This is a genomic window from Bradyrhizobium sp. WSM2793 (assembly GCF_000379585.1).
Classification (GTDB): Bacteria; Pseudomonadota; Alphaproteobacteria; order Rhizobiales; family Xanthobacteraceae; genus Bradyrhizobium.
Window position 1 is genome coordinate 1 of sequence record NZ_KB902813.1, and the last position, 56,032, is coordinate 56,032.

Annotated in this window: 51 protein-coding genes, 1 tRNA gene and 2 pseudogenes (1 of these 54 cut by a window edge); 23 read left to right on the forward strand and 31 right to left on the reverse strand. The window is 64.4% G+C overall.

Annotation, left to right across the window (positions count from 1 at the left end; translation table 11 throughout):
* Nucleotides 1-743, reverse strand: a 743-nt coding sequence (gene groEL / locus A3AS_RS0134600; RefSeq protein ID WP_018322057.1) for a chaperonin GroEL, incomplete at its 3' end; no start/stop codon positions are given.
* Nucleotides 744-790: 47 nt separating this feature from the next.
* Nucleotides 791-1,105, reverse strand: coding sequence for a co-chaperone GroES (locus A3AS_RS0134605; protein WP_018322058.1), 315 nt, complete (start codon nt 1,103-1,105; stop codon nt 791-793).
* 379 nt (nt 1,106-1,484) lie between these two features.
* Here A3AS_RS0134605 and A3AS_RS0134610 point away from each other — a divergent pair, with 379 nt between their 5' ends.
* Nucleotides 1,485-1,772 (forward strand): usg protein, encoded by a 288-nt coding sequence (locus A3AS_RS0134610; protein WP_018322059.1) that lies wholly within the window; start codon nt 1,485-1,487, stop codon nt 1,770-1,772.
* Between the two features lie 197 nt (nt 1,773-1,969).
* Here the strand turns inward: A3AS_RS0134610 and A3AS_RS0134615 are convergent, their stop codons facing one another.
* Nucleotides 1,970-4,099: a tetratricopeptide repeat protein gene (locus A3AS_RS0134615; RefSeq protein ID WP_018322060.1), complete on the reverse strand. Its 2,130-nt coding sequence runs from the start codon at nt 4,097-4,099 to the stop codon at nt 1,970-1,972.
* Nucleotides 4,100-4,318: 219 nt separating this feature from the next.
* Between A3AS_RS0134615 and A3AS_RS0134620 the strand changes: the two genes are divergently transcribed.
* Together A3AS_RS0134620 and A3AS_RS0134625 are read left to right on the forward strand one after the other, a co-directional pair.
* A complete protein-coding gene (locus tag A3AS_RS0134620; protein WP_018322061.1) occupies nt 4,319-4,846 on the forward strand; it encodes a cupin domain-containing protein in 528 nt (175 codons plus the stop codon).
* Between the two features lie 416 nt (nt 4,847-5,262).
* On the forward strand, nt 5,263-6,387 hold the full coding sequence (locus A3AS_RS0134625; protein WP_245283349.1) for a rhomboid family intramembrane serine protease: 1,125 nt from the start codon (nt 5,263-5,265) through the stop codon (nt 6,385-6,387).
* Nucleotides 6,388-6,493: 106 nt separating this feature from the next.
* On the opposite strand, the gene A3AS_RS0134630 is transcribed toward A3AS_RS0134625, so the two are convergent.
* Nucleotides 6,494-7,744 carry a NupC/NupG family nucleoside CNT transporter gene (locus A3AS_RS0134630; protein WP_018322063.1) on the reverse strand — a complete coding sequence of 417 codons (1,251 nt, stop codon included), beginning with the start codon at nt 7,742-7,744 and terminating at the stop codon, nt 6,494-6,496.
* A gap of 160 nt (nt 7,745-7,904) precedes the next feature.
* Here A3AS_RS0134630 and A3AS_RS0134635 point away from each other — a divergent pair, with 160 nt between their 5' ends.
* Nucleotides 7,905-9,143, forward strand: a complete 1,239-nt coding sequence (locus A3AS_RS0134635) for an MFS transporter (RefSeq protein WP_049815079.1) — start codon at nt 7,905-7,907, stop codon at nt 9,141-9,143.
* Between the two features lie 209 nt (nt 9,144-9,352).
* Here the strand turns inward: A3AS_RS0134635 and A3AS_RS0134640 are convergent, their stop codons facing one another.
* The 6 genes from A3AS_RS0134640 to A3AS_RS0134665 all read right to left on the reverse strand — a co-directional run bounded on the left by A3AS_RS0134640 (nt 9,353) and on the right by A3AS_RS0134665 (nt 14,825).
* The gene (locus tag A3AS_RS0134640; RefSeq protein ID WP_018322065.1) at nt 9,353-10,111 is read right to left on the reverse strand and encodes an SDR family oxidoreductase; all 759 of its coding nucleotides are present in this window, start codon (nt 10,109-10,111) and stop codon (nt 9,353-9,355) included.
* A 24-nt stretch (nt 10,112-10,135) separates the two neighbouring features.
* Nucleotides 10,136-10,894 carry a proteasome-type protease gene (locus tag A3AS_RS0134645; RefSeq protein ID WP_018322066.1) on the reverse strand — a complete coding sequence of 253 codons (759 nt, stop codon included), beginning with the start codon at nt 10,892-10,894 and terminating at the stop codon, nt 10,136-10,138.
* 114 nt (nt 10,895-11,008) lie between these two features.
* Nucleotides 11,009-11,416 (reverse strand): carboxymuconolactone decarboxylase family protein, encoded by a 408-nt coding sequence (locus A3AS_RS0134650; RefSeq protein ID WP_018322067.1) that lies wholly within the window; start codon nt 11,414-11,416, stop codon nt 11,009-11,011.
* Between the two features lie 72 nt (nt 11,417-11,488).
* Nucleotides 11,489-12,337, reverse strand: a complete 849-nt coding sequence (locus tag A3AS_RS0134655) for a transglutaminase family protein (protein WP_026202673.1) — start codon at nt 12,335-12,337, stop codon at nt 11,489-11,491.
* A gap of 120 nt (nt 12,338-12,457) precedes the next feature.
* Nucleotides 12,458-13,402, reverse strand: a complete 945-nt coding sequence (locus A3AS_RS0134660; RefSeq protein WP_018322069.1) for an alpha-E domain-containing protein — start codon at nt 13,400-13,402, stop codon at nt 12,458-12,460.
* A 4-nt stretch (nt 13,403-13,406) separates the two neighbouring features.
* Complete coding sequence (locus A3AS_RS0134665; protein WP_018322070.1) at nt 13,407-14,825, reverse strand: circularly permuted type 2 ATP-grasp protein; 1,419 nt, start codon at nt 14,823-14,825, stop codon at nt 13,407-13,409.
* Between the two features lie 276 nt (nt 14,826-15,101).
* On the opposite strand from A3AS_RS0134665, the gene A3AS_RS0134670 reads away from it, so the two are divergent.
* Genes A3AS_RS0134670 through A3AS_RS0134680 form a run of 3 tightly spaced genes read left to right on the forward strand, consistent with a single transcriptional unit; the run spans nt 15,102 to nt 17,090 of the window.
* Entirely contained in the window at nt 15,102-15,839 is a 738-nt protein-coding gene (locus tag A3AS_RS0134670) for a molybdopterin-binding protein (protein WP_018322071.1), read from the forward strand.
* A gap of 36 nt (nt 15,840-15,875) precedes the next feature.
* Complete coding sequence (gene gpt / locus A3AS_RS0134675; protein WP_018322072.1) at nt 15,876-16,403, forward strand: xanthine phosphoribosyltransferase; 528 nt, start codon at nt 15,876-15,878, stop codon at nt 16,401-16,403.
* 24 nt (nt 16,404-16,427) lie between these two features.
* A complete protein-coding gene (locus tag A3AS_RS0134680) occupies nt 16,428-17,090 on the forward strand; it encodes a hypothetical protein (protein WP_018322073.1) in 663 nt (220 codons plus the stop codon).
* A gap of 25 nt (nt 17,091-17,115) precedes the next feature.
* Here A3AS_RS0134680 and A3AS_RS0134685 read toward each other — a convergent pair whose 3' ends face one another.
* A complete protein-coding gene (locus A3AS_RS0134685) occupies nt 17,116-18,138 on the reverse strand; it encodes a methionine synthase (protein ID WP_018322074.1) in 1,023 nt (340 codons plus the stop codon).
* A gap of 130 nt (nt 18,139-18,268) precedes the next feature.
* On the opposite strand from A3AS_RS0134685, the gene A3AS_RS0134690 reads away from it, so the two are divergent.
* The 3 genes from A3AS_RS0134690 to A3AS_RS0134700 all read left to right on the forward strand — a co-directional run bounded on the left by A3AS_RS0134690 (nt 18,269) and on the right by A3AS_RS0134700 (nt 20,689).
* Nucleotides 18,269-18,970: a glutathione binding-like protein gene (locus A3AS_RS0134690; RefSeq protein WP_018322075.1), complete on the forward strand. Its 702-nt coding sequence runs from the start codon at nt 18,269-18,271 to the stop codon at nt 18,968-18,970.
* 133 nt (nt 18,971-19,103) lie between these two features.
* Nucleotides 19,104-19,712, forward strand: a complete 609-nt coding sequence (locus A3AS_RS0134695) for a 2-hydroxychromene-2-carboxylate isomerase (RefSeq protein WP_018322076.1) — start codon at nt 19,104-19,106, stop codon at nt 19,710-19,712.
* Nucleotides 19,712-20,689 carry an NADPH:quinone oxidoreductase family protein gene (locus A3AS_RS0134700; RefSeq protein WP_018322077.1) on the forward strand — a complete coding sequence of 326 codons (978 nt, stop codon included), beginning with the start codon at nt 19,712-19,714 and terminating at the stop codon, nt 20,687-20,689. Before A3AS_RS0134695 ends, A3AS_RS0134700 begins: the two co-directional genes overlap by 1 nt.
* A gap of 143 nt (nt 20,690-20,832) precedes the next feature.
* On the opposite strand, the gene A3AS_RS0134705 is transcribed toward A3AS_RS0134700, so the two are convergent.
* The 8 genes from A3AS_RS0134705 to A3AS_RS0134740 form a co-directional block, all read right to left on the reverse strand.
* On the reverse strand, nt 20,833-21,723 hold the full coding sequence (locus A3AS_RS0134705; RefSeq protein WP_018322078.1) for a crotonase/enoyl-CoA hydratase family protein: 891 nt from the start codon (nt 21,721-21,723) through the stop codon (nt 20,833-20,835).
* 301 nt (nt 21,724-22,024) lie between these two features.
* Nucleotides 22,025-23,446 carry an amidase gene (locus tag A3AS_RS0134710; protein WP_018322079.1) on the reverse strand — a complete coding sequence of 474 codons (1,422 nt, stop codon included), beginning with the start codon at nt 23,444-23,446 and terminating at the stop codon, nt 22,025-22,027.
* Nucleotides 23,447-23,448: 2 nt separating this feature from the next.
* Nucleotides 23,449-24,612: a M20 aminoacylase family protein gene (locus A3AS_RS0134715; RefSeq protein ID WP_018322080.1), complete on the reverse strand. Its 1,164-nt coding sequence runs from the start codon at nt 24,610-24,612 to the stop codon at nt 23,449-23,451.
* Nucleotides 24,613-24,625: 13 nt separating this feature from the next.
* On the reverse strand, nt 24,626-26,131 hold the full coding sequence (locus A3AS_RS0134720; protein ID WP_018322081.1) for a M81 family metallopeptidase: 1,506 nt from the start codon (nt 26,129-26,131) through the stop codon (nt 24,626-24,628).
* A 293-nt stretch (nt 26,132-26,424) separates the two neighbouring features.
* The gene (locus A3AS_RS0134725; RefSeq protein ID WP_026202675.1) at nt 26,425-28,074 is read right to left on the reverse strand and encodes an ABC transporter ATP-binding protein; all 1,650 of its coding nucleotides are present in this window, start codon (nt 28,072-28,074) and stop codon (nt 26,425-26,427) included.
* A gap of 14 nt (nt 28,075-28,088) precedes the next feature.
* On the reverse strand, nt 28,089-28,976 hold the full coding sequence (locus tag A3AS_RS0134730; protein WP_018322083.1) for an ABC transporter permease: 888 nt from the start codon (nt 28,974-28,976) through the stop codon (nt 28,089-28,091).
* Nucleotides 28,977-28,994: 18 nt separating this feature from the next.
* Nucleotides 28,995-29,936: an ABC transporter permease gene (locus A3AS_RS0134735; protein ID WP_018322084.1), complete on the reverse strand. Its 942-nt coding sequence runs from the start codon at nt 29,934-29,936 to the stop codon at nt 28,995-28,997.
* Nucleotides 29,937-30,143: 207 nt separating this feature from the next.
* Entirely contained in the window at nt 30,144-31,274 is a 1,131-nt protein-coding gene (locus A3AS_RS0134740) for a M20/M25/M40 family metallo-hydrolase (RefSeq protein WP_018322085.1), read from the reverse strand.
* 269 nt (nt 31,275-31,543) lie between these two features.
* On the opposite strand from A3AS_RS0134740, the gene A3AS_RS0134745 reads away from it, so the two are divergent.
* Both A3AS_RS0134745 and A3AS_RS0134750 read left to right on the forward strand, forming a co-directional pair.
* Nucleotides 31,544-33,154 carry an ABC transporter substrate-binding protein gene (locus tag A3AS_RS0134745; RefSeq protein ID WP_018322086.1) on the forward strand — a complete coding sequence of 537 codons (1,611 nt, stop codon included), beginning with the start codon at nt 31,544-31,546 and terminating at the stop codon, nt 33,152-33,154.
* Nucleotides 33,155-33,384: 230 nt separating this feature from the next.
* Nucleotides 33,385-34,980: a glycosyltransferase family 39 protein gene (locus tag A3AS_RS0134750; RefSeq protein WP_084674975.1), complete on the forward strand. Its 1,596-nt coding sequence runs from the start codon at nt 33,385-33,387 to the stop codon at nt 34,978-34,980.
* 205 nt (nt 34,981-35,185) lie between these two features.
* Here A3AS_RS0134750 and A3AS_RS0134755 read toward each other — a convergent pair.
* Nucleotides 35,186-36,434: pseudogene (locus tag A3AS_RS0134755) on the reverse strand (multidrug effflux MFS transporter).
* 361 nt (nt 36,435-36,795) lie between these two features.
* Here A3AS_RS0134755 and A3AS_RS0134760 point away from each other — a divergent pair.
* Nucleotides 36,796-38,073: a hypothetical protein gene (locus tag A3AS_RS0134760; RefSeq protein ID WP_049815080.1), complete on the forward strand. Its 1,278-nt coding sequence runs from the start codon at nt 36,796-36,798 to the stop codon at nt 38,071-38,073.
* A 316-nt stretch (nt 38,074-38,389) separates the two neighbouring features.
* On the opposite strand, the gene A3AS_RS0134765 is transcribed toward A3AS_RS0134760, so the two are convergent.
* Nucleotides 38,390-38,478 (reverse strand) — tRNA-Leu (locus A3AS_RS0134765).
* Nucleotides 38,479-38,651: 173 nt separating this feature from the next.
* Between A3AS_RS0134765 and A3AS_RS0134770 the strand changes: the two genes are divergently transcribed.
* Nucleotides 38,652-39,080, forward strand: coding sequence for a hypothetical protein (locus A3AS_RS0134770; RefSeq protein WP_018322089.1), 429 nt, complete (start codon nt 38,652-38,654; stop codon nt 39,078-39,080).
* Between the two features lie 25 nt (nt 39,081-39,105).
* On the opposite strand, the gene A3AS_RS0134775 is transcribed toward A3AS_RS0134770, so the two are convergent.
* Together A3AS_RS0134775 and A3AS_RS0134780 are read right to left on the reverse strand one after the other, a co-directional pair.
* A complete protein-coding gene (locus A3AS_RS0134775) occupies nt 39,106-40,308 on the reverse strand; it encodes an FAD-dependent monooxygenase (RefSeq protein ID WP_018322090.1) in 1,203 nt (400 codons plus the stop codon).
* Nucleotides 40,309-40,327: 19 nt separating this feature from the next.
* Entirely contained in the window at nt 40,328-40,573 is a 246-nt protein-coding gene (locus A3AS_RS0134780; RefSeq protein ID WP_018322091.1) for a zinc-finger domain-containing protein, read from the reverse strand.
* Between the two features lie 308 nt (nt 40,574-40,881).
* Here A3AS_RS0134780 and A3AS_RS0134785 point away from each other — a divergent pair, with 308 nt between their 5' ends.
* From A3AS_RS0134785 to A3AS_RS0134795, 3 genes are all read left to right on the forward strand, one after another.
* Nucleotides 40,882-42,018, forward strand: coding sequence for a hypothetical protein (locus A3AS_RS0134785; protein WP_018322092.1), 1,137 nt, complete (start codon nt 40,882-40,884; stop codon nt 42,016-42,018).
* A gap of 115 nt (nt 42,019-42,133) precedes the next feature.
* Entirely contained in the window at nt 42,134-42,889 is a 756-nt protein-coding gene (locus A3AS_RS0134790) for an alpha/beta fold hydrolase (RefSeq protein ID WP_018322093.1), read from the forward strand.
* A 548-nt stretch (nt 42,890-43,437) separates the two neighbouring features.
* Nucleotides 43,438-43,764, forward strand: coding sequence for a nuclear transport factor 2 family protein (locus tag A3AS_RS0134795; protein WP_018322094.1), 327 nt, complete (start codon nt 43,438-43,440; stop codon nt 43,762-43,764).
* A gap of 289 nt (nt 43,765-44,053) precedes the next feature.
* Here A3AS_RS0134795 and A3AS_RS49510 read toward each other — a convergent pair.
* The 4 genes and pseudogenes from A3AS_RS49510 to A3AS_RS0134820 form a co-directional block, all read right to left on the reverse strand.
* A pseudogene (locus A3AS_RS49510) lies at nt 44,054-44,291 on the reverse strand (hypothetical protein).
* 222 nt (nt 44,292-44,513) lie between these two features.
* Nucleotides 44,514-44,777 (reverse strand): alpha/beta fold hydrolase, encoded by a 264-nt coding sequence (locus A3AS_RS48655; protein WP_018322097.1) that lies wholly within the window; start codon nt 44,775-44,777, stop codon nt 44,514-44,516.
* A gap of 197 nt (nt 44,778-44,974) precedes the next feature.
* Nucleotides 44,975-45,322 (reverse strand): alpha/beta fold hydrolase, encoded by a 348-nt coding sequence (locus tag A3AS_RS48660; RefSeq protein WP_198293753.1) that lies wholly within the window; start codon nt 45,320-45,322, stop codon nt 44,975-44,977.
* Nucleotides 45,323-45,476: 154 nt separating this feature from the next.
* Nucleotides 45,477-46,853, reverse strand: a complete 1,377-nt coding sequence (locus A3AS_RS0134820) for a hypothetical protein (protein ID WP_018322098.1) — start codon at nt 46,851-46,853, stop codon at nt 45,477-45,479.
* 292 nt (nt 46,854-47,145) lie between these two features.
* Here A3AS_RS0134820 and cysE point away from each other — a divergent pair, with 292 nt between their 5' ends.
* The gene (cysE, locus tag A3AS_RS0134825) at nt 47,146-47,970 is read left to right on the forward strand and encodes a serine O-acetyltransferase (protein WP_018322099.1); all 825 of its coding nucleotides are present in this window, start codon (nt 47,146-47,148) and stop codon (nt 47,968-47,970) included.
* A gap of 145 nt (nt 47,971-48,115) precedes the next feature.
* A complete protein-coding gene (locus tag A3AS_RS0134830) occupies nt 48,116-48,334 on the forward strand; it encodes a DUF3126 family protein (RefSeq protein ID WP_007602550.1) in 219 nt (72 codons plus the stop codon).
* 136 nt (nt 48,335-48,470) lie between these two features.
* Here A3AS_RS0134830 and A3AS_RS0134835 read toward each other — a convergent pair whose 3' ends face one another.
* The 3 genes from A3AS_RS0134835 to A3AS_RS0134845 are packed head-to-tail and all read right to left on the reverse strand — an operon-like array spanning nt 48,471 to nt 52,206.
* Nucleotides 48,471-49,775 (reverse strand): FAD-dependent oxidoreductase, encoded by a 1,305-nt coding sequence (locus A3AS_RS0134835; protein WP_018322100.1) that lies wholly within the window; start codon nt 49,773-49,775, stop codon nt 48,471-48,473.
* Complete coding sequence (locus tag A3AS_RS0134840) at nt 49,772-50,077, reverse strand: ferredoxin family protein (protein WP_026202677.1); 306 nt, start codon at nt 50,075-50,077, stop codon at nt 49,772-49,774. Before A3AS_RS0134840 ends, A3AS_RS0134835 begins: the two co-directional genes overlap by 4 nt.
* 2 nt (nt 50,078-50,079) lie before the next feature.
* Nucleotides 50,080-52,206, reverse strand: a complete 2,127-nt coding sequence (locus A3AS_RS0134845) for a molybdopterin-dependent oxidoreductase (protein ID WP_018322102.1) — start codon at nt 52,204-52,206, stop codon at nt 50,080-50,082.
* 197 nt (nt 52,207-52,403) lie between these two features.
* On the opposite strand from A3AS_RS0134845, the gene A3AS_RS0134850 reads away from it, so the two are divergent.
* Nucleotides 52,404-53,303 carry an AraC family transcriptional regulator gene (locus tag A3AS_RS0134850; RefSeq protein WP_245283350.1) on the forward strand — a complete coding sequence of 300 codons (900 nt, stop codon included), beginning with the start codon at nt 52,404-52,406 and terminating at the stop codon, nt 53,301-53,303.
* Between the two features lie 202 nt (nt 53,304-53,505).
* On the opposite strand, the gene A3AS_RS0134855 is transcribed toward A3AS_RS0134850, so the two are convergent.
* Nucleotides 53,506-54,213, reverse strand: a complete 708-nt coding sequence (locus tag A3AS_RS0134855; protein ID WP_026202679.1) for a hypothetical protein — start codon at nt 54,211-54,213, stop codon at nt 53,506-53,508.
* Between the two features lie 221 nt (nt 54,214-54,434).
* On the opposite strand from A3AS_RS0134855, the gene A3AS_RS0134860 reads away from it, so the two are divergent.
* The 3 genes from A3AS_RS0134860 to A3AS_RS44665 form a co-directional block, all read left to right on the forward strand.
* Nucleotides 54,435-54,764: a hypothetical protein gene (locus A3AS_RS0134860; RefSeq protein WP_018322105.1), complete on the forward strand. Its 330-nt coding sequence runs from the start codon at nt 54,435-54,437 to the stop codon at nt 54,762-54,764.
* An 89-nt stretch (nt 54,765-54,853) separates the two neighbouring features.
* Entirely contained in the window at nt 54,854-55,384 is a 531-nt protein-coding gene (locus A3AS_RS0134865) for a gamma carbonic anhydrase family protein (RefSeq protein ID WP_018322106.1), read from the forward strand.
* Nucleotides 55,385-55,508: 124 nt separating this feature from the next.
* Nucleotides 55,509-56,032, forward strand: the 5' portion of a protein-coding gene (locus A3AS_RS44665) for a PAS-domain containing protein (protein ID WP_026202680.1). Its footprint extends 1,171 nt past the window's final position; 524 of the gene's 1,695 nt are visible here — the first part of the coding sequence; its start codon is at nt 55,509-55,511; its stop codon lies off the right edge, out of view.

Consider the following 56,032-nt stretch of genomic DNA (forward strand, 5'->3'; position numbering starts at 1 on the left):
ACCAGCGGCTTGCCGGTCTGCACCACGGCCTCGAGCAGCGGCAGCAGCTCGTTCAGCGAGGAGAGCTTCTTCTCGTTGATGAGGATGTAGGCGTCGTCCATCTCAACGCGCATCTTGTCGGCGTTGGTGACGAAGTAGGGCGAGATGTAGCCGCGGTCGAATTGCATGCCCTCGACGACGTCGAGCTCGGTCTCGAGCGACTTGGCTTCCTCGACGGTGATGACACCCTCGTTGCCGACCTTCTTCATGGCGTCGGAGAGGAACTTGCCGATCTCCTGGTCGCCGTTCGCCGAGATGGTGCCGACCTGGGCGATCTCGTCGTTCGAGGTGACCTTCTTGGAGTTCTTCTGGAGGTCCGCAACCACGGCTTCGACCGCGAGGTCGATACCGCGCTTCAGGTCCATCGGGTTCATGCCGGCGGCGACCGACTTGGCGCCTTCCTTCACGATCGCCTGGGCCAGCACGGTGGCGGTGGTGGTGCCGTCGCCGGCCGCGTCAGCGGACTTGGAGGCGACTTCGCGCACCATCTGCGCGCCCATGTTCTCGAACTTGTCCTCGAGCTCGATCTCCTTGGCGACGGTGACGCCGTCCTTGGTGATGCGGGGAGCGCCGAACGACTTGTCGAGGACGACGTTGCGGCCCTTCGGGCCGAGCGTGACCTTCACCGCGTTGGCGAGAACGTCGACGCCGCGCAGCATCTTGTCGCGCGCTTCAACCGAGAATTTGACTTCTTTGGCTGCCATCTGGAATTTTCCTTGGATAATGTTTGACTGGAGGGAAAGAGAGGCTCTTAGGCCGCCTTCTTCTTGGAAGCGGGGACGTCGAGAACGCCCATGATGTCGCTTTCCTTCATGATCAGCAGGTCTTGGCTGTCGATCTTGACTTCAGTGCCGGACCACTTGCCGAACAGCACGCGGTCGCCGACCTTCAGGTCGATCGGGATCAGCTTGCCGGCTTCGTCGCGGCCACCGGGGCCGACGGCGACGACTTCGCCCTGCGAGGGCTTTTCCTTGGCCGTGTCGGGAATGATGATGCCGCCAGCGGTCTTCTCTTCTGCGTCGATGCGCTTGACCACGACGCGGTCGTGAAGCGGACGGAATTTCATGCAGTCCTCCTAAGCATTTGCTCAGATTGATGTTTCAAGGGATGTTAGCAGTCGATGCCCGCGAGTGCTAGCACGAGCGAAGCTGAAATAGGACAGGAATTTTGTGGGAGCAAGGGCTTCTAGCAGAAAAATCAGCACCCGGAAGCGCGGACTGCCAGAATCTCTTTTCCATCGTTAACCGAGGCCGGGCCCGTATTAGCACGGTGCCGCCTCTGCTGCTAACGCATTGAATTTCAACAGCTTGTTAAACTTTTGGGCTTGAGATGGGTTGTCAGTTTGCGTCACATTTCTCTCATGTGAGCGCATCAGTACCGGGTGGCTCGTCAGGCGCACACCGACCAGGCCGCCCCTTGAATGCGCTCCTGCAAAGGAGGTTGGCATGGGCGTACGGAGTGGGGGCGTTTCCGAGGACTTCCGGAAACAGCTTCTAGGTTACGGGCTGACGACGGCGCAAATCCTCTACCGGATGCCGGATCATCCCTCGCTGCTCCAGACCTACGTCTGGCAGAACTACGACCTGTTTCCGAAATTCCCGGCGCTGAAGGATTTCCTGGCCTTCTGGCAGGAAAAGCTCGACGGTCCCCTCCATTCGGTCACCGTCGCGCACTCCAAGCTGATCAAGCCGGCCGAGCTGCGCGCCGTGGATGGCGTGTTCCGGCTGCATTGAGGCGCACACCGGTCCCGTAGGGTGGGCAAAGGCGCTTAAGCGCCGTGCCCACCATCCATGATCGCGCACGGAAGGTGGGCATGCTTCCGCCTTCGCTCTTCGAGCTACGGCGGACAAGTCGCTTTGCCTACCCTACGATATCTCCGTTGCAGCTGCGCCGGGCGAACGCGCTATTCCCGTGATCACCTGAGGGGCGATCAGGCGCCCTCGCTGCAATAGCGTCTCCACATCGCGCGATAGGCCTCGTCGACCGCTCGCCCGTATGAGACGGGGTTGCTGGCGGCTGCGGCCCGGATCTTGTCGGGCAGCTCGCGGCGCAACCTGTCGAGCTCGCTGATCTCAGAACCTCGGCTCGTTGCGATTTCGACATACGTCTCATGGCTGTCGGTGACCCAGTCCGGCAAGCCGAGTGCGGTGAGGATGGAGCCGGCAGCACGGCTGGGCAGGCTGTTGCCGAGCTTCGCCACCACCGGCACGCCCATCTGCAAGGCTTCCCATGTGCTGACGCCGCCATTCTGCGGGAACGGGTCGAGGCAGATATCGACGCGATTGAACGATGCCAGATGTTCGCTTCGCAAGGTGGCGCCGAGCAGATCGACGCGTTCGGCCGGCAATCCGCAAGCCTCGAACCGGGCCAGCAAATTTTCGCGGACCAACTGGTCGTCCAAGGCAACATCCTTGATCAGCAGTCGCGAGCCCGGCACCCGCTCGAGAATCCTGGACCAGACCTGCGCTGCCTCGTCCGAAATCTTGCTGATGCGGTTGAAGACGCCGAAGGTGACGAAACCGTTCGAGATCGCCGGCGTTGGTGCCCGCGGAATCTCGGTCGGCAGCGACGCCAGTGTCACGAAGCACGGCAGGTCGACAATGGTCTCGGCAAACAGATGCCGAACCTCGTGAGGAATCGCGACCGGATCCGACATCAGATAATCGATCGTCGGCAGCCCGGTGCCGGTGCCGTGGCCCCAGCCATGCACCTGGATCGGTGCCGGCTTGCGCGCGAACACGCCGAGGCGGTTACCTCTGGTATGGCCGGACAGATCGATCAGGATGTCGATGCCGTCGGCGCGGATCTCGGCAGTGAGGCGATCTTCGGTCCATTGCGAGGCGTCGCGCCATCGATCGGCGATCCCCTGAAATTCGCCGGTCGTCGCATCCACTTTCGACGAACAAGCGTAGCACACGACCTCGAACTGTGCCCGCTCATGGTGTTGGAGCACCGGCTTGAAAATCAACGCGGCCGAATGCGCGTTGAAATCCGACGAGACATAACCGAGCACCAGACGGCGATCCGGATCGCGGCTGTTGTCATGCGGTCTCGCCGCGCCTGAAGCGATTTTCGCGCCGACACGCTCCCACCACACCTGACGCGCCTGCTGATGCCGTTCAACGGTGGCGTCCCCCGCAAAATCGAGCGTGAATATCTTGTTGGAGATCGCGCTCTGCAGGTCAGGCTGGATGTCGAGGGCTCTGTCGAAACTGGCGAGGGCCTCATTGACCCGGCCAAGTCCGGCGAGGCAAAGACCCAGCACCAGGTGAGCTTGAATGGAATCTGGATCGATCGCGAGCGCCTGCTGGCAGTCGTGGGATGCGTGGGCAATTTGCTGGATCTGGAGCAGGACACTGGCCCGCGCGAGCCACCCATTCGCGTCGTCGGGTGCCAGCGCAATCGCCTGATTGCCGTCTGCCAGCGCTTCGTCAAATCGCTGAAGTTCCCGTAAAGCCGTGGCACGGTTTGCAAGCGCCGCGGCATAGTCAGGCTTGATCGACAGCGCGCGGTTCAAGCTTGCGACGGCCTCGTCGTAATTGCGCTGACGGCACAGCGCCCAACCCCGGCCGTTGTGGGCTTCGGCAAGGCTTGAGTTGAGTGCGATCGCTTTGTCGTAGCTATGGAGCGCCTCCTCGTGAAGGTCGAGGGCCACGCTCGCGTTACCGAGATTGGAGAGGGTTGCGGCGTGGTTGGGCCGCAAGGCGAGGGACTTTCGATAGCTCGCGCAGGCCTCGTCGTGACGCCGCAGCCCGTTGAGCGCGACGCCCAGCCTCATATGAGCATCGGCAGATTGCGGATCCACGGCGACCGCTCGGCTCAGCAGGATTTCGGCCTGCTGAAAGTTCTTGGCATCAGACTCCAAAGCGCCGAGCATGTGCAGCGCCATGAATTGGCTGGGCGCGAGCTGCAGGAGTTGCCGATAGGCAGCCTGGGCCTCGGCGAGAAGCCCCATCTTGTGGAGCTGGAGCGCATGCCCGAGCAACGGCAGCACTTCGGCTTTTTGCCGTTTCTGAAGCCGGGCATTTTGAAATGCACGCTGACCTACGCTGTTGCCCATGGCTTCAATCCCCCAGAATCTCTCTTCGAGATTAATTCAGCGAGAGAACGAATACGAGACGACGGCCGTTCGCCACGACAGCTTGGGACAAGCTACGACCGATCGGGTCATCGAGCCGTCAGCCTCGCGCCCGGCAATTGCCGCCTCATCCAAGACTGGATAATCTGTGCTCGGGTTGTACCCGTCCGGCGGGCGCGGCTCAGATCAGGGAGGCAGACAATGGCCAAGCAAAAGGCATCAAGACCCGCAACGAAGACCGCAGTGAAGAAGCGGAGCGGCGCCAAAGCGGCGGCGCGATCCTCGGCACGCAAGGCGGTGAAGGCGAAGGCCCGCACCGCCGCGCCGAAGAAGCCGGCGCGGCCCAGGCAGCGCATCGCGATCAGCCATCACCGCGAGGAAGACTTCAAGGCCGATGGCCTGCGCGCTTACGCGAAATACCGCGACCTCGGCATCGCCGACGCAAGCCACGGCCTCGCGCAAGCGCACGTGATCCGGCTGCAAGGTCCTTGCGATCCGGCCGAGGTGTCGAAGCTGCATTTTCACGACGTCGACTTCCAGATGGTCTACGTGCTCAAGGGCTGGGTGAAGACCTATATGGACGGGCAAGGCGAGACCTTGATGAAGGAAGGCAGCGCCTGGACCCAGCCGCCGAAGATCAAGCACATGATCCTGGATTATTCGGATGACGTCGAACTGCTGGAGGTAATCCTGCCGGCGGAATTCAAGACGGTGGAGTTGAAGGCGTAGGCCAATCTCTCTCCTTATCATTGCTATGACGGTTCGTAGCCCGGATGGAGCGGAGCGTAATCCGGGGCCGCGTGCGACGACGCGGACCTTCCCGGATTGCGCTGCGCTCCATCCGGGCTACAGGACCTTCGCTGCCTCCAGCCCCACCACCGCCCATCAAACACGTTCGTCAGCGTTCCCGTCACGATCGCTAAAAAGCACCCGATCTGCGAAACCGGGCACTTACCAGTCGGATGGTTTCAGCTGTTCCGCAGGGCGGGCGCTAACCAGTCGAAAATACCTCTCCCGTCAACTCAAAGCTGTGAAAACGCGGGAGTGCTTTCATGGCGACCAACACTTTTGGCCGACGTGGCGTCGCGGCGCCGCCCTCAAGAGCGTCATTTCAACCCGTCGCTGCGCCGATCGTTCGGGAGATCGTGCGCGACCCCGCTCAGGCCTTGCCTAGTGAGGGGACGCTTTTTGGCGACAACAAGCTTTTGGCCGATATCCCTTTCCTCACCATTGGCCTGATTTTTGGTCTGCTTCTGATCTTCGCTCTGCAACGCAGTCTGGCCATCGACGTTGCGCGGGACGGTGACCTCGATGTCCGCTCGCTGATCGCTCAGGGCGCCTCCGGTTACGATCTCGTTGTCGGACGAGGAGAGTGGTGGAGGATTGGCCTTGCGCCGCTGCTGCATGGCAGCGGGTGGCACCTCATCAGCAACTGCATTGGGTTGTTCATCGTCGGCGTCAGGCTGGAGTCTCTGATCGGCCGTGGCTGGTTTGCGCTGATCTTCGTCGCCAGTGCAGTGGCGGGTGAGGTCGGCTCTCTGCTGGGCAATGGCCCCGGCACGGTGGGCGTCGGCGCGTCCGGCGCCATTACCGGGCTCATCGCGGCACTGTTCGTCGCGAGCTTCGATCCCGAAGCGGACGCCGATCAAACCATATCGCGATTGAAGACGTCGCTCTTCTTCGGCGTGCCCGCATTGCTGCCGCTGGCCTTCGGCGCCTCGGGCAATGTCAACTATTATGCCCATGCAGGCGGCGCGGTGGCCGGCGCCGCGCTTGCGATCATGCCGTGGCTCGCCTTCTGGTCCTATGACAGCCTGCCGCGGAGCGCCGGCATGACGTTGCTTGCAGCATCCCTCGGAGCTCTGATCTGCGCCGGCTTCGCCGCGGTGCATTATTCGTCCTACATGGCCGATGCCGTGCACTATATCCGCGCATCGGAAGTGCCGACGAAGTCTGACGAGATGGTCAGCCGGTCTTTCGATCTCGTCACCCGCTACCCGAAAGACGCGCGGGCTCACGTGTTCCGCGCGGTCTTCTTCCTGGAACAAGCCAACCTGAGGTCGGCGGAGACAGAGGCGCGAACCGCCATGTCGCTCGCAGCTTCGGATGTGGCGGGTGGGCCGGTGCGCTCCGGCGCACAGGGCCTCATGGCGGTGTTGCTATGGGCGCAGGGACGGGAAAGCGAGGCGAAAGCCATGGCGGCCGAACCGTGCCGTGCCAAGCTGGCCGAGGTGCGCCGCATCTTGCAGAAGTCGAAATTGTGCAGTTGACCGGAATGACCGGTTCGTAGCCCGGATGAGCGCAGCGACATCCGGGATCGTCTCTCCGCGGCGAAGCTGATCCCGGATACTCGCTGCGCTCATCCGGGCTACGGCATCAAGCCAACACCCCCACGACCGCGCCCATCAAGCAAGTCGTCAGCGTCCCCGATACGATCGACTTCAATCCCAGCGCGTTGATCTCCTCGCGCCGCTCCGGCGCCATCACGCCGAGGCCGCCGATCATGATGCCGAGGCTGGCGAAATTGGCGAAGCCGCACATTGCGTACAGCATGATCAGGCGCGAGCGCGGGTCGAGCGCATCGCCCGGCAGCTTCGAGAAGTCGACATAGGCGATCAATTCGTTGAGCACGGTCTTGGTGCCCATCAGGCTACCGGCCGTCACCGCCTGATCCCATGGCAATCCCATCAGCCAGCACACCGGCGCCATAACCAGCCCCAGCAGGCGCTGTAACGAGATCGCGGCGCCGCCAACGTTCGGCAGCAGGCCGAGCATAGCGTTGACGAGATAGACCAACGCCACCAGCACCAGCAGCATGGCGACGATGTTGATCAGCAGCTCGATCCCCGCGGTGGTGCCTTTCACGATCGCGTCCATCGTGCTGGAGACCTCCATCTCCGGATCTTCGAGCGTGCCGCCGGTACGCGTGTCGGAGGTTTCAGGCACCATGATCAGGCTGACGAGGATCGCGGCCGGCGCGCCCAGCACGGAGGCGATGACGAAATGCGCGGCCGCGTCAGGAATGAGAGGAGCAAGGAGCGTCGCATAGAGCACCAGCACCGTGCCGGCGATGCCCGCCATGCCGCCGGTCATCACCAGGAACAATTCGCTGCGGGTCATCTGCTTCAGATAGGGCCGCACGAACAGCGGCGCCTCGACCATGCCGAGAAAGATGTTTGCGGCGGTCGAGAGGCCCACCGCGCCGCCGACGCCCAGCGTCCGCTCCAGCAGCCAGGCCATGCCGCGCACGATCGGCGGCAGCACGCGCCAGTAGAATAGCAGCGTCGTCAGCACGCTCATCACCAGCACGATCGGCAGTGCCTGGAACGCCAGGATGAAATCGGCGCCAGGCACCTTGACGTCGAAGGGCAGGGCGCCGCCGCCGACATATCCGAACACGAAGGCGGAGCCGGCGCGCGAGGCAGCCGAGATCGCACCGACCGCGTCATTAATGGCGCCGAAGGCGTGCGCGACGACCGGCAGCTTCAGGAGCACGATCGCGGTGACGAAGGTGGCGACGAGGCCGATCGCCACCTGCCGCAGCGACACCGCGCGCCGATTCTCCGCCAACGCGAAGGCGATCAACAGCAATGCGAAAATGCCGAGTGCCGATTGCAAGCGCAGCATAATGTCCCCAAACCCTCAATGATTATGGCCGTGCCGGCGCTGCAAAGGCAATGCCGGGGGCCGCCAGAAGCGCCCCACTGTTGACAAGCGGGGCCACCTCGGCCACGCGGGGGCCTTCGACAGTGAGGGGGCGAGCGGTCCGAGGGTGGCCCAAAAGGCGATGCCAGAGCAACCAATATCCGGACACCCGCCGGTCAGCGCCCGCGCGCTTCTCGCCCATCGCGCGTTCCTGTTCTTCCTGCTCTCGCGCAGCCTGTCGCGCTTTTCCAGCCAGATCGCGGCGGTCGCGATCGGCTGGCAGATCTACGATCTCACCGGCTCGGCCTTCGACCTCGGCATGGTCGGCCTCGTGCAGTTCCTGCCTACCGCGCTCCTGGTGTTCGTCGCCGGCCACGCCGCCGACCGCTATGAGCGAAAGCGCGTGGTCCAGCTCTGCCAACTCGTTGAAGCGGCGACCGCGCTCTATCTCGCAATCATCACCTATCTCGGCGCGGTCGGCGAAGTCCAGATCTTCATCGCGACCTTCGTGCTCGGCATTGCCGGCGCGTTCGAGAGCCCGACCACGGCGGCGCTGCTGCCGCTGATCGCGCCGCAGGGCTCGCTTCAGCGCGCCACCGCCGTCTCCAGCGGCGCGGCGCAGGTCGCGACCATCACCGGGCCGGCGCTCGGCGGCTTCGCCTATGCGGTTTCCCCGCATCTCGCCTACGCCGTGATGGTGCTGTTCTGGATCTTCGGCATGATCCTGACCGGCTTCATCCGGCCGCGTCCGCAGGCGATCGCGAAGGAGGGGATGGACGCGGACAACATCTTTGCCGGCGTTCGCTTCATTCGCAGCAATCCGGCGATCCTCGGCACCATTTCGCTCGACCTGTTCGCGGTGCTGTTCGGCGGCGTCACCGCACTGCTGCCGATCTATGCCCGCGACATCCTCCAGACCGGTCCGGTCGGGCTCGGCGTGCTCCGTGCCGCGCCGGCGGTCGGTGCGCTCCTGATGACCATGGTGCTGGCACGTCACGCCATCTCGAGGCACGTGGGCCTGCGCATGTTCCAGGCCGTGATCGTGTTCGGCCTCGCCACGATCGTGTTCGCGCTGTCCTCCTGGATGTGGCTGTCGGTGCTCGCGCTCGCCGTGCTCGGTGCCGCCGACACGATCAGCGTCGTGATCCGCTTCTCGCTGGTGCAGCTCTCCACCCCCGACGAGATGCGCGGCCGGGTCGGCGCGGTGAACTTCCTGTTCATCAACGCCTCGAACCAGCTCGGCCAGTTCGAAAGCGGTGTGGCCGCCGCGCTGCTCGGCGCCATGCCGGCCGCCGTGCTCGGCGGCGTTGCCACGGTTGCGGTGGCGCTGCTCTGGATGAAGCTGTTTCCCAGCCTGCGGCAGGTGGAGAGCTTGGAGTAGGCCTCCGCTCTCTCCACGTCATTGCGAGGAGCGAAGCGACGAAGCAATCCAGAATCTTGCCTTGGAGGCATTCTGGATTGCTTTGCTGCGCTCGCAATGACGATTGTTGAGATAGCTCGTGGACTTAACTCGCGTCACCCCCGCAGCCAAGCAGCAGCAGGCGCCTCTTGACGCCTACTGTGCATGAGGTTGTTTTCGCAATTTTAGCTTCAACCCCGTCCGACGAACGGCATCTTGGTTGCCATGACCGTCATGGTCAGCACGTTGGCGTCGAGCGGCAGGCCGGCCATGTAGGCCACGGCATCGCCGACCGCTTTCGCATCCATGCGCGGCTCGTGCTTGGTGGTGCCGTCCGGCTGCAGCACGCCGGGGCCGTTGACCATGCGATCGGTCATCGGGGTCGCGGCATTGCCGATGTCGACCTGGCCGACCGCGATGTCGTACATGCGGCCGTCGAGGTTGCTGGCCTTGGTCAGACCGGTGATGGCGTGCTTGGTCGAGGTGTAGGCCGCCGAGAACGGGCGCGGCGCATGCGCCGAGATCGAGCCGTTGTTGATGATGCGGCCGCCGCGCGGGGTCTGGTCCTTCATGATGCGGAAGGCGTGCTGGGTGCACAGGAACGGGCCGGTGAGGTTGGTGTTCACCACCGCCTGCCACTGCTCGAGGCTGAGGTCCTCGAAGTTCACCGCGGGAGCGCCCATGCCGGCATTGTTGAAGAGCACGTCGAGCCGGCCATAGGTGGCCTTCACCTTGTCGAACAGTGCGGCGATGGAATCCGGCTTGGTCATGTCGGCGGTGACGCACAGGCTTTTCCCGGCGGGACCGAGCTTCGCCGTCTCCTCGAGCATGTCGAGCCGGCGGCCGACCAGCACCACGGTGAAGCCGGTGTTCATCAATGCCAGCGACGCGGCGCGCCCGACACCGGTGCCGGCGCCCGTCACCACTGCGATCTTGTTTGCTTCACTCATTGTTTCCTGCCTTTTCTCATGCTGTCAGGTTTTGGGTTCTTTTTCGTTCTTGTAGGGCGGCCGTGGAATGTTCTGGTGCGCCGCGCGCAGCGCCGCCGACCAGCGCGAGCGCAGATCGTGGAAATAGGGCTCGCCGGCCTCGATGCGATGGTTGAGATCGGCATCGCAGGCATCGGCGCGCACCACCAGCACGTCGATCGGCAGGCCGACGCCGAGGTTCGAACGCATGGTCGAATCCATCGAGATCAGGCCGGTCTTCAGCGCCTCGTAGAGCTCGACGTCGTAATGCATGGCGCGGTCGAGCACCGGCTTGCCGTATTTGTGCTCGCCAATCTGCAAATACGGCGTATCGGTGGTGCATTCGATGAAATTGCCGGCGGTGTAGATCATGAACAGGCGCATCCGGGAGCCCTTGATCTGGCCGCCGAACAGGAAGGAGACGTCGAACGAGACGTCCTCGGATCTCAGCGCCGGGCCCTCGGTCGCGTGCACCGCGCGGATCGCCCGGCCGATGCGCTGGGCGGCCTGGAACATGGTCGGCGCGTTCATTAGCGTCTCGAGCTCGCCCGTGTTGGGGTCCTCCAGGCCTTCGGTCAGCGTGGAGAGCACGGACTGGCTGATGGCGAGGTTGCCGGCGCTGGCGATCGCCATGATGCGCTCGCCGGGCTTGGAGAAGATGTGCAGCTTGCGGAAGGTCGAGACGTTGTCGAGGCCGGCATTGGTGCGGGTGTCGGCGATCATCACCAGACCGTCCCGAACCAGGATTCCGCAGCAATAGGTCATTTCCAGTCCCCGAACGCGTTTGCGCGGAATTACTAGCGAATTTCGGGAGCCGGTCCAACCCCCGATTCCCGGGGGAACGTCGTCATTCCGGGGCGTGGCAGCCAGCTCTGCCGCTCAATCCGCGGCATCGACGAGAAACGCCTCGTCGACCGGCACGCCGAGTGCCGTGACAAGCCGGTTGGTCTCCGCGGCCATGCCGACGATGGCGAGCAGCTCGGCATATTCGGCCTCGGTCATGCCCTTGGCCCGCGCGGCGGCGGTGTGGGAGTGAATGCAGTAGCTGCAGCCATGCGCGATCGAAACCGCGACATAAAGCATTTCCTTGACCTTGGGATCGAGTGCGCCGGGAGCCATCACCTCCTTGATGCTCTCCCACGTCCGCCGCAGCGTCTTCGGATCATGCGCCAGCGCACGCCAGAAATTGTTGACGAAGTCCGACTTTCGCACCTTGCGGATATCGTCGAAGACGGCGCGCGCTTCAGTGGAGAGTTCATCGTCCGAAAGCAGTTTTACGGTGGCCATGGGTACCTCGCGGGGGGGGGCAGCTTCGATCCCCGCGAGTGTAGCACGACCGATGCGCTCGAACGGCTGCGCCTAGCTCTGCCGTTGGGATTGCGATTGCGACGGACCGCCGCGGCCGGCCTGCTCGACCTTCACGGCCACGGCCAGCGTCTCGGCGCCGCCGCCATAGCGGGTGCCGCGCACCGGGGCCGCGCCGAGATAGTCGAGCCCGATCGCGACGCGGACATGGGCGTCGGTGGCGCAGATGCTGTTGGCGGGATCGAAGCCGACCCAGCCGAGATCGGGCACAAAGGCTTCCGCCCAGGCGTGCCCGGCGTCCTGATGCACCGTGCCGTCCGCGCGCAGGAAATGGCCGGAGACGAAGCGCGCCGGCACGCCGCCGGCGCGGGCGCAGGCGATGAAGATGTGCGCGTAGTCCTGGCAGACCCCGCGCTTGAGCGTGAACGCCTCCGCCGCCGAGGTGCCGCTGTTGGTCGGGTCCTCGTCGAACGTCATGTGATCGGCGATCTCGGTCATCAGCGTATGCAGGAAGCCGAGCGTGTCGCTCTCGGCCTCGCTGCGCAATTGGCGCGCAACCGCCATCATCGCCGGATTGACCGAGGTGAGGTCGGTGGCACGCAAGAACATGCCGGCCGGAAAGCGCTCGTCGGTCCCGCGCAGCACGCCGCCGGTGTCGTGGGTCTCGATCAGGCCTTCGGCGGTGATCTTGATGTCGCCGACAGGCCCGCAGGACAGCACATGGGTGACGTTGCCGAAGGCGTCCTCGTGGGTGTCGAGCTTGGTGTCCGTGGAGACGTCGATCTGCCATTCCGCCACATATTGCCCGTCATGGCTGCCGGGCGTCATGCGCAGGATCTGGATTACGCTGGTGGCCGCCGGCTCGTAGCGATAGGTCGTGGTGTGCAGGATTCGCAGGCGCATGGTGGTTTTGATCCATTCCGGGCGATGCGTCAGCATCGAACTCTAGTGCGTAATTGCGCACTTGAGAATCTCGAGATTCCGGGTCTGGTCCTTCGGACCATTCCGGAATGACGGCGTTCATCAGATCAAATACTGCTTCGTGATGATTTCGCCCAGCCTGGAATTGTCGGTGATGAATTCCTGAATGAATTCATGCACGCCATGCTGGAAAATGTCGTTCATATTGCTGTGTTCCAGCCGGTTACGGATGCCGCGGGCGTGGCGCTGGGCCGGGCCCTGGCGGCCATAGGCGACGCCGATCTGGTCGAGGTTGCGCACGAGATTGCCGTAGCAGCTGGCGAGCGAGCGCGGCAGCGTGTCGTTGAGGATGAGCAGATCCGCGATCAGCCACGGCTTCAGCGTCTCGCGATAGACCCAGTGATAGGCCGTCAGCGCCGAGACCGAGCGCAGGATCGAGCTCCACTGGTAGAAGTCCAGGGGACCACCGACATGCTCTTCCTCGGGCAGCAGCACGTGATACTTCACGTCGAGAATGCGCGCGGTGTTGTCGGCGCGCTCCAGATGCACGCCCATCCGCGAAAACCAGTAGGCATCGTTGCGCAACATGGTCCGGTAGGCCGAACCGTCGAAGCGCAGCGAGGTCTCCTGGACGAAGCGCAGGAATTTGGCGAGGTCCTCGCGCGTCGAGGTGCCCTTGCTCCACACCGCCTGAAGCTCGATCCAGGCCGAGTTGATGGTGTCCCACATCTCGCTGGTCAGCGCGGTGCGCACCGAGCGCGAGTTCAGCCGCGCCGCCTCGATGCAGTTCCTGATCGAGGATGGATTGTCCACGGAGAACGAGAGGTAATCGACGACGTTGTGCTCGTTGGCTTCCTCGTAGGTCTGATAGAAGCTGGCGGCGACGCCGGCGGTGAGCAGCGCCGAGTCCCATTCATTGGTCTTGCCGACATAGGCGGCGGGAAGCGCGGTGACGCGCAGCGTCGCATCGATGGTGCGCGCGAGATATTCGGCCCGTTCGACGTAGCGGGCGAGCCAGTAGAGGTTTTCGGCGGTACGCGACAGCATCTGACTACTCGTCCAGGATCCAGGTGTCTTTGGTGCCGCCGCCCTGGCTCGAATTCACCACCAGGGAGCCTTCCTTCAGCGCGACGCGTGTCAGGCCGCCCGGCACGATAGTGGTGCTCTTGCTGCCGGTGAGCACGAAGGGCCGCAAATCGACATGGCGCGGGGCGAGGCCGGTTGCGGTGCAAGTCGGGCAGGTCGAGAGCGCGAGCGTCGGCTGGGCGATGAAGCCTTCGGGCTCGCGCTTGAGCTTCTCGCGGAACGCTTCGATCGTGGCCTTCGTCGCGGCGGGCCCGATCAGCATGCCGTAGCCGCCGGAGCCGTGCACTTCCTTGACGACGAGCTCGCTCAGATTGTCCAGCACATAGGCGAGATCCTTCGGCTCGCGGCAGCGCCAGGTCGGGACGTTCTTCAGGATCGGCTCCTCGCCGAGATAGAATTTCACGATATCCGGCATGTAGGAGTAGATCGCCTTGTCGTCGGCAATCCCGGTGCCAACGGCGTTGGCGAGCGTGATGTTGCCGGCCGCATAGGCCGACATCAGCCCGGGCACGCCGAGCACAGAATCGGGACGGAAGGTGAGCGGATCGAGGAAGTCGTCGTCGACGCGGCGATAGATTACATCGACCCGCTTCACGCCTTCGGTCGTCCGCATGAACACTTCGTTGTTCTTGACGATGAGATCGCGGCCCTCGACCAGCTCGATGCCGAGCTTGTCGGCGAGGAAGGAGTGCTCGTAATAGGCCGAGTTGTAGACGCCGGGGGTGAGCAGGGCGACGGTCGGCTCGCCCGAGGCGCTGAGCGGCGCGACGGAGCGGAGCGCCGAGAGCAGCTCGTCCGGATAGCGCTCGACCGGCGCCACCTTGTGGCGGGCGAACAGATCCGGAAACAACCGCATCATGATCTCGCGGTTTTCCAACATGTAGGACACGCCGGAGGGCGTGCGCGCATTGTCCTCGAGCACGATGAAGTCGTTGGCATCGACCCGGACGATGTCGATGCCGGCAATGTGCACGTAGACGTCGTGCGGCACCTGCTGACCGTTCATCTCGGGCCGGAAGACCGGGTTCTGGAAGATCAGATCGTCGGGCACGATCTCGGCGCGCAGGATGTCGCGGCCGTGATAGATGTCGCGCAGGAACATGTTGAGCGCGCGCACGCGCTGCTTCAGGCCCTTCTCCAGCAGTGCCCATTCCTTACCCGACATGATCCGCGGGATCACGTCGAAGGGGATCAGGCGCTCGGTGGATTCGGCCTCGCCATAGACCGCGAAGGTGATGCCGATGCGGCGGAACAGGAGCTCGGCCTCCTGGCGGCGATATTCGAGCGCCTCGGGAGGCGTCTCCTTGAGCCAGCGCGCCAGCTCCTGGTAGGCGGGGCGAAGGTCCCCGCCGGGAATATTCATTTCATCAAACGCGACTGCCATAGATGCCGACTGTTCTCCGCAAGGCGTTGCGCCAATGGACAGGTCGCCAGGCCCTGGTGAAGCCGCAACGTCCTGACCATGCGGCAAGAGTGCATGACTTTCATGTGGTAGCAAGGGCCGGGCCAGCGCGATAAGCAGGGACTGGCAGCATTTGTCGGGGATGGCCGGCGGCTTGCCTGAAAAAATGGCTGAGGACTGCTTATTTCGACAGCAAAACCGCGTGACTTCAACGCGTTACCTCGGCAAAGTCGGCGCCACAGGTGAGGGACTTAAGTTATGAGCGAGATCGTCACGGCGGGCATTCTGGTCATTGGGGACGAAATCCTGTCCGGCCGGACCAAGGACAAGAATATCGGCTTCATCGCCGAATACCTGACCAATATCGGCATCGACCTGAAGGAGGTTCGGGTCGTCTCCGATGACGAGCCCGACATCATCGCAGCCTTGGATGCACTGCGGCATCGCTACACCTACGTCTTCACCACCGGCGGCATCGGGCCGACCCATGACGACATCACCGCCGACAGCGTCGCCAAGGCGTTTGGCGTCGGCATCGACCACCATCCGGAGGTGGTCGCCCGTTTCAAGGAGCGCTGGAGCGAGCAGGACCTCAACGAGGCCCGCTTGCGCATGGCCCGCATCCCCGACGGTGCCGAGCTGATCCAGAGCGCAACCATCCTTGCGCCCGGCTTCAAGATCGGCAATGTCATCGTGATGGCCGGCGTGCCCTCGATCATGCAGGCGATGATGGACATCGTCTCGCCCAAGCTGAAATCGGGCGTGCGCATGCTCTCCGAATCGGTCCGCGCCAATGCGCGGGAGGGCGACATCGGCAGCCCCTTACGCGCGATCGCCACCGCCCATCCCGACACCATCATCGGCAGCTACCCCTTCATGGACGAGGAGCAAAAGCCGAATACGAACCTCGTGGTGCGCTCGCGCGATGCGGACAAGCTCGCGGCAGCAATGGCCGCGGTGAAGGAAATGCTGGCAGGATTGAACATCACCCGTTAGCAGAGAATTTGCCGGCAGGCGAAGCAGGAGACGACAATGGCTGGTGAAGCACCGGAACTGAGTGCGCAGGAGCGGGCGGGCAAGGCCTTCCCGGTCTCGTGGGACCAGTTCCACCGCGACTGCCGGGCGCTGACCTGGCGGCTCAACGAAGTCGGCCCGTTCCACGCCGTCATCGCGATCACCCGCGGCGGCCTGGTGCCGGCCGCCATCGTGGCGCGCGAGCTTGGCGTGCGCATCATCGATACGGTCTGCGTCGCCAGCTACGACCACGACAAGCAGGGCGACCTCCAGGTCCTCAAGGGTATTTCGGAACAGGCCATGAAGCTTGGTGGTGGCACCGGCAAGGGGCTGTTGATCGTCGACGATCTCGTCGACACCGGCAAGACCGGCAAGCTGGTGCGCGAGATGTTGCCCGACGCACATTTCGCTACCGTCTACGCCAAGCCGAAGGGGCGCCCGCTCGTCGACACCTTCATCACGGAAGTCTCGCAGGACACCTGGATCTTCTTCCCCTGGGACACCGCGCTGTCCTACCACCCGCCGCTGCGCGACGGCGCGGCGTGATCAAAGGCGAATGGCGAGTAGCGAATGGCGAATAGCAGCCCCTCCACTCGCAATTCGCCATTCGCTACTCGCCCTCTCCAAAACCGCGTCCTGCCGACCGGCGACATTATCGCCACCCCGCATCGCGGCTTGTTCACCGGCAATCGCGGCATCATCCATGATCCCGCAACGAAGACGCTGCTGAACAAGCGCTGGTCGTCGCCGGCGTGGATTACGTGCTTGTGCGAATTCCGCGGCTGGCGGCGGCCGGTGATGGCGCGGCGCAGCTGGACCGAGCTATTCTTCCTCGACGAGGCCACCGCGTTTGCCGCGGGCCATCGTCCCTGCTTCTTCTGCCGCCGCGAGGATGCCAACCGCTTTCGCGCGGCGTGGGAGGTGGGGAATGGCGTGAGCAAGGTGAGCGCGAAGGCGATGGACGCCGAGCTGCACCTGGAGCGTCTGGATCATGGCCGCAAGCGCCTGCACGCGCCGCCGGTGCCGCTGGCAGAATTGCCCGACGGCGCGATGGTTCAACGGGGCGAAGACAGCTTTCTGGTGGTGCAGGGAAGGGCGCTGCTTTGGTCGCCAGCCGGCTATGCCCGCGCCGAGCACGAGCTGGAGAGCCCAATGCTGCTGACGCCCCCGTCTACACTGCGTGCACTGAGCGCCGGATATCAACCGGCGCTGCATCCGACCGCTCTGGACTAGCAGAGCGGCCTGCGGATCCCGGCCCTCACCCCAGCTTCTCGCGCGCCAGCGCAGCGCCTGCGCCGAGCGCCATCAGCTTGGCTTCGGCGATCTCGCGCCGCATCGGTGCCATGCCGCAATTGGTGGTGGCGATGATGTTGCTCTTGGGGACGAATTTCGACACCGCGTCGATCACCTTCACGACATCCTCTGCAGTCTCCACCGTGTCGCTGGCAACGTCGATCACGCCGGCCTGCACGATCTTGTTCTTGAGCAGCTCCAGCAGATCGAGCGGCACTTTCGAATTGCGGCATTCGATCGCGACCTGCTGGATCGGGCTGGCGTCGATCGCCGGAAAGATCTGCTCATACTGCCGCCATTGGCTGCCCAACGTTTCCTTCCAGTCGGTGTTGGCCTTGATGCCGTAGCCGTAGCAGATGTGCACGGCGGTGGCGCAGGTGAGGCCCTGCGCAGCGCGCTCCAGCGCCTTGATGCCCCAATCGTTGACCTCGTCCATGTAGACGTTGAAGGTGGGCTCGTCGAACTGCACGAGATCGACGCCGTCGGCCTGCAATGCCTTGGCCTCCTCATTCAAAAGCTCGGCGAAGGCAAACGCCATCTTGACGCGGTCGCCATAGTAGCGATCGGCAATGGTGTCGATGATGGTCATCGGGCCGGGCAGGGTGAACTTCAGCTTCCTCTTCGTGTGCGTGCGCGCCGCGCGCGCCTCGAAGGCATGGACGCGGCCCTTGAGCCGCAGCGGGGCGACCACTTGCGGCACCATCGCCTTGTAGCGGTCCTTGCGGATGCCCATCTCGACCTTGTGCGCGAAATCGATGCCTTCGATCTTCTCCAGGAAGCCGTGCACGAAATGTTGCCGGGCCTGCTCGCCCTCGGTGAGGATGTCGATGCCGGCGTCCTCCTGGATCTTCAGCCAGATCAACGTCGCGTCGCGCTTGGCGCGGAGCAACTCGTCGCCCTGCGACTTCCAGGGCGCCCAGAGCATATTGGGTTCGGCAAGCCATTCCGGCTTCGGCAAGGAGCCGGCAATAGTGGTTGGAAACAGCATGGCGGCCCTCCGGCGGGTTGTGTTGCGCCCCTTCCTGCCATGTCCTAACGTCAAGGTACAGAACAACAAAAGTCGTTATTTTAGCTGGCGGCATCGGCAGGGAAGGCCAAAGGATGCCGAGGGAAACGTCATGATCGATCTCCATTACGCGCCGACGCCAAACGGCTGGAAAATCTCGATCATGCTGGAAGAGCTCAGACTTCCCTATGTCGTGAAGCCCGTCGACATCCGCGCCGGCGAGCAGTTCAGCCCCGAGTTTCTGGCGATCTCCCCAAACAACCGCATCCCCGCGATCGTCGATCACGCACCCGCCGACGGCGGCGGGCCGTTCTCGGTGTTCGAGACCGGCGCAATTCTGATTTATCTCGCGGAGAAGACCGGCCGCTTCCTGGCCGCCGACTTGCGCGGCCGTTCCACTACAATTCAATGGGTGATGTGGCAGATGGCCGGCCTCGGGCCGATGCTCGGCCAGCACGGGCATTTTGCGCTCTATGCGGCGGAGAAGATCCCCTATGCGATCGAGCGCTATCGCGACGAGGCGGCCCGGCTCTACGGCGTGCTCGACCGGCAGCTGGAGAAGACCGGCGCCTATGTCGCCGGCGACTATTCCATTGCCGACATCGCCTGCTTCCCCTGGACCATGACCCACAAGGCGCAGGGCTTTACGCTCGACGACTATCCGAATGTCAAACGCTGGTATGCCGACGTCCGCGCCAGGCCGCAGGTGCAGGCGGGGCTTGCGATCGGAAAATTCGTGAAAGAGCCGTTCGACGAGGAATCACGCAAGATCATGTTCGGCCAGCGTGCGAAGGAAGTGTTGGGAAGGAAGTAGTGCCTGTCCCTCATGGTGAGGAGCGCCATAGGCGCGTCTCGAACCATGAAGGCCCGACTGTCACCCGTGGCCATCCTTCGAGACGGCCGCTACGCTGCCTCCTCAGGACGAGGTCCGTTACAAAGGAAACGCCATGATCGAATTCTTCTTCGACTGTTCCAGCCCCTGGACCTATCTCGCCTTCCACAACATCCAGCCGCTCGCCAGGGAACTCGGCGCCGAGATCGTCTGGAGACCGATCCTGGTCGGCGGCATCTTCAATACGGTCAATCCGAGCGTCTATGCGCAGCGCGAGACGCCGGTGCCGTTGAAGGCGCGCTACATGAAGAAGGACCTTCAGGACTGGTCGCGCTCGGCGGGCCTTGCGATCAAGATGCCGCCGACGGTGTTTCCGGTGAACAGCGTCAAGGCGATGCGCGGATGCATCTGGCTGGGTAAGGACATGGTGCCGTTCGCGACCGCCGTGTTCGAGGCCTATTGGGGCGAGGACAAGGATATCTCGCAGGACTCCGTGCTCGCCGGGATCTGCAGGAAGGTCGGCATCGACGAGCCAAAATTCTTCGCCGGCATCGCCGAGCAAGGGATCAAGGATCAGCTCAAGGCGAATACGGAAGAGGTGGTCGCGCGCGGCGGCTTCGGCTCGCCGACGATCTTTGTCAATAAGACCGACATGTATTTCGGCAACGACCGCCTGCCGCTCATCCGCGAAGCGCTCAAGCGCAGCAAGGCGAGCGCGGCCTGATGGTGCGCGCCGTCGTCTGCCATGCGCTCGGCGCGCCCGAAACCCTGCGGCTGGAAGAGTTTCCGCCGCGCGCCTTGATGCCGGGCGAAGTGCGGGTCGCGATCCGTGCCGCCGGGCTGAATTTTCCTGATGTGCTGATGGCCGCCGGCCAATATCAGCTCAAGCCGGAGCTGCCGTTCACGCCCGGCATGGAAGCTGCCGGCGACGTGACCGAAGTGGGTGCGGAGGCGAAGGGCGCTGCCGTCGGCGACAAGGTCATCGTGAAGATGCGGCACGGCGCATTCACCGACGAGGCCATCGTCACGCCGTCGCAGCTCACCCCGATGCCGTCGACATTCGACTACGCCGAGGCTGCGACCTATCTTGCCGGCCATGGCACGGCCTATCACGCGCTGATCGATCGCGGCCGGGTCGAGCCGGGAGAGGTGCTGCTGGTGCATGGCGCCGGTGGCGGCACGGGATTGGCCGCCGTCGAGATCGGCAAGATGCTGGGCGCCACCGTGATCGCGACGGCGTCCAGCGACGAGAAGCTCGCCATCGCCAAGGCGCGCGGCGCCGATCATCTTATCCGGTATGACCGCGAGCCGTTTCGCGACGCCGTCAAGCGCATCACCGATGGTCGCGGCGCGGACATCGTGTTCGATCCCGTCGGCGGCCAGGTTTTCGAAGACTCGATGCGCTGTATCGCCTGGGGCGCGCGGCTCCTCGTAATCGGCTTCACCGGCGGCATCGGTTCGGCCAAGACCAACCTGCTGCTGATCAAGGGCGCCAGCGTGCTCGGCGTGCGTGCCGGCGAAGCGGTACGAAAGAATCCCGCACTTGGCGAGGTGCGCCTGAAAGCGCTCTTGCAATGGGCGGAGGAGGGCAAGCTGCGCCCCAACGTCTCACACCGCCTGCCACTGGAAGATTACGCGAAGGCCATGCGGCTCTTGATCGACCGCAAGGCGATTGGGCGTGTCGCGCTGATGATGGAGTGACGGTGCCGTAGGGTGGGCAAAGGCGCTCTTGCGCCGTGCCCACCATCTCTCTCGATTGCGAAAAGTGCGTGGGCACGCTTCCGCCGTCGCTCTTCGAGCTATGGCGGACAAGTCGCTTTGCCCACCTTACGAGAGCTACGAAGCTACTTGTATTCCCGCTCCGTCCACCACGGGAAATAGTCCGGCATGTCGCTGGACACCTTGTTCTTGAACTGCGCGGGGCGCTTTTCCAGGAACGACACCACGCCTTCCTTGACATCGTCGGAGCGGCCACGGGCGTAGATGCCGCGGCTGTCGACCTTGTGGGCCTCCATCGGATCATCGGCGCCCATCATGCGCCACATCATCTGGCGGATCAGCGCGACCGATACCGGTGCGGTCTTCGCCGCGAACTCCTTGGCGAGCGCGCGGGCGGTCGGCAGGAGGTCATCAGGGGAGACGACCTTGCTGACGAGACGGCCGGCGAGGGCTTCCTGGGCCGGGAAGACGTGGCCCGAATAGCACCATTCCAGCGCCTGCGAGATGCCGACAATGCGTGGCAGGAACCAGCTCGACGCCGCCTCCGGCACGATGCCACGCTGGGAGAACACGAAGCCGAAGCGAGCGGCGTCGGAAGCAATGCGGATGTCCATGGCGAGCTGCATGGTGACGCCGATGCCGACCGCAGGGCCGTTCACGGCGGCGATGACGGGCTTCAGGCACTTGAAAATGCGCAAGGTCACCTGGCCGCCGCCGTCGCGCACCTGCGGATCGCTGTAGTCGACCTTGCCGTCGGCGAAGCGTTTGACGGGCCCGCGCCGGGCGTCGCGATCGAATGTGTCGGCGCCCGACGACAGATCGGCGCCCGCGCAAAAACCGCGACCGGCGCCTGTCACGATAATGGCGCGGACGTTGTCGTCCTTGTCGGCGGCATCGAACGCGTCGATCAGCTCTGCTTGCATCTGCGCGTTGAAGGCGTTGAGCTTGTCGGGCCGGTTCAGGGTGATGGTGAGGATCTGCTCGGCGACCTCGTATTTGATCGTCTCATACGCCATGGTGGTTTCCTTCCTTTTGTTCTTTCGCTGCGCAGATGGCACAGGGCTTGAGTTTTCTTTACCCTCCCCTGGGGGGAGGGTCGATCGCGCGCAGCGCGAGCGGGGTGGGGTGATCTCTCCCCTCGGGCACTGCTGGACGCGGAGAGACCGTCACCCCACCCCGTCTCACATTTCGCTGCGCTCAACGTGAGCCGACCCTCCCCCTCCGGGGGAGGGTAAGCAAGAGGCTCCGCATGCTGCCTGTCCAAAGACTTCCGGGCTTGCGCTTAAAGGGCGCGCTTCCCGGAATGACGAGAACGTCTTACTTCGCCGGCGGCCTCGGCCAGGGCTTCTGCGGCCCGCGCAAACCTTCAAAAGCCTTGGCCATGCCGAGCACGCCAATATCGTCGAAGCGGCGGCCGACGATCTGCACGCCGATGGGAAAGCCCTTGGCGTCGAAGCCGCCGTTGATGGAGATGGCCGGGTTCTCCGACATATTCCATGGCACGGTATAGGCGATGTGCTCGAACGGCTTCATCGGATCGTTGGTCGGCGAGGCCCAGTCCGCCGGATAGTTCACGTTCGGTGCAGTCGGCGAGATCACGTAATCAAGCTCGCAGAACAGCTTTGAAGCCGCGGCCCGGATCGCCATGGTCTGGTTGAAGCCGCGGATGACATCGATGCCAGAGAGCTTGGCGCCGGACTCGCCCCATTTGAAGATATAGGGCAGCACCTTGGCCTGTTCGGCCGGTGTCAGCTTGGCCAGATCATCCCACATCCGCGCGCGCCAAAAGTTGTCGAGGCCGTCGAGCATCTCGCGCGTCAGGATGCCGTCGACCTCGGTCACGACGCTACCTGCGGATTCGAACGCTTTTGCCGCCTTCACCGCGACCTCGCGCACCGGTTTCTCCAGCGCCAGGCCGCAGCCGGGATCAAGCATCAGGCCGATGCGCAGCTTGCGCGGAGCCTTCTCTGCTCCCTTCCAGTTCAGCGGCTCGGCGGGCAGGCTCATGCCGTCGCGCCGGTCGGGCTTTGCGATCACGCTCATCATCAGCGCGCAATCGTCGACCGTGCGGGTCATGGGGCCGGCGACGCGCCCGACATAGGTGGGGTCGATCGGCACGCGGCCGAAGCTCGGCTTCAGGCCGACGAGGCCGCACCAGCCCGCGGGCAGGCGGACCGAGCCGCCGATATCGGTGCCAAGATGTAGCGGACCATAGCCGGCCGCGGCAGCCGCGCCTGCGCCCGCGCTGGAGCCGCCGGGATTCTTCGAGAGGTCCCAGGGATTGCGCGCGAGTGCGTGGAAACTGGAGAGTCCGGATGACAGCATGCCGTAATCGGGCATCGTGGTCTTGGCGAAGATGACCGCGCCGGCCTCGCGCAGGCGGGCGGCGGGCGGGGCATCCTTTTCGGCCGGCACCAGCTTGACGCTGGCAGCGCCCAGCGGCACCGGCACGCCCTTGGTCGCGATGTTGTCTTTCACCGTGACAGGCACGCCGTCGAGCGCGCCGGATGGCTCACCGCCGGACCAGCGCGCGGTCGAGGCCTTCGCGGCCTCGCGCGCGCCGTCGGGATCGAATGCATAGAGCGCCTTCAGATGCGGCTCCCACGCAGCGACATGCGTGAGCAAATCCTCCAGCACCTCGCTCGGCGAGAATTGCTTGGCGCGGTAGCCCGCGATCAGATCGACCGCGGACAGATCGTGCAGTGAGGTGACCGCTTCCTCAGGGCTCTTCTTATGCATTGCTAACCTACCGGCATACGGGTCTCGATGATCCGGGCGAACATGCTGGCGCCGATCGGCAGGATCTTGTCGTCGAGCACGAAGCCGGGATTGTGCACGGGCACGTTGCCATCATGGCCGACCCAGAAATAGGCGCCGGGAATGGTCTCCAGCATGTCGGCGAAATCCTCGCTGCCCATCTTGGGCTGGGCGCGGGTGATCACGTTGGCGGGGTCGACGATGGTGCGCGCGACCTCCTCGACCACCTTGGACTGCTCGACCTGGTTGACCAGCACGCCGAAGGTGTCGCGGATGTCGACGTCGATGATGCACTGGTAGGCACTTGCGATGCCGGCGCAGATGGTGCGGATGCGTTCGCTGACCAGGGTGCGAACTTCCTTCGAGAAGGTGCGGATGGTGCCGCAAAGATGCGCGTCGCCGGGAATGACGTTGTAGGCGGAGCCCGCGTGGATCTGGGTGATCGACACCACCGCAGCCTGCAGCGGCTCGACGTTGCGGCTGACGATGGTCTGGATCGCCTGCGCCAGCGTGGTCGCGATGATCACCGCGTCCTTGGAGCGCTCGGGCATCGCGCCATGCGCGCCATAGCCGGTGATGCGCAGGTCGAAGAAGTCGGCGCTGGCCATCGCCGGGCCGGGCAGGATCGCGATCTCGCCATGGTTGAGGTCGGGTGCGTTGTGCAGGCCGTACAGCTCGTCGCAGGGGAATTTTTCGAACAGGCCGTCCTTGATCATCGCGCGGGCGCCGCCGAGGCCTTCCTCGGCCGGCTGGAAGATCAAATGCACGGTGCCGTCGAAGTTCTTGGTCTCGGCGAGGTAGCGCGCGGTCCCGAGCAGCATGGTGGTGTGGCCGTCATGGCCGCAGCCGTGGAAGCGGCCGGGGATTTTCGAGCTCCACTTCAGATTGGTGTTCTCTTCCATCGGCAGCGCGTCCATGTCGGCGCGAAGGCCAATGCGCTTGTTGCCCGAACCTTTGCCCTTGATCACGCCGATCACGCCGGTGCCGCCGAGACCGCGATGCACCTCGATGCCCCAGCCCTTCAGCTTGTCGGCGACGATGCCGGAGGTGCGCACCTCCTCGAAGCCGATCTCGGGATGGGCGTGCAGGTCGCGGCGGATGGCGGTGAGCTCGTCGGCGTAACCGTCGATGCGATCGATCGTGGGCATGGGCTTTGTCCAGTTAGCGTGAGGGAGGCGAGAAAACGGGGCCGTTCGGCTTGATGCGAATGCCCGGCCGCAGGCGCGTCCAGGGCAGGGTGGCGGTGTCGGCCGGCATCGCGCCCGGTGCGGCGCAGATCATCAGCTTTTCCGCGATCGGCTCGAAATCGGCGCGGAAGTGCACCGAGCTCTTGTTGACCAGAATCTTCTGTTCGGTCGGCTCGATGCCGACATAGCGGTACATCGCCTGGTCGGCGAGCTGCGCCTTGTGCGAGGAGACGACGACGCGGACGTCGCCGATGCGCAGGCAAGCGGAGGGGCCCATCTCCATCTCGCGGCCGCCATAGTAAGGGCCGGGCGCGATGAAGCGGCCGTCGGAGAGCTTTTCGACCACGAAGGTCTCACGATAGGGCTCGTCGCCGGGGATGCCGGACTTGCCGCCGAGCGACAGCGTCACGGTGGCACCGACGCCGGCGTCATGCGCGGCCTTGGCCGAGACCGGATCGTAGATCGCGCCGGTCGCGGCGCTCGCTCTGTTGCGCACCAGCGCGCGCAGCATGCCAGTCGTATCGGAATCGCCGCCGGCGCCGGGATTGTCCTGGGTGTCGGCGATGATGATCGGCTTGCGCGCGCTCTTCGAAAGCTCCATCGCGTGGCGCACGCCATCATCGGGCGACCAGATCTTGCCGTCGAAATCGTCCTCGTGGCTTTCGATCAGCTTGACGACCGCATCGGCGGCACGGTCGGCATCGGCTTGCGTCCTGCCATAGGCGAACACGCTCGGCCCGCAATCGCGGAAGTCGGCGGCGGGGAAGCCGGGCGCGAAGGAGAGCGTCGGAACCGCATCGCTCTCCAGCCCGGCGAGCTGTTCGTAGATGCCTTTGGTCGGCTGGTCGTTGGTGCATTGCCAGCTGATCGGGATCAGGAACGGCAATTGCCGGAACGATTTGGCAAAGCGCTGCTTCGAGTTCAGCAGCAGCGCCAGATGCCGCGCGGAGGCGCGGCCGGTCTCGGCCATGTCGACATGCGGATAGGTGCGGTAGGCGATCAACGCGTCGGCATGTTCCATCATCTCGGGCGTGACGTTGGCATGGAGGTCGAGGCTGGTGACCAGCGGAACGTCCTTGCCGATGACGCGGCGCACGCGCGCCAGAATCTCGCCTTCGCCGTCGTCGAGATGCTCGGTCACCATGGCGCCGTGCAAATCGAGATAGACCGCATCGATCGGGCCGGCGGCTGCGATGCCGTCGACCATCACCTTCACGATGCGCTCGAAGGCATCCTTGGTGACATGCGCCGACGGGCTCGCACCGCAGGCGATGGTCGGAACAAGTTCCCAGCCGTTCGCTTCGGCGCTGTCGACGAAGCCGGCAAGGCCGACATTGATGCGCCGCATCACCTTCAGCACGTCCGCGCCTTCAGTCATCGCCGGCCAGCCGCCGCCATGCTGGAAGTCGGCGAAGGTCGCCTTGGTGGGAGCGAAGGTGTTGGTCTCGTGCAGGAAGCCGCCGACGGCGATGCGTGTCATTCAGTTCAGTCCAATCAATCAAGAGGGCGCGACGTTAGCCTTGGCCCTGCGGCGAGAGCAAGGTGGGAAGCACTCGCGCCGCGCATAGGGTCAAGCTGTTTTGGGAATGCTGCGGAGGCGGTGCGTGTTGTGAGCCGCTCTGCCAGCCAGACTCTCGCTGTCGTCCCTGCGAAAGCAGGGACCCATAACCCCAGGGAGGAGTTTGACGGAGGCCGGTCGTTCGGGACGAGCACCACCGGCAATCGACCGATCACGCGGTATGGGTCCCTGCTTTCGCAGGGACGACAGTGTAGCTACGCCGTCGCCCCCACGCCCTCTGCGACCGGCCGGAAGTTCGCAAAGTCCCAGTCGCGGCCGGGAGCGGCATCCAGCAGCGCCCTGGTGTAGGCCTCCTTCGGATGCGTCAGCACCTCGGCGGCCGGGCCTTGTTCGACGACACGGCCGTGCTGCATCACCACGACCTCGTCGCAGATCTGAGCTGCGACGCGCAAATCGTGGGTGATGAACAGGATCGCGATGCCGAGGCGCTTCTGGATCTCGTCGAAGAGTTCCAGCACCTGCGCCTGCACCGAGACGTCGAGCGCGGAGACGGCTTCGTCCGCGACCAGCACGTCCGGATCGAGCCCGAGCGCGCGGGCAATGGCGATACGCTGGCGCTGGCCGCCGGAGAACTGATGCGGATAGCGCGATACTGCATCGGCGGGCAGGCCGACCAGCTCAAGCAGCTCGCGGGCGCGCTTCATCGCATCGGGATGGGCGACGCCGTAATTGATCGGGCCCTCCGCAATACTCTCGCCGACCGTGACGCGCGGGTTGAGCGAGCGGTAGGGATCCTGGAACACGATCTGGATCTTCTGCCGGTGCGGCTGCAGCAGGCGGCGCGAGATGCCGGCGATCTCTCGGCCGGCGAGGCGCACGCCGCCGGAGGTCGGATCGATCAGGCGGACGATACAGCGCGCAACCGTCGACTTGCCCGAGCCGCTTTCGCCGACGATGCCGAGCGTGCGGCCCTTGCGCAGCGTCAGCGTCACCTTGTCGGCGGCGACGACCTCGCGGCCTTTGCCGAAGAAGGCACGCTCCTTGTAGACCTTGCTGAGGTCGTTGGCCTCGAGCACGACCGGCTCGCGGCTCTCCTCGCGCGGCGGCCGCGGCACCAGGCTCGGCACCGAGGAGAGCAGATTGCGGGTGTATTCCATGGTCGGATTGCGCAGCACGGCCTCGAGCGGGCCGGTCTCGACCAGCCGGCCCTGCCGCATCACGGCGACGCGGTCGGCGATCTCGGCGACCACGCCCATGTCGTGGGTGATGAACAGCACGGCCGTGCCGTGATCGCGCTGGAGCTCGCGGATCAGGGACAAAATCTGCTTCTGCGTGGTGACGTCGAGCGCGGTGGTCGGCTCGTCCGCGATCAAGAGCTTTGGCTCCAGCACCAGCGCCATCGCGATCATGATGCGCTGGCGTTGGCCGCCGGAGAGGCGATGCGGGTAGGAAGCGAAGATGCGCTCGACCTGGGGCAGGTGGACCTGCTCCATCATGTCGAGGATGCGCTTCTTTCGCGCCTTGGCATCGAGATTGGTGTGCGCGCGCAGCACCTCGTCGATCTGGCGGCCGACCGGCACCACCGGATTGAGCGCGGTCATCGGCTCCTGGAAGATCATCGCCATCTGCGTGGCGCGGAGCTGGCGCAGGCGGCGGTCGGTCGCGGTGAGCAGCTCTTCGCCGACCAGCTTGATGCTGCCGGCGGTGGGAACCAGCGTGCCCTTCGGCAGCAGGCCCATCGTGGTGAGCGAGGTCACCGACTTGCCCGAGCCGCTTTCGCCTACGAGGCACAGCGTCTCGCGCTCGCGGACCTGGATCGAGATGCCGTCGATGATCTTTGGCCCGCCCGGCTTCTTGCCGACGGAGACGACGAGGTTGTTGATGTCGAGAACGGTGTTGGTCATCACTTGATCGGTCATCACTTGCCTTCCCGCTGCTTCATGCGCGGATCGAGTGCGTCGCGGGCGGCGTCGCCGATCAGATTGATGCTGAGGATGGCGATCGAGAGCAGCAGGCCCGGCCAGAAGATCAGCGACGGCTTGATCTGGAAGTACTGGCGGCCCTCGGCCATGATGTTGCCCCAGGTCGGCGTCTCCGGCGAGATGCCGGCGCCGAGGAAGGAGAGGATGGCCTCGGTGAGGATGGCGCTCGCGCAGATATAGGTGCCCTGGACGATCAGCGGCGCCACCGTGTTCGGCATCAGATGCCGCCACATGATCTTCGGCAAGGACGAGCCGACCGAGATCGCCGCCTCGACATAAGGCTCTTCGCGCGCCGACAGCACGACCGAGCGGACCAGCCGTGCCACGCGCGGGATCTCGGGGATGGTGATCGCGATCAGCACGGTCCAGAGGCTGGCGCCGGACAGCGACACCACGGCGATCGCGAGCAGGATGCTCGGCATCGCCATCAGGCCGTCCATGACCCGCATCAGCACGGCATCGACCAGCTTGAAGAAGCCGGAGACGAGGCCGATCGCAAGGCCGATGACGATCGACAGGATCGCCGAGCCGATGCCGATCAGCAGCGAGATGCGGCCGCCATAGACGACGCGCGACAACAGGTCACGACCATAGGCATCGGTGCCGAGCAGGAATTGCGCGGACGACGGCTTGAGCCGTTGCGACGGCGCGAGCTGGATCGGATCATGCGGCGCGATCAGCGGCGCCAGGATCGAGACCAGGATGATCAGCGCGAGCAGGACCGTCGCCGTGGCGATGATCGGCGTCGAGGTGAGGAAGCCGAAGCGCGGCCGCAGCGGCGACGTGATCGGAATGGACGACTGGGGAAGGGTATCGACCGACATTCTATTCTTGTCCTTGCCTCAGTACCGGATCCGGGGATCGAGCAGGGTGTAGGCGACGTCGATGAGAAGATTGACGACGACATAGATCAGCGACGTCAGCAGGATCATCGCCTGGATCACCGGATAGTCGCGCGCCAGCACCGCATCCACGGTGAGGCGGCCGATGCCGGGAATGTTGAACACGCTCTCGGTGACGACGACGCCGGAGATCAGCAGCGCAAAGCCGGTGCCGATCACGGTGATCACGGGCACGGCGGCGTTGCGCAGCGCGTGGCGCATCATCACGGCGACCTCGTTGATGCCCTTGGCGCGCGCGGTGCGCACATAGTCCTCGCCGAGCACGTCCAGCATCGCCGCGCGGGTCATGCGCGCGATCAGCGCGATGTAGATGAAGGAGAGCGCGCAGGTCGGCAGGATCATGCGCTCGAAAAACGGTCCGAAGCCGTTAAAGATGCTGCGGAAGCCCTGCACCGGCACCCACCGCAGTTCGATCGCGAAGATCTGGATCAGAATATAGCCGACCACGAATACCGGCACCGAGAAGCCGAGCACGGAAAGCCCCATCACGAAACGGTCGATCCAGGTGCCGTGCTTCCACGCGGCGATCACGCCGAGGGGAACTGCCACGATCACGGCGAGGATGATGGTACACAGCGCGATCGAGATCGACGGCTCGACGCGCTGGCCGATCATCTTCATCACAGGCAGATTGGAGATCAGCGAGGTCCCGAGATCGCCGTGCAGCAGCTTGTTCACCCAGGTGACGAACTGCACGATCAAGGGCTCGTTGAGGCCGAGCGAGGTGCGGATGCGCTCGAGCCGTTCCGGCGTTGCATTGTCGCCGGCGAGGATCGCGGCGGGATCGCCGGGGGTGAGGCGGAGCAGGAGGAAGACGAACAGCGCGACGACGCCCATCACGGGCACCGCGGCGAAGATTCGGCGAAGGAGATATCCGAGCAAGTTGGATCCGTCAGATTAGAGTAAATCGGCGGCAGCGGTCGTAGTCTGTTCTGCCACCAGCCTAACATTTCAGCAATTCCCGTGCCATCAGGGCCACAGTTTTTGCAGTGCGGTCAGCTGTTTTGGCGACCCCTCTTCAAGGGGGCCAGCGGAGCGTGCCCGCCAGACGAAATATCGCGGCGCGCCACGCGCGCCCATCCAATCCGGTCACTCCAGCGTCGCAAGCAGCCCGGCCATCAGCCGGCCGCGCTCAACGAGACTCTCGACTTCGATATACTCCTCTAACGTGTGGCCATTGGCTCCGCGCACGCCCAGGCCGTCGAGCGTCGGGATTCCCATCGCACCGGTGAAGTTGCCATCGGAGCCGCCGCCGGAGCTCGCATGCGGCAGTTCGGCGCCAAGCGACTTGGCGATGCCGCGCGCCTTCTCATACAACGCCATCGTGCCGGCATCCGGCTCCCACACCGGACGCGTCACCCCGCGCGTCACCTTGAAGGAAACATCGTTGGCCGTGCCCGACAGCGCCAGCATCCGCTCGACGCCGTGATCGAGATCGGCCTGCCGCTTGGCCATGGAGAGCGCTTCGCCGGTGGCGGTCGTGGCAACGCAATTGACCCATTGCCCGCCATGCACGACGCCGACCGAGAAGGTGCAGTCCTCCGTCGTCATCGCGTCGATGGCGAGAATCTGCCGCGCCATCTCGCGGATCGCCGAGCGTCCCGCCGACAGCGTCGCGCCGGCGTGGCTCGGCCGGCCCGTCGCCTCGAGATTGAAGCGCGCGATGGCGTAACGTCCGGTGGTGACGCCGTTGTCGGCGCGACCGGGCTCGGGCACCAGCACGTATTTGTTGCGGGCGGCTTCCGCCTCGATGATGTCGCGCGTCGAGGGCGTGCCCACTTCCTCGTCCGGCGTGAACAGCACGGTGATCGGCAGCGGCGTGGTGAACGATGCACGCGCCAGTTGCCGGATCGCTTCCAGCGAGAGGTAGTTGCCGCCCTTCATGTCATAGATGCCGGGGCCGTAGCACCGATTGCCCTCGCGCCGCCATTTCAGCTTCTCGATGGTACCGACCGGGTGGACGGTATCCATATGGCCGGCGATCAGGATGCCCGGCTCGCCCTGTTTCGGATGCGGAAAGCGCGCGCGGATCACGCCGCCGAAGCCCTGGCGGCCGGCGATGCGCTCGATCGTCGCACCCATGATCGCCATATCCCGCGCTGCGATATCGAGCATGCGATTCACCGCATCAGCGTCCCAGGTCGGGCTTTCGCATTCGACCCAGCCGCGCAGACCCTGGAGCATCGCCTCGGAATCGAAAGGAAGACTGGCTGGATTCATCTCAATGTCTCTCAAGCTTCGAAAGATGGAATGCGCATTGCATTGGTGCGGGGCAGGACGAGTGGAGAGTGTTGTAGAGCCAAACCGATCCTTGTGGAGCCCGTGCCCGCGCCGCCAGGGCTTGCAGCGAAACCGGATTGACGCGCTCGGCACTGTCTGCAAGTCTCGAAAGATAAAGGCATTGCATGAGGTTAGTTCGCCCAAGGAACGAGCCGCATGCTTAACCAATAACCTGCCTTTGAACAGTTTCACGTCAGGAGAAACTTTTTATGTTCCACTTCATGCGCCGGGGGCCTCGCGCGTTTGCCTCCAAACTTGCGCTGTCTGTCGTTGCGCTTTCGACGGCGCTTGCCTCGCCAGTGCTTGCAGCCGGCAAGACCATTACGGCGGTGATGCATTCGGATCTGCGCATCATCGATCCGATCTTCACCACGGCCTACATCACGCGTGACCATGGCTACATGGTCTACGACACGCTGGTGGCTCCCGATTCGAGCTTCAAGATTCAGCCGCAGATGGCGGACTGGAAGATCTCCGACGACAAGCTCACCTACACCTTCACGCTGCGCGACGGCCTCAAATGGCATGACGGTGCGCCGGTGACGGCGGAAGATTGCGTCGCCTCGCTGAAGCGCTGGGCCGCGGTCGACGGCATGGGCCAGAAGCTCCTGGACTTCACCGCGAGCATCGAGGCGACCGACGCCAAGACCATCACGCTGAAGCTGAAGGAGCCCTACGGCCTCGTGCTCGATTCCATCGGCAAGCCGTCCTCGCGCGTCGCCTTCATGATGCCGAAGCGCCTCGCCGAGACGCCGCCGGACAAGCAGATCCCCGAGCAGATCGGCTCGGGCCCCTTCAAGTTCGTGGCGTCGGAATTCCAGCCCGGCGTCAAGGCGGTCTACGTCAAGAACACCGATTACGTGCCGCGCAAGGAGCCGGCGAGCTGGACCTCCGGCGGCAAGGTGGCGAAGGTCGACCGCGTCGAATGGATCACCATGCCGGACTCGCAGACCGCGGTGAACGCGCTGCAGTCGGGCGACATCGACTTCATGGAAAACCTGCCCTACGACATGCTGCCGGTGCTGGAGGCGAACAAGGAGATCACGATCGAGGTCTCGAACAAGTTCGGCTTTCAGACGCTCGGCCGGATGAACTTCCTCTATCCGCCGTTCGACAACGTGAAGGTACGACGTGCCGCTCTTCTGGCGATGAACCAGAAGGACGTTCTCGACGCGCTGGTCGGCAATGCCAAGTACCAGAAGATCTGCGGCGCGTTCTTCGTTTGCGATACGCCGTTCGCGACCGAGGTCGGCGCCGAGACCCTGGTGAAGGGCAATGGCATGGCGGAGGCCAAGAAGGCGCTCGCCGAGTCAGGCTATGACGGCACCCCGGTCGTCATCATGGCGCCCGGCGACGTCACCACGCTCAAGGCCCAGCCCATCGTCGCGGCCCAGCTGCTGCGCGAAGCCGGCTTCAAGGTCGATCTGCAAGCGACCGATTGGCAGACGGTGGTGAGCCGCCGTGCCAGTCAGAAGCCGCCGAAGGAGGGTGGCTGGAACATGTTCTTCACCAACTGGGTCGCGGCCGACGTCTCCAACCCGATCGCCAATCTCTCGATCGGCGGCCAGGGCAAGAAGGGCGGCTGGTTCGGCTGGGCGGAAAGCGCCAAGATCGAGCAGCTCAAGGACGCGTTCGTCCGCGCGCCGTCGATCGACGAGCAGAAGAAGATCGCCGCCGACATCCAGAAGGAAGCCTATGAGCAGGTGATCTACATCCCGCTGGGGCAATACCTGCTGCCGAGCGGCTGGCGTAAATCGCTGACCGGCGTGCTCGACGGCCCGGCGACGCCGCTGTTCTGGAACGTCGACAAGTCGGAGTAAGGGGAGGCGAATTCACGTAGCCTTCGGCGTCTTCACCACGCGGCGCCGCTGTCATCAGCGGCGCCGTTGTCTTTTGTTGGGTTGCGCCGGCGGAAAGGGCGTTGGGCTTTTAACCTTTCCAGTTTCCGGTCATTGCTATTTGTTTCAATCCTGAAATAGATGCGTCGTCTTACGCATCATTTTTCCTCCTCAACCTGATTCCCGTGCCGATCGATTTTGCATTCCAGGCGATGGCCGAACGGTCCGATCGCGCGCCGGCGCGTTGGCGGCGGCCTTTCCTGCACTGGCTCGATGGCGTCGAGGCGGGCTGGGCCGTTCCGCTCCTCATCGGCTGTTTCGTCGCGATCTGGACGTCCTATCTGGCGATCGCCTATGCCGGCGGCGGCCTGCACCCTGATACGCTCGAGGCCTGGATGCTGGGGCAGCATTTCGCCTGGGGCTATCACAAGCATCCTCCCTTGACCGGCTGGATCGCCGCCAGCTGGACCTCTGTCTTCCCGCTCAGCGATTGGTCGTTGCAATTGATGGCGATGGCCAATGCCGGGCTTGCGCTGATCTTCGTCGACCGGGTCGCGCGGCAATTCGTGACCGGGCACAAGCGCATCCTGGTGCTTTTGCTGCTGATGCTGACGCCGGTCTATCAATTCCATGCCCAGCGCTTCAATGCCAATTCGGTGCTGCTGGCGGTCTGGCCGCTGGCGACCTGGTGCTTCCTGCGCGCATTCGAGACGCGCGCCCCGCTGTGGGCGGTCGCAATGGGATGCACGACGGCGCTGGCGATGGTCGGCAAATATTATTCGGTCTTTCTCGTCACGAGCTTCGCGTTTGCCGCGCTGGCGCACCCGGCGCGGCGCGCTTATTTCACCTCCGCTTCGCCCTGGATCTCGGTCGTCGTCGGGCTCGCGGCGCTGTCACCTCACGTCTATTGGCTCGCGACAACGGGCGCATCGACCTTTACCTACGCGCTGGCGCACACAGGCGGCAACGCTGCGACCTCACTCGGCGAGGCGAGAAACTTTCTGCTGGGGCTGGCGGCGGCGATGAGCATGTCGGCCGTGTTCTGGGTGCTCGTTGCAGGAACGCGCTTGAAGCAGTTTCCGGCGGACTTCGCCGCAATGAGCCCGGGCCTGCGGCTTTTGTTCTACGTCACGATGGGTACGATCGTGCTGCCGGTGCTGACGTCGCTCGCGATGGGCACCGATCTGCCGTCGCTATGGGCATTGCAGGGACTGTTCCTGTTCACCGTTCTCGTGGTCGGCGGGACGAGCTACCCGATCGAGCGCTTCTACACGGTCAACCTCACCGTGATCGTGGCCGGCGTCGCGCTCGCGGCCATCCTGATCGCCGCGCCGATCCATGCCGTCTATCGCAACGATCACGGGTATGAGGAGGGCCGGAATCTTTACGCCCAGGCGGCCAGTGAATTGACGCGCGAGTGGCGCGAGCAGACCGGTGTGCCGCTGAGCGCGGTGAGTGGTGATGGTTCGCTGGCCTTCGCCACCGCTTTCTACAGCCCGGACCATCCCCGTCATGCGGCGCCCTTCGAGTACGACCAGACATTGGGCTTGCCGCGCAAGACGTCGCTCGACCGCGGCTGGGCCGCGCTGTGTTTCCGCGACCAGGATACTTGCACCCGGTGGATGGCGTGGGCGTCCTCGCAGACCGGACACTTCGTCAGGCGCGAGTTCACCGTGCGGGCCACCCTGTGGGGGCGGCCCGGTCTCTCGCGGGAGGTGGTCGCTCTGATCGTGCGGCCCCGGGGAATGCGGATGATACCCAAGAGCGCTGCGGATGATTTCAGCGCCAGCAGGCGCGGTTCGGAATAGGCTCTGCGCTCAACAATGACTGTCGCGGACCTGCTCAAGACCCTCGCTCGCCAAAGGCGTCGTCAACGTGGCGTGCTCTGCGCTCGGCTCCGAATGTTCCGTCTTCCGCCGTTCGACGTCGCGGCGATCTTCCCGGTGTTCCGGTTCCATTGAATGTGACCTCTCGAATTGCTGCAGGACAACATCGAGCGGATCGGGAAGTTCCTTAAGTGATGGGACGATGATGCGGCTTGAACAGCCGGCCCTTTTCCACCACCAGCACGATCGCGAGCGCAGCGAGCGTCGACAGGAAGAAGCCGATCGAGAACGGCAGCAGCGTGCGGTCGAAACTCTGTCCGATCGCCATGCCGACCACGATTCCGATCAGCGTCGTGATCGACCCGTAGAGCGAGGAGGCTGTGCCGGCGATGTGGCCCTGCGGCTCCATCGCGAGCGCGGTGAAGTTGGCAACCATCATGCCGAACGAGAACATCATCAGAGCCGAGAGCACCATGAACAGGGTGAGCGGCAGGACGCCGAGTATTTCCGTCAGCAGCATCACGGCAGCGACGATTGTGTAGAGCGTCAGCGCGCCATGCGAGATCACGCGCATGCCGAGCCGCCCGACCAGCCTCGCATTGAGGAAGCCGGCGACGGCTGCCGGCTGCAATCGCGGCGAAGGCGAGTGGGAAGTAATGGCCGAGGTGATAGATGCCGGTGAAGACCTGCTGGGCGCAGAAGACAAAGGCAAAGAGCGCGCCGATGACGCTGCCGGCGGCCGTGGCATAGCCGATGGTCTGGCGATTGGTCACGGTCTGCCGAAACGCCGAGAGCACGTCGGCGGGCGCCAGGGACCGGCGCCCGGATTCAGGAAGGGTTTCCGGCAGCCGCAGCACGCACCAGGCGAGCGCCAGCAGGCCGTAGAGCATCAGCACGACGAAGATGCCGCGCCACGCCGTCACCAGCAGCACCGCCTGTCCGAACGAGGGAGCGATCACGGGCACCGCGATGAACACCATCATGGCAAGCGACATCACGCTCGCCATGCGGCGGCCGACATAGCAGTCGCGCACGATCGAGGTCGCGATCACGCGTGTTGCCGAGGTGCCGAGCCCCTGGAGCGCGCGCGCCAGCAGCAGCGTCTCGAACGAGGGCGCCGCGACCGCCAGCACGCTCGCCACCGCATAGACCGCCATGCCGCCGAGCAGCACTGGCCGGCGGCCGAAGCGGTCCGACAAGGGACCCATCACGAACTGGCCGGCGCCGAAACCGATCAGGAAGGTCGACAGCACCAGCTGCAGATGGTTGGCGACGGGAATGTTGAAGGCTGTCCCGATATTGGGCAGCGCGGGCAGCATCATGTCCATCGCAAGCGGATTCAGCGCCATGATGGACGCGATCACGATGACGAATTCTGGAAATCCCATCGGGCGGTGTCCTGCGGACACCCAATCGTCGGCATTGACGTCAGACAAGAAGCTCACCTCTGAAATTGAGCGACTTTATCCATCGCCCATGCTGCGTTGCACAACCCATGTTTCGGGATGGCTGGCAGGCGGAGGAGGGGCGGACAAGAATTGGTGAGGGGAACCCCCGCGCGAGCCGAACGTGGGTCCTGCTATGGCCCGGAAACCTGTGATTCACCATCCCTCCCTAAAGATCGGCGTCGGGCGAGGCAGGTGGGGCCCGGCGGGATGAAACGGAAACGCCTCCTGTCCACTGTGGCGGCCGATGGATGAGGCGCTGCGCTGGCGCCGAGAGAAACCAGGCCAAACAAGGTATCCGATTGTGTCTGATGTCACCGGTACGGCACGATGGTTGGAGCCTTCGGCCGACATGGCTTCGAGGCGTAACCTCTGGCTTGCCTGCCTGATCGCACTGACCGCGCTTCTGGTGTTCGGCAATCTCGCCAGCGACCTCGGCCTCGATGTGAAATATGGCTGGGACACCCGCGTCAATTGCGCGGCGGTGGATGCCTATGTCGGCGGACTCGATCCCTATTTCGTCAAGAACCTGAAGGGCACCAAGCTCTCGTACCCCTATCTGCCGGTGACGCTGGACGCCTTTCGTCCTTTTTGCGCGGACGGCATTCTGGTCGCTCACTACAAAACCATCTTTCCCGTGCTGGCCGTGCTCTGCGGCCTCATCTTGCCAGGTTTTGGCCGAAGGCGCCCGAGCGCTCGCGACGTCGGGCTCAGGGTGCTCTGCGCGCTCGGCGCATTCGTCGGTTTCGAATGGGTGCAGGCGTCGGGCAATTTCGCGATCCTGAGCGGCGTGCTGACCGCGATCGCGCTGAGGCTCCTGCTTTCTCCGCCCGCATCCGGAGCGGCAGAGGACCGCAGCTTTCCGTCGCGCCTCGCCGGCGCCGCGCTGCTCGGCCTCGTGGTGTCGTTCAAGCTGGTGTTCTTTCCCGTGCTGGCCGCGCTGTATTTCCTGCCGCTGCCGCGCAGCCGCAAGCTGACGCTGATCGCGATGGCTGTGTTCAGCTTCGCCTTGCCGATCCTGATATCGTGGCTGGCATACCCCGATCTGTTCGCGAGCTGGCAGCTTGCGGTGGCCGGAAAGATTCCGGACCAGCACCTCGTCGAGCTCTTCGAGAGCAATCCGTCCCTGCTGCTGCTGGCGCGGGATCTGATGGGGCATGTGGGCCTGATCGACAGCAAGCCGGCGATCTTCGCAGCCTATGCGTTCGCTGCGACCGCACTGGTGCTCGTGCCGTTCGTCCTGTCCGTCCTGCGCTTGATCGGGAGCCGGCCGGCGCACGAAGGAGATTCGCTTCTTGCGCGACTGGATCGCTGGCTGATGGATCACCCCCGTGCAGCAATGCGCATCACGGTGCTGGCCATGTTTGCGCTCTATCTCAGCTCGCCGCGCCTCAAGGAATATGCCTTCTTCGAGCTCGCGCTCTATGCCGCGATCCTGCTGGTCGATCTTCCGGTCAGGGCACTCGCCGCCGCGCTCATCGTCGGTCTCCTGATGCCCTCATTGATCTTCGTGACGGGGAGTTCCTCCGAGGACAATTCCATCCAGCTCTTCAGCGCGCTGATGTTCTTCTGGGTCCTGCTGCTCGACGTCCGTCATGCGGGCCGGGTGCCGGACACGGTCCAGCTATAGCCGTGGCGGTGGTAGAGCCTGACATCGCCTTGGCGGCACGCTCGATGCTTTCGCGGTCGTGGTCCACGCCGCAATAATCGCCCAGCTCTCCAAGCACTCTGCTGTACGTGTTCCAACGAGCTCGATGCGGTGGCGATCCGCCGCATGCTTTCGGTGAAGCGGCTGCTCGGACTCGGGAGAGGACGATCTTCAGATGCTGAAGCAACAAAGCTGTTGGGCAGATCGAGACGTCACCGGCGGCGTGTTCGATGATCGCTCAGTTGAAGCGCAGGGCAGCCGCCTCCACCAATGGGGCAGGCGGGAGCATCAAGTCTCGTGGTGCGGGCAGCCGGGGTCGAACCGGCACAGCGCTTGCGCACCGAGGGATTTTAAGTCCCTTGCGTCTACCAATTCCGCCATGCCCGCTTGATCCAACGAGATCAAACACTTAAGTCCATCCTAGCCGTCTGGAATTGGCGCGTTGCGAGCCCGGAGGGACGGTTCTTCCTTAAGCGAGCCGGGCGCACAAGGCAAAGCCTCAATCCGGACATCTGTTGTTGCTTTAGGCATTCTCAATCCACGGGGACTATTCATTCGGCATGGCTGCTTCGTTTTCCACTTCGCCGCGCGGCTTCGGCGCGCTCTTGGCGCTGCTTGCGGCCGGCGCCGCGCTGTCCGGCTGCGCCGGTATGAGCGAGACGGTCGCGCCGGCCTTTGCCGATCCCGCCAAATACGAATTGTACGACTGCAAGCAGCTGGAGGCCGAACGCAAGACGCTCGCCAAACGCACTGACGATTTGCGGGGGCTGATGGAAAAGGCCGAGACCGGGGCCGGTGGCGCGGTGGTGTCCGAACTCGCCTATCGCAACGACTATGTCGCCGTGCGCGGGTCGGCGCAAATGGCCGAGGACGCCTGGCGCCGCAACAAGTGCCGGGAAACACCGCCGGAGGCGACCCCGCCTGCCACGCAATTGTCCCCCGCGGCGGCTGCCAAGCCCGCTTCGAAATCCGGGAAAGCGTCACGCTGAGGCGCCGCGCCGGCGGCGCTTCGCATCAGGGCCGCCAGCCGTAGATCCAGTCGTGCCGCGCCAGCATGCGGTCCGGGCCGAGCACGCGGATCGCAAGATCGCGTGCGGCCGCAAGCGGCCCGCCGAGATGATAGATGCGGCCCTGCTGCCGCGCGGTTCGCTGCACTCGCCGCACCCGCGCCTGACGGGCACGGCCGTATTGCGTCAGCGCAGCACTGATGCCCGCTGTGCTCTCGGCGGCTTCAAAGCTCAGATGCCGGGCGAGCACCGCGGCATCCTCGATCGCCATCCCGGCGCCCTGGGCTGCAAAAGGCAGCATCGCATGCACGGCATCGCCGAGCAGTGCCACCGGGCCCTTGCTCCAGGGGCAGCCATCGGGCACGCCGAACAGCGCCCATTTCCGCCAGCTATCGACCGTGGCCAGCATCATGCGAGCGGAGGCCGGCCAGCGTGGCGCGGCGAAGGCCTCCATCACCTCGAGGGGATCGCCGGGCGTGCTCCAGCCCGGCCTGTTCCAGGTGCCCGGAAGCACAGCGACCACGTTTAGCTGGCGTCCGCCCGCGATCGGATAGGCGACGAGATGGGCATTCGGCCCCATCCACAGCTGCACCCGGCGCGCGGTGTAGTCCTTCGGCAGCTGCGTGGCGTCCAGCGTGCCGCGCCAGGCGATCAGCCCGGAGAAGCGTGGCTGCACCTCGGGAAACAGATGCTGACGGACCGTCGACCAGATGCCGTCGGCGCCGATCAGCGCGCTGGCGAGATCGCTGCGGCGGATCGTGCCGCTGCGGTGGACCACCGTCAGCCCCTTGGCGTGAGGCGCGACGTCTTCGAAGGTCGCGCCCAGCTTCAGGTCGATGTCGGGATGATCGGCAACAGCGCCGGCGAGCGCCGATTGCAGGTCGGCGCGGTGCACCACCCAATAGGGGGCGCCGGCCCGCAGCGACGCTGCTTCACCGAGCGGCATCCGCAGCAGCTCGCCGCCGGCCCGCGCGCTCATGATCGAGACCGCTTCCGGAGTGACGGCGCGCAGCTTGAGGCGCTCAGCGAGGCCGAGCTCGACCAGCACGCGGCTGGCATTGGGGGAGAGTTGCAGGCCGGCGCCGACTTCCTCGAGCCGCTCGGCCTTTTCCAGCACGACGATACGGAAGCCGCGGGCCGCGAGCGCCAGCGCGGCCGTCAGTCCACCGATGCCGGCACCGGCGATGACAATCGTGCGGGAGAGCGCCACCCCGGACCGATGGAAGCGGTCAGGCCACCTTGTCCTTCAGGACGCATTCCGGCGGGCGGGCTTCGCCCGCCTTCAGGTCGCCCGCGAAACGGTACAGCGTCGAGCAGTAGGGGCAGATGATCTCGTTGTCGTTGCCGAGGTCGAGGAAGACGTGCGGATGGTCGAACGGAGGGTTGGCGCCCACGCACATGAACTCTTGCGAGCCGATCTCGATGACGGGGACACCGGCATCGTTATGGAAGTGCGGGACGACATGGTCGGACATCGTAACTCATCCTGGAGTGGCAATGGCGGCAGACACAATCAAGAACTGACGCGGCATCTTTAAGGCGCCGCGGACCATACTGGCGGGTGTGGATGATTGCTAGTCCAGCGGAACCGAAAGGTCCACAATTGCCCCATGCTCATTTGCTCATGCAAATTCGACACAATCTTAAGGCCTGAGAGAAGCCCTTCTTTCGTCGGGGACGTTGTGTCGCAATTTTGGCATACTATGTCTGTGGACGAGCAAATTTGTGCCGAAAGACGAATCATCAGGCGCAAGGGATCCCAGGGACTTCCGGGCTTTTCCACATGAAGTGGCTGCGAATCACCACAGCTTTGACCGGCATCGCGGCGTGCGGCTTCTTGCTCGCGCAGGTAGCGCCGCACGCCCGTGAGGCCGGCGCGATCCTCGCCGCCCAGGATGATCCGGCCGTGCTCTCCGAGCTCAAGCTCGATCAAGTGCTGCGGCAGAACGATCGCCTGGTCCAGGACAACATCGAGGCCGCGCTCGCCGCCGGCGATGCCGATCTCGCCGACAGTTTTGTCGCGCTCGCGCGTGACCGCAACATCGCGCTGCCCGACGACCTCCTGAGCCGCGTCAATGACGCGGTCAAAGCCGAAAGCTCCACCTCGCATTTCGCCAAGCGTTTCGCCACCGGCCTCGTCACCGGCAATGCAGACGACATCGCGAGCCTCTCGGGGACGGTGGCGGGCGATCTCTTCGTGATCGGCGACATCAGGGACGTGGTGCGCGAGGGCAAGCATCTGGCCATGGGCGAGGACACCGACCGGCTCGTGCTCGGGCTTGCGGCGGCTGGCCTTGCGGTAACGGCGGCGACCTATGTGTCCGTCGGTGGCGCGGCGCCGGTGCGCGCCGGACTGACGCTGGTGAAGGACGCGCGCAAAGTCGGGCGGCTCGGCGAGGGACTCGCGGTCTGGGCCGGCCGTTCCGCGCGCGAGGTCGTCGACACGCCGGCGCTGCGGAATGCGGTGGTATCAGGTTCGGTGCTGCGGCCGCGCGAGACCGTCAGCGCGATCAAGGCCGCGTTCCGTGCCGAGAAGGCCGGTGCGCTGGTCCGGCTCGGCAAGGACGTCTCGCGCGTCGCCAAGAAGACCGGCACGCGCGGGGCGATGGATACGCTGCGCATCGCCGAAGGCCCGAAGGATATCGCACGCGCGGCGCGGCTTGCCGAAGCGCAAGGCAGCAAGACGCGCGCGATCATGAAGCTGCTCGGCCGGGGCGCGCTGCTGCTGATCGGCGGCGCGTTCAATCTGGCGCTCTGGCTGTTCAGTGCGGCACTGACGCTGTTCGGCCTTCTCTCCTCCATCAAGGCGACCACCGAGCGTCTCACCCAGGCCTGGTGCGATCGCAAACGGGCGCGGCGGCTGCGCCGTGCCCAGATCGCAGCCGAAGCTGCTCTGGCCAACGCGGCCGTCACGGCCTGAGGCGCGCGGCGCTTCAGGCTATTGTTTGAGCATGATGTTGCCGGAAAACCGCTGCACAGTTTTCCGGATCATGCTCTAAGATCAACCATTCCCCTCCAGACCCGCGGAACTGCAGATGCCGAGCTTTCACAACGGCGCCGTTGAAATTGCCTATCTCGATGAAGGCGAGGGCGATCCGATCATCCTGGTGCACGGCTTTGCCTCGAGCAAGAACGTGAACTGGGTCTATCCGACCTGGGTCTCGGAGCTGCGCAAGAACGGCCGCCGCGTGATTGCGCTCGACAATCGCGGCCATGGCGAAAGTGCAAAGCTCTACGAGCCCGCGCAATATTCGATCCCGACCATGGCCAGTGACGTGCTCGCGCTGATGGATCATCTCGCCATCCCGCAGGCCGACATCATGGGCTATTCGATGGGCGGACGGATGGCGGCGTGGCTGTCCCTCAACGAGCCGCAGCGCCTGCGCTCGGCGATCCTCGGCGGCATCGGCATCGGCGGGCTGATTGAAGGCACCGGTCCCGGCGAGAACGTCGCCAAGGCGCTGGAGGCGCCCTCGCTGGATGACGTCACCGATCCCGTCGGCCGCACCTTCCGTGCGTTCGCCGACCAGACTCGCTCCGATCACCGTGCGCTCGCCGCCTGCCTGCGCGGCACGCGCGACCTCATGACCCGCGACGAGGCCGCGCGCATCGACTTGCCGGTGCTGATCGCGGTCGGCTCGACCGACGACGTCGCAGGAAGTGCCAGCGCGCTCGGTGCGATCATCCCCGGCTCAGAAGTGCTCGACATTCCCAACCGCGACCACATGCGCGCGGTCGGCGACAAGGTCTACAAGACCGGCGTGCTGGATTTTCTCTCACGCCGCGGCTGAGGCAATGTTGGCTGAGGGGATGACGTTGTTGCCCGATTATTCTGAAATGTTCCATCCCAAGGGGCTGTCCGCTCCTTTCAGGTCAGCGCGAACCAGGGACGCCTGCACGTAAAATGTTGCCCCGCGTGAGGCGGCTAAGTCTTCGGAGGCGATTGTAATCGATGCGCAGCCTCGGCGCGTCGCTCCGCCTCTTCGACTCGAAGGCGGAGATCTTCCAGCTCTGACAGTCGGGAACAGAGGTCGTTCAGCCGTTGGGCCAAAAGGATCGCGCAAGACTCCTTCATCAACGCCTCCCGCTCCAAAAGCCGCTCTGGGGGACCCACGGGAGGCGCCAGCTTCGGGGCGTGATGAGGCTCGGGCCGACTGCGTTGCCCTAGGGGATGGGCGGCGGGAAAACAGGATATCCGCTCAACCGTTCCACGGTTGGGCTATGACTTTCGGCATATGGTCCGAATCTGGCGAGAACACCAAAATTCACGAAAGCGAGACTTAGCTGGTACGCCGCCGGTACGCCGGCCAAATCTCAATTTTGGCATGGAGGTGCTGGTATGTCCTTTGACGCGATGGCCGCGGCGGTCGATTGGTTAGACGCCTACCGCGCCGGCGATGTCGACACGATCTTGGGGATGTACGCTGAAGATGCGGTCATCGTCTGCGGCTGCGGCTGCACGAAGACCATTACAGGGACCGAAGGTCATCGCGCGTATTGGGTCGATCGGATGATCCAATATCCTGCGTCGAAGCTCGACAACTTACAGCAGGCCGAAGAGGGAGCGCTGATCTCTTACGTCGTGCCCGAAGGCCTGGTCAGCGCGGTCTTGAAGTTCAACGCCGCTGGCCAAGTAGCGGTGCATACCTGCGGACCTTCAAACTGACGCGCGATAGGAAACGCACCAGTTTGCATGGGATGCGAGCTGATGCCTCTTCCCCACACTCTCGGTCCTTCCGCGTGATCGGGAAAATAACGCATTTATAGTTCCGGCACCCGCGATCCTCGCTCTCGCGCGGCATGGGCGGTCAGGATTGCGCTCGGATGAGCACCGCTATAAGCGCGGCAGCCAAGATCGCTAGCCATATCGACGAGACGATCATGGAGGCGAAGTGCCAATCTACGTCACGGCGCCTGGGCTGCATTGTGTCTCCTTCCGCAGGCCGCGCGTCGGCTCAGCGGCCTCTATCGCCCTTCCCGTTGGGGCTGCCATCGCGGCCGCCGTTGCGCCGGCCATTGTTGCCATGGTGCTGATGGTCATGGTGGACCGCCCCCCGCGCCAGACTGTGCAATCGCGTTGGACGTGAGGGACGTTGATAGCAAAAGGGTGATGGTCGGCGGCGTCACGGCGGCGAACTTTCCGCAGGTCTTCAAGATTTCCCGTCGGTCTTCGTCCTGGTCTGCCATGGTCATTTCTCTCGAGCGGTATTAAATAATATTAAATAAATTAAATCAATTAAATTTTGTTCCTGTGAGCAGGCGGGAATTCCGGCGCCGCGGCAGCCGGGGTGATGACCTTTCAGCATCCCGGAGGTCGCTAAGGGCGGTTCTGGGACGTCAGCAAAGGCCAAACTGCGGACATCGATGCCGTACCTTCGAAAACCAGGGCGGCGAAGCTCGCGTGCAAGTAGCGATCTAACGGGGCTCTGACGACGTGGCCGGCCTAGCCTCCTCGAAAAACGCCTTCAGTTCTGCTGCCATCACGGCCGGATCCACCACGTGGCCCTGACCGGTGAGCACCTTTCGCCGGGCCCGGGGGATCGCGTCCGCGAGCGCGTCGGCCGCACCTTCGAACGGGGGGATGCCGCCGCCCGTGGCAACCAGCACCGGCTGGTGAAGGCGCGCGAAACGTTCCAACGGGGCTTGGCGCGTCCCCAGCACGGCAGCGTCGTAGGCCAACGTATGCGCTATTCGCTCGAGACTCGCCCAGAACCGGATGCGCGCGAGCGCCGGCGATCTCTTCAGCCGAACTTCCGGCGAGCTCCATGAACAGTGCTACGGCATCGCCGCGCCGCCCCGCCGACAGTCGTCTGTCGAGCTCGGCCACATAGGCCCGCTGCTGTTGCGGCGTCTCCGGCGCGAGATCGTAGGGCACTTCATAGACTGCGACCGCATCGATGGACCGCAATGTGGCAGCCGTCTCGAGGGCCAGGGCGCCGCCGGTCGACACGCCGTAGAGCGCGGCACGGCCGCCCCCCCGCCGCGTCGATGAGCGCGGCGATGTCCTCGATCTCGCGGGCAACTGAATATTCGCGCCCGTCACCACTCTCGCCGCGACCGCGCCGCGCATAATTTACGACGCGAAACCAACGGCTGAGTTCTGTTGCAAGTCGCGCGTTCTCGCTGCCGTCATCGAGAGAGCCGGTGGTAAGGATGACCGCCGGACCGCTGCCGTCGATGGAGTAGGCAATCTGGGTGCCGTCTGCGGACGTGACATAGGGCATGCTAGCTCTCCTTGGACGGGGGTTTGCGGACACGTTTCTCGGGCACGGCGAAGAGCAGCCGAAGATAAAAGCGAGGTGATCCAGGCTGTCGAGCGCGGTGGGCATGCCGTCCATCGCCTTGGTTACGCAAGCGGACTAGATAAGCCCGGGCCATCTAGGAGTGGCGATGATCCGGTCTTGACGGATCAGTTTCGCCAAACCGCCGCGCCAGTGCCGTCAGCACCACGAATGTCGCGACCCACACCATCCGCGCGCCGTAGCGGTCGTGCGGGCCTGAGATGACGGCGCAGATCAAGGCGTTGCCGAGCAGCGCCAGCGTCACGGTCGCCGCCAGCAGCGTCAAATCGTCCAGCCGGCGGTTCGCGAGCGCATGGCCGAGCAGCGCGACCAGCGCCAGCATCGAGGCCAGCGCCACCGGCACGTGCAGCCAGTTGATGGCGGTGAAGTCGAGCTGCCAATTCTGCTGCCGCGCCGCGCGCATCGGCGCGGCCTGCGCGGGGACGTAGCGTTCGATGATGCCGCGGGTGTGCGGGATCCAGCCATTGGTGCCTTCGCCGGTCGCGACATGCAGCAATTGCTGTCCCATCGCCCGCAGCGCCGCGCCGGCCTGCCAGGCCGGATAATCCTTCAGCGACTGCACGACGATGTAACCCATCTCCTCGTTCATGCCTTCAAAGCGGCCGAGCGCGTTGAACATGCTCTTGCCCCACAGGAACTCATCTGCCGTCGCCGGCAGTTCGTTGCGATAGGGACACAGCTTGTAGCGCTCGCGGGGGCAATGGTCGTTGAGGTAGCGCGCGACGATGCCGTCCTGCATCATGCGGCCGAAGGCGACGCCGTAGCCGCCGGGCGTCCAGGCCAGCTTGCCGGACAGCGCATAATTCGCCGAGACCAGCATCACCCCGCCCGCAACGATGGTGAGGCTGGCCTGCGCCAATCCGGCCAGCGGAAGGCGCTCCTTGAGAAACGGCCGTACCATCCAGCCCGCGACGCAAAGACCGAGCAACACGCCGAGCGTGGCGCTGTGGGTGGCGGCGGCAAAGGCGGTGAAGACGAACAGCGAGATTTTCTCGAGCGCCGAGGTTCGGCCTGCGCCGACGACCAGGAGAAACAGCGACAGCACCGAGAGTCCTGCAAAGATGTCGGTGAGCAGCATGCTCGCAAGCCAGGGCAGCGCGGTCGACAGGATCAGGCCAAGGCTGATCGCGACGAAGCGGACAGTCTGCATCATCGAGAGCACGCGCAGGGTGAACTGCAACAGCCACAGCGTTGCCAGCGACTGGACCGCGAGGTTGATCCAGAAGCCAAAACTCTCGCCAAAGTGCAGATAGAGGCCGAACACCGTGGAGCGGCTGGGGACGAGATAGCCCTCGTACCAGCGCGCCAGATAGCCGCCGGTATCCCATTGCAACAGCGGGTAGCCGTTCCAGAACGCCGGCACGATCATCAGGAGGGGCAGGGCGACCGCCGCCAGACGCAGCCAAAGCGTATCCGCGGCGCGTGCGCGCAATTGATCGGTGGTGATGCTCAAATCTGTTCCCCGTCCTCGCCCCGAACCATGCTCGCAATAAGGGTCGGGAGAGAATTCACCAATAGTTTGACGCCGCCCGACTTGAATTTGGCAAAACTCTGACCACTTTGAGCCGACCTTGCTGCTTGGGGGCTTCGAAAGAAACTGTTGTGTTTCAATGTCTTGGCAGGCTTTGGCAGGGCAAGGCGCTGTTCACTCTCAGGCAAGCCGGTCAGGACTTCGTCGCCTACACTATGCTATAAAGCCGGCAAAACGAGCCCACTCGAAAGAGCAAATCCCAAAGAGCAAATCCATGGCAGTGCATCAGGTCAATCCGGGAGGAAAGCTCGCATCGCTCGATCCGATCTGGGACCGGATCCGGGGCGAAGCGGAGGACATCGTCCGTCGCGAGCCCGAGCTTGCGACCTTCATCTATTCGACGGTGCTGCATCACAGCCGCCTGGAAGATTCGGTGATCCACCGTGTCGCCGACCGGCTCGATCACTCCGCGCTGTCCGGCGACCTTGTGCGCCAGACCTATGGCGAGGCGCTGCGCGACGATCCCGATCTCGGCAACGCCTTCCGCGCCGATCTCGTGGCCGTCTACGATCGCGATCCCGCGACCTCGCGCTTCATCGATCCCTTGCTCTACTTCAAGGGCTTTCACGCCATCCAGACCCATCGCCTGGCGCACTGGCTCTGGCTGAAGGGCCGCAAGGATTTTGCGTATTACCTGCAGAGCCGCGCCTCCGCGGTGTTCCAGACCGACATCAATCCCGCCGCGCGCATCGGCCGCGGCATCTTCCTCGACCACGCCACCGGCTTCGTCTGCGGTGAGACGGCGGTGATCGAGGACGACGTCTCGATCCTGCACGGCGTCACGCTCGGTGGCACCGGCAAGGAGAACGAGGACCGTCATCCGAAGATCCGCCATGGCGTGTTGATCGGCGCCGGCGCGAAGATCCTCGGCAACATCGAGATCGGCCATTGCGCGCGCATCGCCGCCGGCTCGGTCGTGGTCAAGCCCGTGCCGCACAACGTCACCGTCGCGGGCGTGCCTGCCAAGGTCGTCGGCGAGGCCGGGTGCGCCGAACCGTCGCGCACGATGGATCAGATGATCAACGCGATGGGGCTTTGAGACTTGGGGCTTAAGACTTGGCTTTGAAGGCGAAAAGGGCCCGATTTTCGGCCCTTTCGGTCCCCAAATTCTTTGGCAATTCATGCTGGCGGTTCGTCGCGTCTCGTCCTAAAACCCGCCGACCATTTTCGATCGGAGACTTGCCGTGGACGTCAAAGAAGTCAGAAAGTTAGATGCGTATTTGAAGCGCGTATTCGGCAATCCCAAGATCCGCGTCGTGCCGCGGCCGAAGAAGGACGATTCCGCCGAAGTCTATATCGGCGAGGAATTCATCGGCGTTCTCTTCGTCGACGACGAGGACGACGATCGCTCGTTCCAGTTCCAGATGGCGATCCTCGAGGACGATCTCGTCGATCAGGAGTAGATGCGAGCGTGGTCCGGAAAAGCGCGCAGCGGTTTTCCGAAAAGATCATGCTTAAACAACAACCTAAAGCGCGATGACGATTCATCCTGATCGCATCGCGCTTTGGTGCGGTCCGGTGGCGCGATCGGTTCCGGGGTTACGCGCCCACCGCTGCGAGCATGTCGGGGATTGTGACGAATTTTTCCCGCGGCTTGCCGAGCGGGGCTCCCCTGGATCTCTCGGCAGTATCGATCACCATCCAGTCCGGATAGCTCACGACGCGGGTGACGCGGCCGACGACGCGTGCCAGCAGCGCATCCGGCGTGTCCGGGCGCGCTCGCCGATGCGCAAGATCCGCCAGCACGGCCTCTGCCGTGGCGATGCCGCAGCCGCGATTGGTGCCGATCGTGCCGTTCGGACCGCGCTTGCTCCATCCGCAGGCATAGAGGCCCTCGATCACGCAATGCCCGTTCGTGACACGTCCATTGGCGTTGGCATGAACGCCGCGATGTGTGTCGTAGGGCACGCCGGTGACGGGCGCCGTCCTGCGGCCGACGCTGCCGAACACGAGGCCGCCGGCGATGTCCTCGACGGCGCCGGACCGGTGCGTCACCGAGAGGGTCTCCACCCGGTCTCGTCCGTGGATCGCGAGGGGCGAGAAGCCAAATCGAAAGACACAGCGGCGCGGCCTGGTCGCGGTCTGCTGCGAAAATCCGCGCAGCAGCGACAGCTTCTCGACCAGCTCCGGATCTGCGGGATGCTGAGGTTCGAAGTCCTTCGGCGTGACATCGCGGTCGTCGACGAGCGTGTCGCATGACCTCAATTCGAGGAAATCGCGCAATTCCTTGGCGCTGAATTTGGCCTGCACCGGTCCGCCGCGGCCGACGATGGAGATCTCGCGAATCCGGCTCGCCGCCAGCACCTCGAGCGCGTGGCGCGCGATGTCGGTCTGTCGCAGCTCGTCGGCGGTCTTGGCGAGAATGCGTGCGACGTCGAGTGCGACATTGCCGTGACCGATGATGATTGCCGCCTCATGGTCGAGATTGAAGCTGAGATCGGCGAAATCGGGGTGTCCGTTGTACCACGCGACGAAATCGCCGGCGCTGTGGCTCCCGGGAAGAGCCTCGCCCGGAATGCCCAGCGGCCGGCTCAGTTCGGCGCCCGTTGCCAACACGACGGCGTCATAGGCCTCACGCAGCTCGTCGACCGTGACATCGTCTCCGACCGTGACACCGCCGATGAAGCGAAAGCCGGGCATGGCGGCGATGCGGTCGAACGCTGCCGTCACCTGCTTGAGCTTCGGGTGATCGGGCGCCACGCCGAACCGCACCAGCCCGTACGGCACCGGGAGCCGTTCGAACATGTCAACCGTCACAGATGTACCGGAACGCAAGAGGGCCTCGGCCGTGTAGAAGCCGCTCGGTCCGCTGCCGACGACGGCGACGCGTGTCCCGCCCGTCATCGGCCGAGCGCCAGGCGGCGTTCGTCGGCGCCCGGCAGAGGCACCAGGCGCGCGCTGATGACGGGAGTTTCGGCGGCGCGCTTGCGGTTGACGTCGATCCAGAATTTCTTGTCGGCTGCGAGGCGATAGTCGGGCTCGATCGCACCGACCGGGCAGGCCGGCGCGCAGCCGCCGCAGTCGATGCAGTTTTCCGGATCGATATAGGTCATGGACTCATCGAGGTGAAAACACTCGACGGGACACACCGTGACGCATTCGGTGTATCGGCACCCCCGGCAATTGTCGGTGACCACATAAGTCATCGTCACGCCCCGCTGACTTGGACGAGGATGTCGGAGAATGTCGGGGCCCGGCCGAGGTCGGCGAACGCCGGCGGTGTCAGCACGTGGACCGTCGCGCCCTTGCGATTGGACCGCTGCCAGTACCCGGACGGCGCCACCACGACTCCAGGCATGATGTCGGACGAAACGGTCGCAAAGGCTTCGAATGAGCCCCGATCGTTGAACACGCGAATGGGCGCGCCGGCGACGATCCCGCGCTGTGCGGCATCATCGGGATTGAGAAGCACCGCCTGTTCTTCGCCGGCCTGGGCGGTTTGCGCGGGAAGATTGCCGTAATTCGAGTTCAGGAAGGCGTGGCTCTTCGGCGAGATCAGGCTCAGCGGGTAGCGCGTCGCGAGCACCGGCGCCGTGCGCGGGTTCTCGTTCGGTGGGATGTAGTGGGGCAGGGGATCGACCGGCGTGGCATCCTGGTCGCCGTTGTAGCCCTGGCGGAACAGCGGCACCACGAAGTTGCCGCCGCCCGCGATCGTCGATTTGAACTCGCACTTGCCGGAGGCGGTCGGGAAATTGCCCTCGCGATGCGGCGCCCAGTCGGCGGGCGCCGGCATGTTGAGGCGCGCATAGCCCTTGGTCTTGACGCCGTCGAGCGTGATGCCTTCGAGAACCGGGCTGCTCCAGTCGAGCGAAGCTTCGATGATTTCGTCGTCGGTCCGGAAGAAAGTGGGGTCGGTGATGCCCATTGCGCGCGCCAGGCGGCGGAACAGCTCGGTGTTGGAGACGGCTTCGCCGAGCGGCGCGATCGCCTGGTTGTTGTAGGAGAGGTAAAGGTGCCCCCAGGAGAACATGATGTCCTTCTGCTCGAGCTGCGTGGTTGCGGGCAAAACGATGTCGGCATATCTGGCGGTGTCGGTCAGGAAGTGCTCGCTGACGACGGTGAATAGATCCTCGCGTTCGAGCCCTTTTTCGAGCTTGGCCTGTTCGCTCACCATCGCCATCGGGTTGGCGTTGTAGACGAACAGCGCCTTGACCGGTGGGTCGAAGCCGAGCTCGCCGGTCAGCGCAGCTCCAAGCCGCCAGGAATTGAGCACGCGCATTGTCTCTGGCTGCAGATCGGGCCGCATCAGCACGTCCCATCTGACCGGGAAGGCCCAGATTGGCAGCTGGAGCAGGCCGCCACCGACATGCTTCCAGGCGCCGATCAGCCCCGGAAGGCAGGCGATCGCACGCACCGTCTGGCCGCCGCCGGCATGCCGCTCGACCGCGACGCCGATGCGTACGACGGCGGGCGGAGTGGTCGCAAATTCTCTGGCCAGCTTGAGGATGTCGTCGACGGGAATGCCAGTTTCCTGCGAGGCAAATTCAGGGGTGTAGGTCTCGGCCCGCTCGGCCAGCTCCTCATAGCCAACGGTGTATTTGTTGACGTAGTCGCGATCGACAAGGTTCTCTTTGATGATGACGTGGATCATCGCCAGCGCGAGCGCGGCGTCAGTGCCGGGCCGGATCGGAATGTGCCAGTCGGCGAGGCGCGCGGTGCGGGTGCGGACGGGATCGATCACGACGAGCTTGGCGCCGGCCTTCTTTGCCTGCTCGATGAACGGCCAGTGATGCGAGTTCGTGCTCAGCGTGTTGCAGGCCCACAGGATGATGTATTTCGAGTGCACGAAGCTTTCGGGGTCGACGCCGGGCGTGTGCCCGATCGTCATCATGTACGCTGTGCACGAGGCGGAGTCGCAGAACGTGCGCTCCAGCACTGTCGCACCCAGCTTGTTGAAGAGGGGATCTCCGACATTCAACCCGTTGATGATGCCCTGCGTGCCCAGATAGCTGTAGGGCAGGATCGCCTGCGCGCCGTGCTCGGCGATCACGGAGGTCCAGCGCGATGCGATGGTGTCGATGGCTTCGTCCCAGGAGATCCGCTGGAATTGCCGGGAGCCCTTCGGGCCGACCCGCTTCAGCGGATGGAGGATGCGCTTGTCGCTGTAGACGCGCTCCTCGTAATTGTTGACCTTGACGCAGAGCCGTCCGCGCGTGAACGGGTGATCGGGATTGCCGCGGACGGCAATCGCCTTGCCGTCCTCGACCGTGGTCAGGATGGAGCAGGTGTCCGGGCAGTCGTGGGGGCACGCGCCTATGACCGTGGACCTCGCCATGGATCTCTCCGCTTCCTGATTCAAGACGGTCCGAAGGATGCGGCGGCCGGACCCGCCTTGGCTTTTCAAAACGTGCGGTGTTGTTGTCCCGGACTGCTCTCGTCCGGTGGACGCCCTGGCGGTTCTCTGGCATGCTAATTGCTGGAACCGGCAATACCTCTCTACCCGTACATCGCGTGATCTGGCGGAGATTTCCGATGGGTATGCTTGGCAACTCTGTCGATAAATATGTTACCGGCAGAATGCTCCAGACGTCCAACGACCGGCGGTGGGGGCATCTCCTGGCGGAGCGATGGAGTCATGAGCCGGGCGATCTCCCTCCGCAATTGCCGCGCGACACCGAGATCGCGATATTGCTGCGCGGCAGTTCGGTCGTCGACCGCGAAGGCGCTGGCATGCGGCAGCGCACCTTCGGCAGGAGAGGCACCGTCTGGCTCTGCCCGGCCGGCATCCGCGAAGACTTCATCCGCGTCGAGAACCAGATGCAGGAATGCCTGCATCTCTTTCTTCCGGGCAAGCCGTTCGACGACACCATGCTCAGGGATCTCGACATCGATCCCTCGGGCATGTCCATCCGTTACGAGACGATCGATCGGGACATGTTCATCGAGCATGTCGCGGACCGCATTCTCGCGGAGCTCGCGCAGGAGACCTCCACAGGCCGCCTTTTGATCGAAAGCCTGGGGCGGGCCTTGTCCGCCCATCTGGTGCACAGCTACGCCGCCAGTTCAGTCCGGCTGAAGCAATCCTATGCCGTGCAGAAACCGCTCGATGCGAGGCGCCTGTCGCGCGTCACGGAATTCATCGACGCATCCGTCGAGTGCGAGTTCACCGTGAAGGATCTCGCATCGGTGGCCTGCATGAGCCCGGCGCATTTCTCCCGCAGCTTCAAGGCGGCGACCGGAACTGCACCGCACGAATATGTCAGCCGTCAGCGCCTCGATCTCGCCAAGCGGCTCCTATCGACCAGCGATCGCCCGCTGGTCGATATCGCCTTTGCCGCGGGATTTTCCTCGCAGGCCAATTTCAACCGCGCCTTCCGCAAGGCGGTCGGCACGACGCCGAGCCTTTATCGGACGCGGAAGGGGCAGGATTGAGCCTGCCCGCATCAAGTGTGGATGATGTGGCCTTGAGATCCCCACGGGTTTTGCCCGATGGGTCAAGCTTTAATTCGGAAATAACGAATATCTAAAAATACGAAGTGCGGCCGTGACTTGGCTACTGTGCATGGGGTTGTTTTTCGAGATTTTGTTCGGTGAGGGGTTGAGCCCGGCCTGCAAGCCGATCTCGCGGCCGCGCTCAGCCCCTCGGCCCGCGCAGCTGCGCCGTCAGCCTGTCCATCGCCTCCGCCGCATCGCGCCATTGCGACAGCCAGCTGCGCGGGAAGCGGAAGGTGAGGTCGGCGCCGCCGACGCGGCGCTCGGACAGGCACATGCCGGGCGTTGACGCGTCGCGGGTGCAGCGCGCCGTCAGCGCCGGGCTTGCAGCCGAATAGAAGTCTTCGCTGCCGTATGGCGTGTCAGCACGGAACATCCGCATCGTCAGGCCGTCCGCGGGCGTCGCTGCGGCCTGGTCGAGATAGCGCGGATAGATCGTGGCTGTCCGCTGCTCGGGCGAGAGCGCATCGTGATGGGCCGTGATCGACAGGAAGATGCGGTCGATCGATTGCACCGCCGCCTCCACCGTGTCGGCGGTGACGTGTTTCGGCGCGCCGGGCGGCTCGAGCGAGGGATAGAGGAAGTCGAGATCGATGCGCTCCTGCGGCCCGGAGTGCCGCTGGATCTTCATGCGGATCGCCGTCACCGGCAGGTTGAACAGCGTGCCGCCGACGCTCACCGGCAGCTTGTCCGGGGCGTTCGCGCCGCGGGTGCCCCAGGTCGGCCACAACAGATAGGCGACGAGCGCGACCGCGCAGACCGCAGCAATGCCGCCGAGCACGATCGGGACGGCATGCGCCCAGGTGCGCGTGCGGGGGGACCTATGGGGAGCTGCCGAAAACACCGTCATGAGCTTGTACGAGGTCGAGCCGGAGTCGGCCGGTGGCCGACGAATCAGCGGCGAATATGCCACGCGGCGGCGATTTCGCGCAGCGTTCCCGGCTGCGGGGGGCGGGGACGGCCCTGCGTGGACAGGACGGCGGCGTTAACCTTCCCTTAAGGATAATGTAGCGTTAACCGGCTCCATTTGTCACAGGAATGCTCGGCGTTGCGTAAGGGCGGACCGTTCCGATGACACCTGAAGCTTTCAACACCTTCTTCTCGATCTGCATTGGTTTCGCGCTCGCGGGCGCGCTCGTGAACGGATACCAGGCGCTGGCGCAGCGGCCCGCCGGGTTCGGCCTGTTGCAGGACGGCGTGGCGCCGAAGACCTTCGCTGCGGTGCCGTTCCTGGTGTTCGCCGCGCCCTTCATCATCATGCGCAACACGCTGCGCGGCATGCGGGTGGAAAGCCGCCGCGCCGAGTTCGTGATGATGGCGACCCTCATCGCCGGCTTCTGGAGCATGATGAGCGGCACCTTCTTCCTGATGACGCTGCGCGCGGCCGGCGTTCTGGGCTGACGCCCGCGCATTGAGCTCTGCCGGCGCGGGCCTTTGCGTCGCGGCTGCCGTTTGGCTATGCCAGTGGTCAACGCGACAGGAGACCCCCAATGGCGATCTACGAGCTCGACGGGCAGGCGCCCGACCTTCCCGCCGACGGCAATTATTTCATCGCCGAGACCGCCACCGTAATCGGCCGCGTGCGCCTGAAGCCGGGTGCAAGCGTCTGGTTTGGCGCGGTGTTGCGCGGCGACAATGAGTGGATCGAGATCGGCGAGGGCGCCAATGTGCAGGACGGCTCGACCTGCCACACCGATCTCGGCTTTCCGCTTCACATCGGTCGGAACTGTACGGTCGGCCACAATGTCATCCTGCACGGCTGCACCATCGAGGAGGGCGCGCTGATCGGCATGGGCTCGATCGTGATGAACGGGGCGAAGATCGGCCGCAACAGCATCGTCGGCGCCGGTTCCGTCATCACCGAGGGCAAGGAATTTGCCGAACGTTCCCTGATCATCGGCTCACCGGCGCGCGTGATCCGCACGCTCGACGACGCCCAGGTGCAGAAGATGGGGAGTGCGGCGAGGTTTTACGTGGCCAACGGTCCGCGCTTCAAGAACAGCCTGAAGCGGATCGGTTGAGATCGCGCGGCCGGACGGCCCGGCGGCACGGTTCCGTACCGTGAAAATACAGGCCGGTACTTTAATCCTCCGCTAGCGCGATCACGCTTATCGTTGAGCGTTTTCAACCAGGAGGAGCGTCGCCATGAATGCGACGGCGCTGGGATCCGGCTTCGGTGCCGGAACCAATCTATTGAAAAAGTTCGTAAGACTAGCGCGTGGCGCCGACACGCTGACCGTCGCCGAGAAGGTCTACAGCATCGCCGCCTTCCTTGCGATCGTCACCACCTTCCTCCTGGTGATGTCGGTCCAGTCCGTACGCCTGCAGACGACGTATCGCCACATGCATGTCACCGCCGCCGAGGCGGCGATCGGAGTCGGGCGCATCAATGCGCTCATCTATGCCATCGTGATGGAATCACGCGGCATCTACATGTCGGCCGATCGTCGTGCGATGAAGCCGTTCGCGGACGGGCTGGTCCGGCGCAACCGCGAGCTCGCCGAGGCCGTGAAGAGCATGGAGAAGAACGTCGGCGACGACGACGCCGAGCTGTTCGCGAGCTTCCGCCAGCGCATCTTGCAATTCATCGACTTCCGTCAGGAGCTGGTGCGGCGCGGGATCGAGATCAGCCCGGCCGCGGGACGCGAATGGGGCGACAATGACGCCAA

Coding starts and splice junctions, on each gene's coding strand:
- A3AS_RS0134605 (WP_018322058.1), bottom strand. CDS start 1,105: ATGAAATTCCGTCCGCTTCACGACCGCGTCGTGGTCAAGCGCATCGAC.
- A3AS_RS0134610 (WP_018322059.1), top strand. CDS start 1,485: ATGGGCGTACGGAGTGGGGGCGTTTCCGAGGACTTCCGGAAACAGCTT.
- A3AS_RS0134615 (WP_018322060.1), bottom strand. CDS start 4,099: ATGGGCAACAGCGTAGGTCAGCGTGCATTTCAAAATGCCCGGCTTCAG.
- A3AS_RS0134620 (WP_018322061.1), top strand. CDS start 4,319: ATGGCCAAGCAAAAGGCATCAAGACCCGCAACGAAGACCGCAGTGAAG.
- A3AS_RS0134630 (WP_018322063.1), bottom strand. CDS start 7,744: ATGCTGCGCTTGCAATCGGCACTCGGCATTTTCGCATTGCTGTTGATC.
- A3AS_RS0134635 (WP_049815079.1), top strand. CDS start 7,905: ATGCCAGAGCAACCAATATCCGGACACCCGCCGGTCAGCGCCCGCGCG.
- A3AS_RS0134640 (WP_018322065.1), bottom strand. CDS start 10,111: ATGAGTGAAGCAAACAAGATCGCAGTGGTGACGGGCGCCGGCACCGGT.
- A3AS_RS0134645 (WP_018322066.1), bottom strand. CDS start 10,894: ATGACCTATTGCTGCGGAATCCTGGTTCGGGACGGTCTGGTGATGATC.
- A3AS_RS0134650 (WP_018322067.1), bottom strand. CDS start 11,416: ATGGCCACCGTAAAACTGCTTTCGGACGATGAACTCTCCACTGAAGCG.
- A3AS_RS0134655 (WP_026202673.1), bottom strand. CDS start 12,337: ATGCGCCTGCGAATCCTGCACACCACGACCTATCGCTACGAGCCGGCG.
- A3AS_RS0134660 (WP_018322069.1), bottom strand. CDS start 13,402: ATGCTGTCGCGTACCGCCGAAAACCTCTACTGGCTCGCCCGCTACGTC.
- A3AS_RS0134665 (WP_018322070.1), bottom strand. CDS start 14,825: ATGGCAGTCGCGTTTGATGAAATGAATATTCCCGGCGGGGACCTTCGC.
- A3AS_RS0134670 (WP_018322071.1), top strand. CDS start 15,102: ATGAGCGAGATCGTCACGGCGGGCATTCTGGTCATTGGGGACGAAATC.
- gpt (WP_018322072.1), top strand. CDS start 15,876: ATGGCTGGTGAAGCACCGGAACTGAGTGCGCAGGAGCGGGCGGGCAAG.
- A3AS_RS0134680 (WP_018322073.1), top strand. CDS start 16,428: ATGGCGAATAGCAGCCCCTCCACTCGCAATTCGCCATTCGCTACTCGC.
- A3AS_RS0134685 (WP_018322074.1), bottom strand. CDS start 18,138: ATGCTGTTTCCAACCACTATTGCCGGCTCCTTGCCGAAGCCGGAATGG.
- A3AS_RS0134690 (WP_018322075.1), top strand. CDS start 18,269: ATGATCGATCTCCATTACGCGCCGACGCCAAACGGCTGGAAAATCTCG.
- A3AS_RS0134695 (WP_018322076.1), top strand. CDS start 19,104: ATGATCGAATTCTTCTTCGACTGTTCCAGCCCCTGGACCTATCTCGCC.
- A3AS_RS0134700 (WP_018322077.1), top strand. CDS start 19,712: ATGGTGCGCGCCGTCGTCTGCCATGCGCTCGGCGCGCCCGAAACCCTG.
- A3AS_RS0134705 (WP_018322078.1), bottom strand. CDS start 21,723: ATGGCGTATGAGACGATCAAATACGAGGTCGCCGAGCAGATCCTCACC.
- A3AS_RS0134710 (WP_018322079.1), bottom strand. CDS start 23,446: ATGCATAAGAAGAGCCCTGAGGAAGCGGTCACCTCACTGCACGATCTG.
- A3AS_RS0134715 (WP_018322080.1), bottom strand. CDS start 24,612: ATGCCCACGATCGATCGCATCGACGGTTACGCCGACGAGCTCACCGCC.
- A3AS_RS0134720 (WP_018322081.1), bottom strand. CDS start 26,131: ATGACACGCATCGCCGTCGGCGGCTTCCTGCACGAGACCAACACCTTC.
- A3AS_RS0134725 (WP_026202675.1), bottom strand. CDS start 28,074: ATGACCAACACCGTTCTCGACATCAACAACCTCGTCGTCTCCGTCGGC.
- A3AS_RS0134730 (WP_018322083.1), bottom strand. CDS start 28,976: ATGTCGGTCGATACCCTTCCCCAGTCGTCCATTCCGATCACGTCGCCG.
- A3AS_RS0134740 (WP_018322085.1), bottom strand. CDS start 31,274: ATGAATCCAGCCAGTCTTCCTTTCGATTCCGAGGCGATGCTCCAGGGT.
- A3AS_RS0134745 (WP_018322086.1), top strand. CDS start 31,544: ATGTTCCACTTCATGCGCCGGGGGCCTCGCGCGTTTGCCTCCAAACTT.
- A3AS_RS0134750 (WP_084674975.1), top strand. CDS start 33,385: ATGGCCGAACGGTCCGATCGCGCGCCGGCGCGTTGGCGGCGGCCTTTC.
- A3AS_RS0134760 (WP_049815080.1), top strand. CDS start 36,796: ATGGCTTCGAGGCGTAACCTCTGGCTTGCCTGCCTGATCGCACTGACC.
- A3AS_RS0134770 (WP_018322089.1), top strand. CDS start 38,652: ATGGCTGCTTCGTTTTCCACTTCGCCGCGCGGCTTCGGCGCGCTCTTG.
- A3AS_RS0134780 (WP_018322091.1), bottom strand. CDS start 40,573: ATGTCCGACCATGTCGTCCCGCACTTCCATAACGATGCCGGTGTCCCC.
- A3AS_RS0134785 (WP_018322092.1), top strand. CDS start 40,882: ATGAAGTGGCTGCGAATCACCACAGCTTTGACCGGCATCGCGGCGTGC.
- A3AS_RS0134790 (WP_018322093.1), top strand. CDS start 42,134: ATGCCGAGCTTTCACAACGGCGCCGTTGAAATTGCCTATCTCGATGAA.
- A3AS_RS0134795 (WP_018322094.1), top strand. CDS start 43,438: ATGTCCTTTGACGCGATGGCCGCGGCGGTCGATTGGTTAGACGCCTAC.
- A3AS_RS48660 (WP_198293753.1), bottom strand. CDS start 45,322: ATGCCCTATGTCACGTCCGCAGACGGCACCCAGATTGCCTACTCCATC.
- cysE (WP_018322099.1), top strand. CDS start 47,146: ATGGCAGTGCATCAGGTCAATCCGGGAGGAAAGCTCGCATCGCTCGAT.
- A3AS_RS0134835 (WP_018322100.1), bottom strand. CDS start 49,775: ATGACGGGCGGGACACGCGTCGCCGTCGTCGGCAGCGGACCGAGCGGC.
- A3AS_RS0134840 (WP_026202677.1), bottom strand. CDS start 50,077: ATGACTTATGTGGTCACCGACAATTGCCGGGGGTGCCGATACACCGAA.
- A3AS_RS0134845 (WP_018322102.1), bottom strand. CDS start 52,206: ATGGCGAGGTCCACGGTCATAGGCGCGTGCCCCCACGACTGCCCGGAC.
- A3AS_RS0134850 (WP_245283350.1), top strand. CDS start 52,404: ATGGGTATGCTTGGCAACTCTGTCGATAAATATGTTACCGGCAGAATG.
- A3AS_RS0134855 (WP_026202679.1), bottom strand. CDS start 54,213: ATGACGGTGTTTTCGGCAGCTCCCCATAGGTCCCCCCGCACGCGCACC.
- A3AS_RS0134860 (WP_018322105.1), top strand. CDS start 54,435: ATGACACCTGAAGCTTTCAACACCTTCTTCTCGATCTGCATTGGTTTC.
- A3AS_RS0134865 (WP_018322106.1), top strand. CDS start 54,854: ATGGCGATCTACGAGCTCGACGGGCAGGCGCCCGACCTTCCCGCCGAC.